Source organism: Stenotrophomonas sp. RIT-551 (assembly GCF_026241915.1).
Taxonomy (GTDB): Bacteria; Pseudomonadota; Gammaproteobacteria; order Xanthomonadales; family Xanthomonadaceae; genus Stenotrophomonas; species Stenotrophomonas bentonitica_A.
In genome coordinates, this window is record NZ_JAPJIU010000002.1 from 281,439 (window position 1) to 339,109 (window position 57,671).

Consider the following 57,671-nt stretch of genomic DNA (forward strand, 5'->3'; position numbering starts at 1 on the left):
GACCTTGTCGGCGATGGCGCGGAAGCGTGCCCAGTCCACCACCTGCGAGTAGGCCGAGAAACCGGCCACGACCATCTTCGGCTTGTGCTCCAGGGCCAGGCGCTCGACCTCGTCATAGTCGATCAGGCCGGCTTCGTCGACGCCGTACTGGATGGCGTTGAACAGCTTGCCCGAGGCATTGACCTTGGCACCGTGGGTCAGGTGACCGCCGTGGGCCAGGCTCATGCCCAGGATGGTGTCACCGGGCTGCAGCAGCGCGAAGTACACCGCCTGGTTGGCCTGCGAACCGCTGTGCGGCTGCACGTTGGCGTAGTCGGCGTCGAACAGCTGCTTGAGGCGGTCGATCGCCAGCTGTTCGGCGATGTCCACGTATTCGCAGCCACCGTAGTAGCGCTTGCCCGGATAGCCTTCGGCGTACTTGTTGGTCAGCTGGCTGCCCTGGGCCTCCATCACGGCCGGGCTGGTGTAGTTCTCGCTGGCGATCAGCTCGACATGGTCTTCCTGGCGCTGGGTTTCGGCGGCGATGGCCTTGGCCAGTTCGGGATCGTAGGTTTCGATGCGGACGTCACGCGGGAACATCGGTTACTCCAGGCAGGCAGAGGGGGTACAGCGCGAGCCTTGGATTGTAGTCCCCGGGCGCGGGGCTGACCAATTGTGCCGCCGATCGCCGGCACCACCGCATGCTGCCCAGGGCGCCAGCCGCAGCGGCCCGCCGCGGAAACCAGAACGGCGCCCCGAAGGGCGCCGTCCGTGTGAGGTACCGCCGGGATTGGACCCGGTCTTACCGGTTGTTGATCACGTAGTCGGCAATGATCCCGGTGGCGATGGCGACCAGCAGCAGGTTGCCGCGGTCGTCGCGGATCCAGTGATGGTCGCGCGGCGGGCGGCGCACCGAGTAGCGGCTGTAATCGTTGACCACATAGACCGGGCCGCCGTAGTACTCACGGTAGCGGTGGCCGCGGGCCCAGCCGTAGGAGCCATAGCCCGGCGCCGGGCGATAGACCACCCGCGGCGGCGGCGGGCCCGGGCGGTAGTAGCCACGGTTGTCATAGCGGCGGTCGTAACGGCGGTCATGGCGGACCTCGCGACGGTCATGACGATCGTGCCGGTCATGGCGATCGTGGCGGTGGTCACGGCGGTCATCACGCCACTCGCGGCGGTCGTGACCGCGCCCACGGTGGTCATCGGCGAAGGCCGGGGCCACCGTGCCCAAGGCCAGCAGCGAGGCGACGGCCCCGACCACAAATCGATTCATGCGCATGACTGGCCTCGCTTGGTGGGTTGATGGCTCCATCATGCGCACCCCATCTGAACGGTCTCCGGCTGGAAACGGTTTCCAATTCAAGGGCTTTGACCCCGCATTCAGGCGGCGGCAAGCCCCGGCGCCCTTGGCTTCCGGCGGCATTGATCGCTTCCGGCTATAATCGGGGCATCCTTTTCTTCCTCTGTTCCTGTTCCGTCCGGAACGGGCGCAGGGTTGCGCCTTCGGAGAGCTCATGTCCTCGCAATACATCTACACCATGAACCGCGTCAGCAAGGTGGTCCCGCCCAAGCGGCAGATCATCAAGGACATCTCGCTGTCGTTCTTCCCGGGTGCCAAGATCGGCCTGCTGGGCCTGAACGGTGCCGGCAAGTCCACGGTGCTCAAGATCATGGCCGGCGTGGACACCGATTTCGAGGGCGAAGCCCGCCCGCAGCCCGGCATCAAGGTCGGCTACCTGGCCCAGGAACCGGAGCTGGACCCGACCAAGACCGTGCGTGAAGCGGTCGAGGAAGGCGTCGGCGAAGTGCTGCAGGCCCAGGCCCAGCTGGACGCGGTCTACCTGGCCTATGCCGAGGAAGGCGCCGACTTCGACAAGCTGGCCAAGGAACAGGAGCGCCTGGAGGCGATCCTCGCCGCCGGCGATGCGCACACCCTGGAAAACCAGCTGGACGTGGCCGCCGATGCGCTGCGCCTGCCGCCGTGGGATGCGGTGATCGGCAAGCTCTCCGGTGGTGAAAAGCGCCGCGTGGCACTGTGCCGCCTGCTGCTGCAGAAGCCGGACATGCTGCTGCTCGACGAACCGACCAACCATCTGGACGCCGAGTCCGTCGAGTGGCTGGAACAGTTCCTGGCGCGCTACACCGGCACCGTCGTGGCGGTCACCCATGATCGCTACTTCCTGGACAACGCCGCCGAGTGGATCCTGGAACTGGATCGCGGCCGCGGCATTCCGTGGAAGGGCAACTACACCGATTGGCTGATGCAGAAGGACGAGCGCCTGAAGCAGGAAGACAACCAGGAAAAATCCCGCCAGAAAGCGATCCAGAAGGAACTGGAGTGGTCGCGCCAGAACGCCAAGGGTGGCCGCACCAAGGGCAAGGCCCGTCTGGCCCGCCTGGAAGAGCTGCAGTCGGTGGATTACCAGAAGCGCAACGAGACCAATGAAATCTTCATCCCGCCGGGCGAGCGCCTGGGCAACTCGGTGATGGAGTTCAAGAATGTCTCCAAGAAGTTCGGCGACCGCCTGCTGTTCGACGAACTGAGCTTCCTGGTGCCGGCCGGCGCGATCGTGGGCATCATCGGCCCCAACGGTGCCGGTAAGTCGACCTTGTTCAAGATGATCACCGGCCAGGAAAAGCCGGATTCGGGCGAAATCACCGTCGGCCCGACCGTCAAGCTGTCCTACGTGGACCAGAGCCGCGACGCGCTGGAAGGCAACCACAACGTCTTCCAGGAAATCGCCGGCGGCCTGGACATCCTCAACATCAACGGCATCGAGATCCAGTCGCGCGCCTACATCGGCCGCTTCAACTTCAAGGGCCAGGATCAGCAGAAGCTGGTCGGTTCGCTGTCCGGTGGTGAGCGTGGCCGCCTGCACATGGCCAAGACCCTGCTGCAGGGTGGCAACGTGCTGCTGCTCGATGAACCGTCCAACGATCTGGACATCGAAACCCTGCGTGCGCTGGAAGATGCGCTGCTGGAGTTCCCGGGCAACACCTTCGTGATTTCGCATGACCGCTGGTTCCTGGATCGCATCGCGACCCACATCCTGGCGTTCGAAGGCGATTCGCACGTGGAGTTCTTCCAGGGCAACTACCGCGAGTACGAAGAAGACAAGCGCCGCCGCATGGGCGACGACGCTGCGCCGAAGCGCCTGCGCTTCAAGGCGCTGAAATAAGGCAACCGGAAAGGCCGCGCTCGCGCGGCCTTTCTCATTTCGGCAGGTCACCACCAACGGTTTGAGATTTCGCGATGTCCCTCCCCGAACGCCTGTTCCAGCTGCAGCAGCACGGCACCTCCGTGCGTACCGAACTGCTGGCCGGCCTGACCACGTTCCTGACGATGTCCTACATCGTCTTCGTCAACCCGGACATCCTGGCCACCACCGGCATGGACCCGGGCGCGGTGTTCGTCGCCACCTGCCTGGCCGCCGCGCTGGGCTCGCTGGTGATGGCGTTCGCGGCCAACTTCCCGGTCGGCATGGCCCCGGGCATGGGCTTGAATGCGTTCTTCGCCTTCACCGTGGTGGGCGCGGCCGGCCTGCCGTGGCAGCAGGCGCTGGCGGCGGTGTTCATCTCCGGCCTGGTCTTTCTGGTGCTGTCACTGACCGGCGTACGCGCCTGGCTGGTGGCGGGCATCCCCGCTTCGCTGCGCGCGGCGATCGTGGCCGGCATCGGCCTGTTCCTGGCGATCATCGCGCTGCAGAAATCCGGCGTGATCATCGCCAACACCGACACCCTGGTCGCACTCGGGCCGCTCAACACCGCCCCGCCGCTGCTGGCGCTGGCTGGCTTCCTGCTGATCGCGATCCTGGAGGCACGCAAGGTGCGCGGCGCAATCCTGATCGGCATCCTGGCGGTGACCGGGGCGGCCTGGCTGCTCGGAGACGTGCAGTTCCATGGCCTGATCTCGCTGCCGCCGAGCCTGGCGCCGACGTTCCTGCAGCTGGACCTGCCGGGCCTGCTGCATCATGACGGTGGCGCGCCGATCGCGGTGCTGCTGCAGGTGGTGCTGGTGTTCGTGCTGGTGGAAGTGTTCGATGCCACCGGCACGCTGTACGGCGTGGTCGGTCGTGCGGGCCTGTTGAAACTGCCCGGCGCGCAGAAGCGGTTCGGCCGTGCCTTGTTGGCCGACAGCACCGCGATCGTGGCCGGTTCGCTGCTCGGGACCAGCAGCACCACCGCCTTCGCCGAAAGCGCCTCGGGCGTGCAGGCCGGTGGCCGTACTGGTCTGACCGCGCTGGTGGTGGCGGCATTGTTCCTGGCGGCGCTGCTGTTCTCGCCCCTGGCGGCAATGGTGCCCGGCTATGCCACCGCCCCTGCCCTGCTGTTCGTGGCCGGGTTGATGCTGCGCGAGCTGGTCGATGTGGACTGGGGCGACCTGACCGAATCGGTGCCGGCCGCGCTGTGCGCGCTGGCGATGCCGTTCACCTACTCCATCGCCAATGGCCTGGCCTTCGGCTTCATCGCCTATGCGGTGCTCAAGGCCGGCACCGGGCGCTGGCGCGATGTGCATCCGGCGGTGTGGCTGGTGGCCGGGTTGTTCGTGCTGCGCTACGCGCTGGAATAAGGGCAACGCACCGGCCGTGTGCCGGTGCGCGGAATCAGGCCCAGGCCGGCCGCAGTTGGCCGTCGGCGGCAAAGCGATAGCGGCCTTCGTACCAGCCCAGGGCAAACAGACTGAGTACCTGCTCGTAATAGCGCGGCGGCGCGGCGCGCTGCTGCTCCGGTGTCGGCAGCGCAGCGACCATTGCCTTGGTGCGTTCGGCCTCGCCCTGCGCCTGCAGGTACGGCACCAGGGCCGCCTGGAAACCGTAGTTGCCGGTGCCTTCGCGTATGCCGGTGAGCGTGTTGACCTTCTCCGGCATCGGCTGGCCCTCGCGCAGGGTGCTCAGTGGGCCGTGCAGCGCATCCAGAACCGAGCGGAAACTGGGATCGTTCACGGCGGTCATCCCTGCCCACAGATAACAGCGGATGGCGTCGTAACTGCCGAGCGGACCCTTGTCCGGATCGGCGATGAAGCTGCCGTCGCGCCACGCGGTCCAGTCCGGCGCAAAGCCGTGGGGTGCGGTATCGCGCAGCAGGCGAACGCTGTTGCCGATCACGGTGGTCCACGGCCCGCTCGGATCAAGCGCGGCGAAGCGGCGCAGCAGCGGCAACGGCAGGTAGCTGGGGTTGAACCGCCACGTGTCTTCCGTCGCAAATCCTTTGGGCCCAGGCATCAACATCGTGCCCAGGCCCGGCACATCGACCAGCTCCTGCACCTGGATCGCCGCCAGCATCGCTTCGGCGGTCTGCCGCAGCGCCGGCCGTTTCCACAACCGCGCTGCCTCGTGCAGGGTATAGGCCAGCCAGACATCCGAGTCGCTGGCGGGATTGTCGTCGAGCACCTTCCATGCATTGGCCGTGGTGTCGCGCCCCCACAGCCAGGCGGGCAGGCGCTGGGCCATGCTGCCGCCGGCGAGGTTGTCCTCGGTCCAGCGCAGGAGGCGATCGAACAGCGGCTGATCGTTGTCCACCAGCGCGAAAAACAGCGCGTAGGACTGGCCTTCGGAGGTCGAACGCTGGTCGGCGTTGTTGTGGTCGACCATGCGCCCGTCCGGGGTCACGCTGGAGGCACGCATCACCTGCCAGGCCGTCCACGGGCCGGGCCCGCGCGCCGGGCCGTTGGCCGAGCAGGCCAGCAGCGGAGTAACGGCCAGCGCCTGCAGCAGGCGGCGGCGCATCCGATGGAACGATGGGGATTCAGTCACGGACATCAGCCTCTTCGCAGCGGGACCTGGCAAGCCTGCGGGACGCCCGCGGCCAGGTAAAGCCTGGCAGCGGGCCGGTCATCAACGCATGACGGTAATCATTCACCCGACGCGTACGGCGAGCGCAGCGGCTGCGGCTGCTTGCCCAGCCCGGCGCCGAGGCGGTCGAGCAGGAAGCGCAGGTACAGGCTGGTGCCGAACTGCCGGTAGTCACGCGCGTTGTTGAACTCCATGCGCCCGCCCAGGAACAGCTGCGAAGACAGCTGCCATTCAGCCGCGGCGCTGAGGTTGTAGGACACGCCGGTCTTGGTCTGGCCGGTATAGACCGGGTCCACGTACTCGGTGGTCAGTCCCAGCAACGCGGCCATCGAGGCGGCCTCGTAGGCAGCCTGCTGCATCGCCGGATCGGTCGGGAAGTACGGCGCGGCGTCTTCCTTGAAGTGCTGTACGCCGACGCTGGTATCCAGCTGCCACGCCACGCGGCCGCTGGAAGTACGCCCGTTCCAGTGCACCGGGAAGCCGACATCCAGATAGCGCTGCGGACTGAAGTAACCGCCATGTCCGTAGGTGAAGCCGCTGAGGTTGCGGTCGTACTGCATCGCGGTCAGGTTGAGGCCGGCGGTCAGCGACTGGTTGTCGGTCTCCAGGGCGTGCACGTAGACGCCCACGCCGACTTCCTGGCGATCGTTGTCGGCCACGTTCTCGCCTTCCAGGCGATGCCAGGACGCGCTGGCGTAGCCGCCCAACTGACCGTTGTCGACGGTCGCGGCGAGCTTGGCGCCGCTGGCGGTCACCCCGCCCCAGCGCAGCCCGTTGCGCCCGTCTTCCACGCCGGCGAAGGACAGCAGGCTGTCGGTCACCGCGCGGCGCGAGGCTTCGCCGGACCAGGTCAGCGCATCGCCGATCTGACCGCGGTAGCCGATGCCGCCGACGATCTGCGTGTCATCAAAGCCGAGCGGCGTGCTGCCGACATCGGCGCGGAAGCCACCCCGCTCATAGCCCACCGAGACACCGGCGCCGCTGGCATCCTGGGAGCTCATGCGGCGCGCGCCGGCGGCATTGGCCACCATCGCGTACAGAGTGTCCTGGAACGCCTGCGGTGTCTGTGAGCCACCGCCGCCCTGGGCCAGCGTCTTGAGCTGGGCCTGCTCGGCCGCGCTCAGCCCGCGCACCAGGCCGGCATTGCCCAGCACCTGGGTGGCGATGTCGCTGATCGGGGTATTGGCCAGATCACGGCTGAGGATGTAACTCGGCAGCGGATCGGCGAACAGCAGCGCACGTGCGGCAGCGGCCCGTTCGGCCTGGGTGAGCGAACCGTCGGTCTGGTTGAACAGTTCCTGGTAACGACCGTTGTCCAGCGCGCGGTCGTAGATCAGGTTGCGGGTCGCGTTGCTCTCGCCACGGGTCAGCAGCGTCTGGTACAGCGACGAGCCGACCAGGTCATCGACCGGTGTGCGGTCAGCGGCCAGTGCACCGGCCAAAGCGGCCTGCGGGCCACCCCCGAAGCGGCTGGCACTGGTGTATTCCGGATCGGGGCGCCCGGCATCGAGCACGGTCGGGGTGATTGCCACCTTGAGCTTGCCGTCGCCTACCGCGAACTGCCCTTCCAGCGGCACCTGCAGGTCATCGAGCTGGCCCATGCCGGCTTCGCCAGCGCGGGTGCGATACGCCGCGCCGACCGCCAGGCTGCTGCTGTTCTCGGCCTTGAGCGCGCGCAGTTCATCGAGCACACCGTTGCCGGTGGTGGCTGGCGGCAGCGGACCAAGCGCGGTATTGCGCGAGGCGCGCGTCGCACTCGCCTGGCTGGGCACCTGGCGCGAGCCGGGCACCGGCAACGGCAGGGCGACACCGCCGCTGGCCGCAGCCGTGGCCATGACCGGTTCCGGCAGGCCATCGGCATCGATTACCGGGGTGACGCTTGCCGGGCCCAGGCTCATGCCCATCGCCGGGCCGGCGTCCATCGGCAGGGGTTCGGCCGCCAGGCGGGCAGTCGCGGCCGGCAGTGGCAGACCACCATCGCGCAGCGCTGCGGTACGGGTGCCACCGCCACGGTTGAGACCGGCGAACGGATTGAAGCTGCCACCGCTGGCCAGCATCGCGGTGCTGGCCTGCGGGTAGCCATTGTCGAGTTGGCCGCTGCCCTTCGCGGCGGCGGCCAGCGACGCGCGGAAGTAGCTTTCGGCGCGGCGGTTCTTGCCGGCCGCGCGATACACGCGCCCTGCCGCCGCCAACACATCCGGCGATTCCGGGGCCTGCTTCAGCGCGCGCTCCAGATACTGTTCGGCCAGATCCATGTCACGCATCGCCGCGGCACTGCCCGCGGCGGCAACCATCGCATCCAGATCGCCCGGTGCCAACTGCAGCTGCTGCTGATACAGCGCCAGGGCCTGGCCGTTGTCGCCCGCGGCGGCATACAGCCGTGCCAGCGCGGCGATATTGCGCGGGTCCTGCGGGCGCTCGGCCAATGCCGGGGCCAACACCGCGTATGCGCCTTCAAGATTTCCAAGCTCCCGCAGGGCATCGACCTGGCGCAGCACGTAACCGCTGCGCAGATCGTTCAAGCGGGTCTGCTGGCTGGCCGAGAGCGGCACGTCGGCGAGCTGGCGCAGGATCGCGGCGACCTCGCCATCGCGACCGGCGCGCAGCAGCACCGAGGCATATTCCAGGCGGTTGTCGACGCTGGGCGAACCGCCTTCGATCAGGCGCTGCGCGAGCACGAGGGCGCGCTGCTGGCTGCCGATGTCGGCGTAGGCACCGGCCAACGCGGCCACGATGGCCGGGTTCTTGACCCGGTCACCGAGTGCGGCTTCGGCGCGGGCCAGCAACAGCTGCGCTTCGCCGCTGCGCTGGCGCTGCATGAGCGAGCGCGCCTGGGCGGCCTGCACCTGCACCCACGCGGTGTCGTGCAACGCGGTCATTTCCGAATCACGCGACGCGGTGGGAATGCGTTCCAGCAACGCATACGCGCGCGGCCAGTCGCTGTTCTCCTGAGCGAACAGGGCCTGCGCATACAGCGAGGTCGCCGAGCTGTCGTCCAGCGCGCGCAACCCTTCGATGACACCGTTGGCCTGGTCCGGACGACCCGCGCGCGCGTACAGGCGCGCCAGTTCCAACCGCAGCCATGGGTCACGCGGCTGCACCAGCAATGCATCTTCCAGCTCGATCTGCGCCATCTCGATGCTGCCCTCGGCCAGCGCCTGCTGCGCGCGGGCACGTGCCAGGTTGGCACGCAGCACCGACTGGCCGCCGGCACTTTCCTGCTGGGCCGGGGTCAGCCGGTCGAACAGGGCGGCCGCTTCATCGGCGCGGCCAAGACGACCAAGCAGGCCGACCAGGCCCTGCAGCGCACCGGCATTGCCGGCATCCAGTTCCAGTGCCTTGCGGTAGCTGCGTTCGGCCGCGGCCGGATCGCTCCCGCTCTGCAGGTCGGCCAGCGCGACGTAACCCGCAGGCTCCTTCGGCTGCAGCGCAATGACCTGCTGCACCCGGGCGATGGCATCGCCGCTGGGCTGGCGACGCACCTCCTGCAGGGTCAGCCAGTACCGCGCGGCATCGGCCGCGCTGCGCCATTTGCCGTTGATCGCAGCCGCCGGGCGCAGCAGTTCATTGGCTTCGCCGAAGCGCTCCTGGCGCAGACGCACAGAGCCCAGGCCACCGAGTGCCTCGGCATCGCGCGGACGCGCGCGCAGCACCTGGGCGAAACGGGCTTCGGCCTGGGCCAGGTTGTTGCTGTCCAGGGCACGGAAGCCCTCGCCCAGCAGCCGCTGGTTCGGGTCCTGCGGCACCGGGCGGCTGGCGATGGCCTGTTCACGCAGCTGCGCCTGCTTGGCCGCCACCTCGCGATCATTCGGCACCACGTCCAGGAAGGCCTGGTACAGCGGTGCATCGGCGGTGGTGGCGTTGAGCCACAGCAGCGCCTGGCGCCAGGCCGCACGCGCGGGGCCGGCGGTATCGGTGGCCTGGCTGAGCGTACGCAGCTGGGCGATGCCCTCGCGGCGGGTGGGCTCGCGGTAGGTCAGCACCTGGGCCAGCGCCAACTTGGCCGGGTTGTTGTTGCCGGTGGCGATGCGGCGCAGGCCATCGCGCGCGCGCGTCCAGCCTTCCGGCGTACCGGCCAGCACCTGGTAGTACTCCAGCGCCAGATCATTGGGCGGACCGCCTGCGCCGAAGGCCTCGTCATAGGCACGTACCGCTTCGACATAGCGACCGGCCGCCGCCGCGCGACGCGCGGTCTGCAGCTGGTTCCCGCCACCGCCACCGCCGAGCGCCATGCGCAGGCGCGTGGTCTGCGCCGAGGACGGATGACGCGCCTGCAGCTGCTGCAGCCGCTTCTGCGCCTCGGCACGGCGGCCCTGGTTGAGGTCGATCAGGCCCAGGCCGAGCAGTGCATCGGCCTGGTTGGGGTCGGTGGCCAGCAGCTTGCGCCAGGCATCGGCGGCCAGATCCTCGCGGCCCTGGTCCTGCCAGTAGTTGCCTTGGCTGACCAGCTGCTGCGTCGACGACGCGTTCTGCGCGAAGGCCGGCACGGTCAGCACGCACAGGCCAACCAGGCAAAGAGGTGTCAGGGTCTTGCGGAACATGGCGAACTCCACGCGGGCAGCAGTCGCCCATCGGCAGAAAAACGGTAGCGGCGATCCATCCAGCCCTTGCCGAACAGCACCAGGGCACGATCGTAATAGTTGAGGGTACCGGCGGCGGGAATCCGCGCCAGCTGCGCCTTGGCCAATGCGGGCTGGCCAAGTGCACTGAGATACGGCAGCAGGGCGGCGGCAAAGCCCGGTGACGGCGTACCGGTGCCCACGCCAAGCCGTGTGTCGATCTTTTCGGCAAAGCCGCTCTGCGCGCGCAACATCGATGCCGGCCCAGACAGGCCATCAAGCAAGGTGCGCCGCAACGGATCGGCCGGATCGGTCATGCCTGCCCACAGATAGCAGCGGATCGCGTCGTAGCTGCCGATCGCGCCCTTGCCCGGGTCGGCTACGAAGGCCTTGCCGTTCCAGGCGATCCAGTCCGGCGCGAACCCGACCGGCGCACTGGCACGCGTCATCGCCACGCTGCGTTCGGCCAGCCGCGTCCACGGGCCACGTGCATCGACGGCGGCAAAACGACGCAGCACGAACAACGGCAGGTAACTCGGGTTGAGCGTCCAGCGGTCGGCCTGCACGAACCCGCGGTTGCCGGGCAGCAGCATCGGGCCGAAGCCGGGCAGCTCGACGAATTCAGCCGTGCGCATCAGCGCCAGCGTCTGCCGGCCGGCTTCGACCAGCCCCGGCCGTTTCCACAGGCGGCCCGCTTCAAGCAGCGCGTAGGCGATCCACAGCTCGCCATCAGCGGCGGTGTTGGGGTCGAGCACGCGGAACTGGCCATCGGCGGCACGCCCCCACAACCACGCAGGCAGATTGAGGTCGGCACGGCCGCGGCACAGGTGGCGGCGGGTCCAGGCCAGGATACGGTCGAACAGCACTGGATCGTTGTCCACCAGTGCGAAGAACAATCCGTAGGACTGCGATTCGGAGGTGCTGCGCAGGTCGGTGTTGAGATGATCGACTACGCGGCCATCCGGCTCGATATGCCGATCGACAAACGCACGCCACTCACGCCACGGCGTGCCGCAGGCCTGTGCCAGAACGTCGAGCGGCAGCACGGCGGCAGCACCAGCGGCCGCCATCGCCTGCAGGAAGCGACGGCGCGCAGGCGCCGGCGCGGGGACGGACGGGTCGCGCATGCTCAGCCGGACATCCCGATGCGTGCCCTGGCGTTGCGCCTGAGCAGCCAGCGCGCGATCAGCGCCAACAACAGGCAGGCCAGGCCGACGAGGGCGCCGAGCAGCAGCGGGCTCTGCGAGAAGTACCAGCGCAGCCAGGTCAGCGGCGGCAGGTGGCCGACGTAGTAACTCTGGTTGCCGGCCAGGCTGCGCACCTTGTCCTTCTGCAGCAGCACCACGCTACCCTGGAAATCGCGCAGGCGGTCCGGATCAAACCATGCTTCGAACAGGCGGTTGACCTGGGCCGGGTCGTCGGCCATCACCGCGATCACACTGCGGCCCTTGCGCAGGGGCGACTCGAAGCCCATCAACACGACGTCGCCGGCATCCGGACGCACGGAGACTTCGGCCGTGGTGGGCAGATCGGTGCGGCGCGCATCCGGCGACAGGAACGAGGGCATGCGTTCGAACACCCAGTCCGAGAGCTGCACGCGGCGCGACTGCCCCGCCTCGCCGATCGGCAGGTGCGCCGCCCATTCGCCGAACAGCGGCTGGCTGCGGCGCGAGCCCAGCACCACCAGGTCCTGGTCGGCGTGCTCGCCGACCTGGCGCGCGGCGATGATGCGGTTGCGCAGCGCCGGGTACCCGGTCGAGGCACCCATGCGGCCGAGCAGGGTCAGCACGTTGCCGACGTCATCGGCGTTGGGGTTGTCCGGCAGTACCAGCACGGTCTCGGACAGATCGGCCAGGCGCGTGAACGGGTAACCGGCGTTGCCGAAGGCGGCCAGGTTGGGCATCGCCATGTAATGGTCGAAACCGCTCAGGTCGATGCTGGTGTCGCCATCGATCGCCGCGGAGACATCCGGGAAGGTGTTCTTGCACTCGGCTGCCTGGGGGCGGTCGAAGAAGAAGTGGAAGCGCAGCTGGCTGTTGGACGAGAACGGTCCGGTCGGCAGCATCACCTTCTGCTGGATCGGCATCGCGCCGGGTGCCTTGAGCTTGTTCCACACCATGTCCGAGACCGAGCGCGGTGCCGGCCGACCGTTCAACGGAAGGGTGGTAACGAAGGCGTCGTTGATGCTGATGTTCAGCGCCGACTTGTCCGCCCCTTCGGGCAGTGTATAGCGGTAACGCAGGTCCAGTGGAATGCCGTCGCGGCGCCACACGAACAGATCCGGCGGCAGCTGCAGGCCGATGCGGATCAGGTCCGGGTGGTAGCCGACGACGTTCAACTCGCTGGTCTGCCGCACCAGTTCGGACACGCGCACGGGTCGGTCGCTGGGAATCCAGTTCGGCGCGTCGTACGGCTTGCGCGGCGCGATCTCCTTGAAGTCCCCGATGCTTGCGGTCGGGCCGGACAGCGGCGCGCCCAAGGTCAACGCGGTGGCGGCGATGCGCAGTTCGGCATCATCGCGACCCAGCACCAGCAGCAGCTTGCCGTTGGCATCGTTGGGGTTGGCGATCACGGCCAGGGTCGGCCCGCTGATGTCGGGCAGCACCAGGCCGGCCGGCGGATTGCGCGGGGTGGCCACGACCACCGCATTGCCTTCCATGGGCACCGTATCGATCGAGGCCGGGAACAGCGCGCCACGGTAACCGGCCAGTGCGCCGAACCACGACGACACGATGCCGGCCGACTGCAGCAGGCCCTGCCCCGGCTGGCCGGTGAACACGAACGGAAGTTCCAGCCGGTTGGTGTCGCGTGCGTCGAAGAACGGCACCGGCAGCAGCGACAGATCATTGGTCAGCTGCAGCGGCGCCCAGCCCAGCTCCAGGTAGCTGGCGCTGTCGATGTTGGCCCACAGGCTGGTGTGATCGGGATCTTCGCACTCGCGTGTGTAGTGGCCGATCAACTGAAGATTGATGCGGTTGTAGTCGATGATCATGCGCGGGTCGATATCGATATCGCGCTCGATCATCCGGCCGGCCTGGTCCACCGGCGTCGGCAGGGTCGCCACGGTGACGTCATTGACGGTCACCTTCAGGTGCGACAGGTCTGGCAGCAGCGCTGGCGAATAGCTGTATTTCAGATGCAGCGATGCGCGGTCCACCACCTGGTCGTTGCGGATCGAGAACGGCACGCCGGCCGTGCCCTGGATGCCGCGCAGGGTGATCTCATAGTCGATGCCGAGCTGCTTGAGCGTGGAGCGGCTCTGCCGGGTCCCTGCAGCCGGCGTGGCGGGCATCATCGCCGCCGGCGCGGCGTCTGCCGGGGTGGTCGCTGGCACGGCAGCGGGCGCTGTCGCGGGCACGGGCGGGCTCTGCGCATAGACCGCCCCGCACAGCAGGGTCAGGGTAAACGCCACCGCTGCGGCGGACGGGCGCGGCAGGCGCACCGGGCGGAACAGGGAACGGTGACGACGGGTCATGCGGAATCTCCGGTGCGCGGCGGCGTGGGGGCATCCTTGCGGCCGCCCGCGAAAACGAACTGGCCCAGGCGGTGGAAGCCGCGCATGCTGGCCTTGAGGACGTCAGTGGTGGAACGCAGGAAGGTGTCGCGGTCGTGGCGGCCCCACAGCTTCACCCAGATGTCGGCACGGGCGAAGGTGGACGTGACCAGCCAGCGCTCCTGCTCCAGGCTCAGCTCACCGAACTGGATGCTGATGCCCTGGTCGTCGCGGTCATGCCGCACTTCGGCCGGCAGCCGCTGGCTGCGCTGGCGATGAGCCAGCTCGACCTCCACGCGCGTGCCCGGCTGCACCGGCTGTGCCTGGTCCAGGCGGATCGCCATGCCACCGGTGGAGAAGTTCAGCGTGCGGCACGGCAGCGCCTGGCCATCAGGCAGGTGCAGCACGGCGCGCATGTTGAGCGGCACCCGGTGCGCGCGGCGGATCTGGCGCTGCTCGCTGGAGGTGGCGATCACCGCCCCGAGCATGATCATGTTGTAGACGGTCCACCCCAGGTTCAACCAGATCGTATTGACCTCGCCACTGGTCTGGGCCATCACCATCCGCACGATGCCGGCGATCACGCCGGCCAGGTTCAACAGCAGCAGCAACAGGTACGGGCGGGCGATCTGCGCATCGAAGTAGCTGCGCTGCACCAGGCCGCCCTTGGCGGTGACGTTGAACTTGCCCAACTTTGGGTTGATCACGGCCATCAGGGTGGGGCGCAGGATGTACCAGGCCAGCGTGGTCTCGTATACCTCGTTCCACAGCAGATGGCGGTGCTTGCCCTGCACGCGCAGGTTGGTCAGGTTGGCCATCACGATGTGCGGCAGCGCGTAGGCGAGGATCATCAGCGCCGAGGCGTGGATGACGTGCGCACCGAAGAACAGGAAGGCCAGTGGCGCGGTCAGGAAGATGATCCGCGGCAGGCCGTAGAAGAAGTGCAGCATCGCGTTGGTGTAGCAGAGCCGCTGCACGAAGCTCAGGCCCTTGCCGAACATCGGGTTGTCCACCCGCAGGATCTGCGCCATGCCGCGTGCCCAGCGGATGCGCTGGCCGACGTGCGCCGACAGGCTTTCGGTGGCCAGGCCGGCCGCCTGCGGCACCGGGATGTAGGCGCTGCGGTAGCCGGCACGGTGCAGGCGGATGGCGGTATGCGCATCCTCGGTCACCGTCTCGATCGCCACACCGCCCACTTCCTCCAGCGGAGCACGCTTGATCACGGCGCAGGAACCGCAGAAGAAGGTCGCATTCCACTGGTCGTTGCCGTCCTGCAGCAGGCCGTAGAACAGCTCGCCCTCGTTGGGCACGCGGCCGAAGTTGCCCAGGTTGCGTTCGAACGGATCGGCCGAGAAGAAGTAGTGCGGGGTCTGCACCACCGCCATCTTCTCGTCGTGCAGGAACCAGCCCATCGACATCTGCAGGAACGAGCGGGTCGGCATGTGGTCGCAGTCGAAGATCGCCACGTACTCGCCACTGGTCTTCTTCAACGCCGCATTGATGTTGCCGGCCTTGGCGTGGTTGTTGTTGGTACGGGTGATGTACTGCACCCCGACTTCTTCGCAGAACGCGCGGAACTCGTCGCGGCGGCCGTCATCGAGCAGGTAGATGTTGAGCTTGTCGGCCGGCCAGTCCAGCACGGTCGCGGCGAGCACGGTGGTACGCACCACCGAAAGCGGCTCGTTGTAGGTGGGGATCAACACGTCCACGCTCGGCCACAGCGACTGGTCTTCGGGCAGCGGCATCGGCTTGCGGTGTAGTGGCCATGCCACCTGGAAGTAGCCCAGCACCAGCACGACGAAGGAGTACACCTCGGCGGCCACCAGGCCCAGGCCCAGGGTGAGGTCGACGAAGCTGCTCATGCCCATGGTGTCGGTCAGGCGCCAGTACATGTAGCGCGTGGACATCACCAGCGACAGCCCCATCAGCACCAGCGGGATCAACCGGTTCTCGCGGTTGCGCAGGCACAGGGCGATCAGGAACACCACGGCCGAGAACAGGAACTGCTGGCCGATCTCCATCGGGACGGTAACCACAAAGGCCAGCAGCACGGCGCCGCCGACCGCCAGCGCGAGCAGCGCCAGGCGGGCCAGAATGGCATCCCCTCTCGGGGTGGATGACTTGCTCATGATGTTCCCCCAACACGGCCGCAGATCGCGGCATCCCCTTGCATCAGCCGGTCCCGTTGCCGCACCCGGCTGGGCGCGACGGACGATCACCGACTACGTTTCAACCCTGGCGCAGCCGGCTCAGCGGGCTGTGCCCCGGCGTGGCGCTACGTGCCTCCGCCAGGCGCTGGAACAACTGCTCCAGCGGTGTCTTGCGCCCCGGTGCGGCCGTGGCCGGCGTCTCCACGGTGGTCGCCTGGGCCGGCGTGGTCACCGGCGTGGTCACCGGCGCGAGAGTGACCGCGGGCGGCAGGTTCGTCGCGGCCGGAATCGGCGGCGGCACCTCATCGCGCGGCTTGGCCACCGTGCTCACGCGGGACTGGCTGTGGGAGAAATCCCGGTAAGCGCGCGTGTCATCGCGATCCCCCAGGCGGTTGAAGAGACCAGCCACGTCGTCGTGGCTCTCGGCATCGGCAGGTTGCTGAAACTTGCTCATGGCACCATCGAAAGGGGGAGAGGGTCAGAACACACGCGACAGCGTGTAGGTAGCTACATCGGGATGATCACTCTGCAGATAGCGCACATCCAGCACCGACATCATCCCGGCGGCCCGGAACCACTGGCGGTACACACCTTCCAGAAACCCAGTGTCCCACCCGGCCCGGGCGCCGAGGACGGCTGACAGCGGCGAGGCGGCGTGGTGGATGCGGACCTGTTCGGGGGCTTCCTCGAACACGACCTGCCCCCATTCCGTCGAGGACCACACCGCATTGGCCGCCTGCTGCAGTTCATCCAGTGTGGCGACCGCCGGCAGCGCATGGTCACGGCCGAAGCGCTCACCGATACGCGCCATCAACCGCGACAGTTCGGCATCGGGCAACGCACTGTCGAACTCTTCGCAGAGCGCCAGCAGGAAGCCGCGCCACTGGCGTGAGCACGCGTGGGTCCGGTAGTAATCGAGCAATGCTGATGACTTCATGTGGAAAGCCTAGACGAACCACGATGCAGAGGCGGTATACGGGCAATTACCGGCATCGATGTCGGTCAAAAGTGTGAACTACGCCTCACAATATTGTGGCACATCTGGCTTTCCTGCATAGCGAGCGCCCTGCGTCGCTTCCTGACCCGCCGCGTCACCCGCCACCGCTTCGCTGAACGGATGTGCGTACCGGGCCGCCCCGGCGCCGGAGCCGGACGGCGGCCAAGGGTGCCACCCGGTGCCGGGGTCAGGCCTCGGCCGGCAGCTCGAACACCTGCCGCAGGTAGGCCAGGTACCCCGGGTCATCGCACATGCTCTTGCCCGGCGAATCGCTCAGCTTGGCGACCGGCTGGCCGTTGCAGCGGACCATCTTGATCACGATGTTGAGCGGGGTCGGGCCCAGGTCGTTGGTCAGGTGGGTGCCCACCCCGAAGGCCACCTGGCAGCGGCCGCGGAAGTAATCGAACAGCTGCATGACCTTTTCGATGTTCAGCCCGTCGCTGAAGACCAGCACCTTGCTGCGCGGGTCCACGCGGCGGCTGTGGAAGTGCGCCAGCATGCGGTCGCCCCAGGTGAAGGGGTCGCCGGAATCATGCCGGACGCCATCGAACAGCTTGCAGAAATACATGTCGAAGTCGCGCAGGAAGGCCTCCAGGCCGACCACATCGGACAGCGCGATGCCCAGGTCGCCGCGGTACTCGCGTGCCCACGATTCCAGCGCCGCCACCTGCGAATCGCGCAGCCGCGGGCCGAGCGCCTGGAAGGCCTGCAGGTACTCGTGGGCCATGGTGCCGTGCGGGGTCATGCCGTACAGGCGGGCGAAGTGCACGTTGCTGGTGCCCACGAACTGCGCGCCCAGCGCATCGCGCAGCATCGGCAGCATGCGCCCGTGCCACTCGCGCGAGTAGCGCCGGCGGCTGCCGTAATCGGCGATACGGCACAGCTCGAAACCGGGCGTATCGCGCAGCAGCGCGGTCTTGGCCTGCAGGCGGCGCTCGCCCTCGCTGAAGTCCGAATCGGTGGTATTGCGGAACCAGACCTCGTTGATGATCGCCAGCAGCGGCACCTCGAACAGGATGGTGTGCAGCCAGGGGCCGGTGATGTCCAGCTCGATCTCACCCGGGACGGTGGCCGAGGGGCGCAGCGCGATGTACTTGCGGTCCAGGTGGAACAGGCCGAGGAAATCGGCGAAGTCCGGTTTGACGAAACGCAGGCCGCGCACGTAGTCCAGCTCTTCGGGGCTGAAGCGCAGGCTGCACAGGTGGTCGATCTCGGCGTTGATCTGGTCGATGAACTGCGCCAGGTCGATGCCCGGGGTCCGGCACTTGAACCGGTATTGCACCTGCGCGCCGGGGTACTGATGCAGCACCGCCTGCATCATGGTGAATTTGTACAGGTCGGTGTCGAGCAGGGACTGGATGATCATGCAGGGGATTATGCGCCTGCCAGGGGGTCCGACCAACGCCCGGCCCCTCCGGGTGGAATGCGTTCCCGGCACGCATCGCGCCTGGGCGCATGCGATGCGCGGGCGCTACCGGCGCCGCAGCAGGCGCGGGACCTGCACCAGCGCGTGCGCCCAGATCGCGCCCCACACCGCGCAACGCACCGGCCAGGCACGCCGTGGCGCCTCGAATTTCTGGAAGTACCGCCACAACCCGCGATGCTTGTGCCACTCCACGAAGAATGGCCGCGCGCGGCTGGAGACGCCGCGGACATGGGTGACCTGCAGGTCGTTGGCGATCGCGATCACCGCGCCGGCCTCACGCGCGCGGCGGCACAGGTCCAGGTCCTCGGCGTGCAGGCGATAGCCGGCATCCCAGCCGCCGATCCGGTCGAACAGCGCACGCGGCATCAGCAGCAGCGCGCCGGACAGGGCCGGCACGACCTGCAGCGGCTGGCGGCGATCGACCGGGATCGCCAGCTTGCCGCCCTGCCCCGGGCGGCGCAGCATCGCGGCGAAATCCGGGTCACGGCGGCGCACCGCATCGTCGGGGCGGCCATCTTCGTCGACCTGTTCCACGCCCAGCAGGCAGTCGCCCAGCGGCAGCGCGCGTTCGCGCAACAGGGCCAGGGTATCGGGACCGACCATCAGGTCCGGATTGATGAAGGCCAGCCACGGTGCCTGGCTGTCGGCCACGCCCTGGTTGTTGGCGGCGGCGAATCCGGGGTTGTCCGGGTTGGCGATGAAGCGCACCCGCGGATCGGCGCTGGCGTGGCGCTGCACGATCTCCAGGGTGCCATCGGTGGAATCGTTGTCGACCACGCGGATCTCGGCGATGTCGCGCGCCTCGCGCAGGCGCAGCAGGCAGGCATCCAGCGTGCTGGCGCTCTGGTAGCTGACGATGATGGCGGCGATGGCAGGACTCAAACGGGCGGCTCCGGGGCGGCAGTGACAGGCGGCGCGAACAGATCGCCCTGCGCCTTGGGCATTATCGCCTGCCGGTGATGCTGCTGCAGATCGTGGCGTGCCTGCTGCAGTGGGTCGGCCATCAGGAAGCCCGCCAACCGCGGCGGCCAACCGGGCCAGCGCGTGGCGAGCGCGTCCATGTCGCCCCCGCCGGTCACGCCTTCGGCCACGCGGGCGACGAAGGCGGTCTCGCACAGCGCGTTGCGCCAGCCGAGCCCGGCCATGCGCAGGCTCAGGTCGATCAGCGCGGCATTCCACGAGGCATAGCTGTGCATGTCCAGCCCGCCGGCCCTGCGCCGCGCATTGCCGCGCAACAGCACTGCATGGGTCACGGCACACGGCAACTCCGGATGCAGCGGCGGCATCGCCGCGCAGGCCTGCGCCAACGGGGCCAGATCCAGGTCATCCGGTAATGGGTTGATTTCCCCCAGGCGCGGCCAGGCCGCCGTCTCGCCGGCGTTGCACCACGGCGTGGCCGAGCCGATCGAGGCATCGCGGGCCAGGCAGGCCTGCAGCTGCTGCAGCCAGCCCGGTGCCGGAATCGCGTCCGGCGCCAGCACCACCACATCGGCCCCGGCGCAGGCAGCCAGCATTTCATCCAGATGGGCCACTTCGCCGATGGCGCGGGCACGGCGGGTGTACTCGGCCTGCAGCGGGGTGTGCGTGAGCCAGTGCTCGATCACGGCCTGGGCCCGCGGCCCGGCCTGGCCATCATCGGCCAGCCAGATGGCGGTCCCCGGCGCGGTACCGGCGTCCAGGGCAGCCAGGCAACGGTCCAGCGCGGCATCGTCGACCCCGATCGGCAGCAGGACGACCGTGCTCATGCGGACCTCTGCGTACTGCCGTCTTCGCCGTGTCGCTGTGTCATCGCGGGCTCCCCTGGGCGGGGCCAGCGTAGCAAGATCGGCCCCTGCGGTGACAGCCGGGGCCGGGAAGCACTCAGCGCTTGCCCTTGTGCTCGGGGAACGGCTCCATCGCGCGGAAGCGGCTGCTGTACTCGTCGGTCAGGTTGCGCGACTCCTGCGCGTTGCGCACGATGGTCGGGGTCAGCAGCACGATCACTTCGGAACGCCCGGACTTCTTCGTCTTGCTGCCGAACAGCGCCCCGATGACCGGGATCCTGCTCAGGCCAGGCACACCATTGGCGCCATCATCGTCGGAGTTGGTGATCAGCCCGGCAAGCATGATGGTGTCGCCACTCTGCACGGCTGCTTCGGTGGAGATCTTGCGGGTATTGATCGGCGGGTTGCAGGTGGTACGGGTCGGGTCGCACCCGCTCGGGATCGCGCCGGCCGAACTCACCTCCTGCACGATATCCAGAAACACCACGCCATCGCGGGTGATGCGCGGGCGCACCTTGAGGATCACGCCGGTGTCCAGGTACTGGACCTGGCTGTAGGTGTTGTCGCCGCCGATGCCGGTATTGACCGAGACCGAGTTGATCGGGATCTGGGTGCCGACGTTGAGGGTGGCTTCGGCGTTGTTGCGCACGAACAGCGACGGCGTCTGCAGCAGCCGCAGGTTGCTGACCTTGTCCAGTGCGCTGACCACGGCGGCGGCATTCTTGCCGAGGAAGGTCCAGCCCACCCCGCCATCGCCGACGGTGCCGGAGATGCTGCCCCAGATCGAGCGACCCAGAGCACTGGGCAGGTCGATGCCACTCTCGGTCTTGCCGGTGGTCACGGCCTGTTCGAAGAACCAGTTCACGCCGTAGCTGAGGTCACCGGTCAGCGCGACCTCTGCGACCTGCGCTTCGATGTGCACCTGCATCGGCATCACGTCGAGCTTCTCGATCACTTCGCGGATCGAGCGCCAGGCCTGCGGGGTGGAGCGCACCAGCAGGGTATTGGTTTCCTCCACCGCCGAGACGCCGACCGTATCGCCCTGCACTTCCAGGCTGAAGCTGGCGTTGCCGGACTGGCGCTGCGGCAGGTTCATCGTGCCATCGCCCAGCCCGCCGCGGCTGCTCCCCGTGCTGCTGCCGGTGTTGGAAAAATTGCCGTTGGTGTTGTTGTTGCCATCGCGGCTGCCGATATCCATCGGCGAGGCGCCCGGCGCCAGCGAACTGCTGCCACGGCCACTGCGGCCATTCTCGTTGGCGAAGGCTTCGGCCAGGCGTTCGGCCAGGTCCTTGGCCTTGACGTAGCGCAGTTCATAGGAGAACAGCCGCGCATTGCCGCCGGCGGTATCGATGCGGTCCAGCCACTGCTGGATCTGGTCCAGGTAGCGCGCCTGCGGGGTGATCACCAGCACCGCATTGGCATTCTCCAGCGGCAGGAAGCGGAACATGCCGGCGCTGGGCGTCTTGCTCTCCTCGCCGAACACTTTCTCCAGATCGGCGGCAACCTGTTCGGCCTTGCCGGACTGGATCGGGAACACGCCCACGGACATGCCCGAGAGCCAGTCCACGTCGAAGATCTCCACCGTGCGCAGGTAGTTCTCCAGCTCGCTGCGGGTGCCGCCGAGGGTAATCACGTTGCGGCCGTTGTCGACGTTGACGATGGCATTCGGGCGCGCGTACGGCTCCAGCACCTTCTTCATTTCGGTGGCCGAGATGTACTGCAGCGGCACCACCCGCACTTCGAAGCCGCGCGCATTGGCCGGCGACGCCGTGCTCGGCGAGACCGTACCGGCCAGTGCCTGGTCGGCGGGCACGATGTTGTAACGGCCGGCGCTGTAGACCATGCGCGCGTTGTTCCAGCCCAGCACCATTTCCAGCAGGTTCAATGCCTGCGCCGAGGAGACCGGCTTGGGCGTGGCCAGGGTCACGGTGCCCTGCACGCCCGGCGCGATCACATAGTTCTGGCCCAGGAAGTCACCGAGGATCGCCTTGACCACCGCGTGCACCGATTCGCCTTCGAAGTTGAAGGTGGCGTTGCCGGTGGAGGCATTGCCCAGCGACGGTTGCGGGGCGGCCGCGGCACTGCGGTTGATCATGGTGCCGGTGCCACGGCGGATCACCGCCTGCGGGGTGCCGGCGCTGCCCAGCGGCTCGGCCTCGACGCCTTCACGGGATCCGTCACCGGCGACCACCTGGTGGCTGTCGAGCACCGCATCGCGGCGTACCTCCGGCGCGGGCACGGTGGTGCAGCCCACCAGCAGGGCGACAAGGAAAGACACGGGAAAAAGGCGCAGGGTCATGCTGTCACTCTAAGGGTTGTGGCCGGAGCCGCCCGCGGGCGGTTGCTGCGACTGCTGTTGCTGTTGCTGCTGCAATTGCTGGCGACGCGCCTGGATGCGCTCGCGGATCGCCTTCATGTCGGCTTCGCTGGGACCCTGCGCGTTCTGCGCGGGGGCCCCCGCATTCGATGGCGTCGCTGCCTGCGGCGCAGGTGATGCGGCCGGCGCCGGTGCGGGCATCGCTGCGGCGCCATTGATCGGGCGCGCGCCGGCACCGGCCGGAGGCACCGCGGTGAGCGGCGTAGCGCCCAGCACCGTCGGTGGTTCACCGCCCTGCCCATTGAACACCGGCAATTCCAGGACCTGCGTGCCACCGGGGCCACTGACGGTGGCGCGGCGCGGTTCCAGCGCGAGCAGCTGCCAGCCGTTCACCGCTTCACCATTCAGGCGCAGTCGCAGCGACTGGCGCTGGTCGGTGGTCAGGATCGCCATCCCGAAACCCGGTGTAAGCAGCACGCCGGTCAGTGAGACGCTGCTGGCGGTGCCCTGTTCGGTGCCACCGAGCAGGTACGGGCGCGGTTGGCGATCTTCGGCGAACAGCGGGCGGGCGCCGATCTGGGCATAGGTGCTGGCCGAGCTCATGCGCTCGGGCGCGGCGGGAGCCAGGTGGGGCAGCGGCGCAGGACCCATATCGCCGTCGGTGGCCGGCGCGATGCGCTGGCCCAGGCCGAACAGCGTGGCGATCCAGATCGCCAGCGCCCACAGGGCGATGCCGCCCAGCCACCAGGTCCGCAGGCCAGCTGCTTCAAGCTTCATGCTGGGCCTCCCCGGCAGCGTCCGGTGCGGGCGCGGGCTCGGCTGCATCGCTGGGCGGGGCCGCATCCGGGCCGCCGTCCTGCCCGGCATCCTGCCCGGACGGCGGTGGCAGTGGGGCCGGCGCGGGCGCGTCAGGTTCCAGCGCTGCGCCCGGGCGCAGATGACCGACCAGTTCGAAGGACACATCCAGGCCGGTGCCGGTTTCGCTGGGCGACTGCTGGAAGCGCTGGGCGAGCAGGTTGAGGTTCTCCACGAACAGGCGCGGGCTGCCGGTCTCCAGCGTGTGCAGCACGGCCGCCATTTCCGGCACGCCGCAGCGCAGGCGCACCTGCAGGGCCACACGCGGGAAAGCAGCCTCGCGGTTGGCATCGGGCAGCGGGGTGCGATTGCTGATCGTGCAGCTGCGGTTGCCCGGGCTGGCCGACGCCACCGCATCCTGCAGGCGGCTGGAGAGCGCCGCGGCGGCCGATTCGGCAGTGGCCTCGCGCAGGAAGCCAGGGCGGCCCTCCAGGGCGGCCTGCACCTCGCGCAGTTGGGTGGCGATCTGCCCGCGCTGCGCCAGCTGCGCATCCACGCGCTGTTGGCGCTCCTGCACGGCGGCGATGTCGGCATTGATCGCCAGCAGGGGGCGGGTCAACCACGGGTGCACGAGCACCAGGTACGCCACGGCGATCACCGCCAGCAGCAGGCCCAGCGCGAGCCAGCGATCACGGCGCGTCGGTTGTGCTGCCATCGGCAACCTCCTTCGCGGGCGGGGCCGCACCGGGCAGCGGCTGCAGCTCGGCCGTCAGCGTGAAACGGTCGCGGCCGCTGGTTGCCCCATCGGCCTGCAGCACGCCGGTCAGGTTGACCTTGCGCCACAGCGGCGAGTCCTGCAGCAGCGGCACCAGCTGCGAGGCTTCGCGGCTGAGCCCGATCAACTGCAGTGTGTTGCCTTCGATCGAGAGTTTTTCCAGATAGGTGCCATCGGGCAGCAGGCGGGTCAGCTCGTTCCACAGTTCCACGGTACTGGCATGCTCGCCGCGCCGGCCTTCCAGGAACGCGGCGCCTTCGACCAGGCTCTGCAACTGCTGGCGCTCGGCCGCGACCCGGCGCGCATCACGCGCGGCGTCATCCACCTGCGCGCGCAGCTGGTCCGCTGCGGCCTGGCGGTTGTCCAGCAGCTGGTGGCCGGCCAACGCGAGCAGCACGATCGTGCTCGCGGCCAGGAGCCAGTTCCAGCGTGCCATCGGGTCGCGATAGGGCTGCCGCTGCGCCAGCGGCAGCAGGTTGACGTCGAGCGGCCGGCCAGCGGCATCCACTGCATCGACGCCGGCCACCGCCTGTGCCCATGGCCCGGCCTGCTGCGCCCACTGGTCCAGCTGCGCGCGCGGGATCACCACCAGCTCGACCTGCAGCTGGCCATCCGGCAAGGCCCCGAGCTCGCGCACGTCATAGCTCACCTGGCTGGCATCGAACGGGGTCTGCCGATCGATTTCGAATCCGACCACATCGCGCAGCCGCTCGGCGGCGGCCGCCGGCAAGCGCAGCGGACGGCGCAGCACGCTCCCGACCGGCAGCAACCAGTGCCGGGGCAGGCTGCGCAGGCGCGCATCGAGCACGCCATCGAGCGCGGCGGGCGGGACCGGCCACGGCAGCTCCACGATGGCCTCGATCTGCTCGCCGGTCTGTCGCTGCAGGCGCAGTAACTCGCCCTCGCGCAGCAGCAGCAGGCGCGAACGCGACCAGCCCATCGCCCATTGCCACCGCACCGGCAGCCAGGCCAGCAACGACTGCCGCCACCAGCGCAGGCTGCTGCCCACGCCGGGCGACACGCGCCCGCGGGCCCGCACCAGACTGTCACGCCATGCCGTCATCTTGCTGCCATTCCCTGTTCCCAGCGAAGTACTGTGTATGCCGTTCCCGGCGTGCCTGCCGACCCCATCCTCACCACGGCGCGCAGTACCGATACCCGGCCGCGTTCGTCCGTGGCGCGACTCTCGATACTATAGGTGCCACTGCCACCTGCAAGCGGCGCGACCGGCAATCCAGCTTCATCAGCGGCCGCTGCGCGTTCGCGTTCGGCCAGCAGGCGCTCTGCATCCAGCCCCAGTGCGGTCAGCACCGGGCCTGCGGCAACGCGCGGGTCAGGCCGTGCCTGGCGGCTGTACAGGGTCAGCATCGGCTCCATCCGCGCATACAGGTCCGCCTCCATGCCGAGCACGCGCTGCAGCTCGCCGACCGTCTCATAGCGCGCGTTGCGTGCGCCGTAGGGCAGCCCGGCGGCAAGGTAATCGGGCGTCTCCGCGCCGCCACCGGGCTGTTTGAGGCTGTCCGCGTCACGCCAGTCGACGATGGCGCCGGCCAGCTGCTGGGCGCGCCCGGGCTCCTCCCCCATCGCACGCAGGAACGCGTTGAGCAGGCTCACGTCGGCCAGGTTCAGATTGATCTTGCCGTTCTCATCGAGGATCGTCAGATCGATCCGGCGCGTATCGAACGTCCACCGGTAGCGGCGGCCATCGGCAACCCAGGCCGGCTGGGCGGCGCGCGGCTGCAGGCGGTGCAGCGCGTACTCCAGCCCTGCGCGCGCATACTCCTGCCCGATGGCATCGTCACCGATCACGCGCTGCTGCATGTGCTCCACGCGCGCGGTCAGGGCGAACGCGCCGACCACCGCGGTCAGCAGGGCGATCAGCCACAACACCAGGACGAGCGCGGCGCCACGTACCGGCCTCATCGGCGATCCCCACGTGACGGTGGCAGTGCGGCGATCATCGGCGGCCAGGCCGGCCCCTGCAGCGGCACGATCTCGATCGAGACCAGCAACGGCAGGCGGCGGGTGTCATCCCAGCGGTCCAGCCACGGCGTCAACTGACCGGTGCGCGGGTCGGTGCCGCGATAACGGAAGCGCACCTCGCGCAGCTGATCGGCCAGCATTTCCGGCGGGCGTGGCGGATCTTCCTCGATCGCCTCGCCGTTCTGCAGCAGGGTCAGCGCGACCTCCAGCTGCTCGGCGCCCGCGGCGTGGCGGACCTGCAGCTCGTGTGCATACGGCCCGCCGCGACCCAGATAGCCCGGCAGATCCGAGACGAACAGCATGCGCTGCGGCTCGCCCATGAAATACACCGGATCGCGGGTCGGGTCCGGCGGGGTGGTCGCGATCACCAGTGCGGTGGACAGGCGCCGCCGCAGGAAACCTTCCACCGCGCGCATGCGCTCGTTCTGCGCGGCCATGCGCTCGCCGCGTTGGCTGATGGCCATGGCCGAGCGCACCGTGGCGAAGGCCAACGCCAGGCCGCCGACGAGCAAGGCGGTCGCCAGCAGGATTTCGATCAGGGTGAAGCCGGCGGCCCGGCGTGCGCGTGCTGTCATCGTGGTGCGCCCGGCACCGGCGGCAACAGGCGCAGGCTGCGCCATTGCAGCTGCTCGCCATTGCCCTCGCCCCAGCGTACCTGCAGGGTGATCTGTGCCAGGGTCGGGCCGCCAACGTCCACCGTGACCGGACCGGTAGCGCTGCGGGGCTCCTGGTAGGGCGCCACCTGCAGTTGCCAGCGGTACCGGCCCTGCTCCCACTCTCCCTGCGTGCTGCCTTCCTGCAAGGGGCTTTCCACCCCCGTGCTGGCCAGCAATGATTGCGCATACAGTGTCGCGCGGCTGCGCACGTCGGCCTGCCCGACCTGGCGCGCCGCGCCGGACAGGCTGCCCAGCAGCAGGGTCAGCGCAAGCGCCAGCAGCGCGAAGGCGATGATCACCTCCAGCAGCGAATACCCACGCTGGCGCCTCATCGGCCCTCCCGGCGCGGGCCGGCACGCACTTCGCCGGTGATCCAGCCCACGTGGATGTCCCAGGCTGCGCCCCGCGTGCTCACTTCGATGGTGCCGCCACTGGCGGCGCCGTCGGCGAAGAAGGCGATCGCGCCCTGCCCGGGTGCGGCACCGAGCTGGCCGGCGCCACGGAACCGTACATCCAACGCGGCCGGAATCTGCCCGTGGCGGCCGTTGGCCGCCTGCCACGTCCGCGCACGCGGGTCGATCACGAAGCGCTGGGTCTGCCCGGTAGCGATCGCCTGGGTACGCGTGTAACGCAGCTGGGTGGCGATTTCCTTGCCGGCATTGCGCAGGCGCATGCCGTCGATGCCGCCGTTCATCGCGGTGGCGGTGACCACGCCGATGATGGCGATCAGCGCGACCACCAGCAGCATCTCCAGCAACGACAGGCCACGCGCATGCACGCCCGTGGGCACGCGGCGCGGCGGTCTGCTCGGCATGGACCACAGTGCTCCCAATGCCGATTACTCGTACCGGATGTCCGCGTCGTAACTGCTGCCGCCCACCTTGCCATCCTTGCCCAGGCTGATCAGGTCGTACGGCTGGCCTTCGCCCGGGACGCGGTACTCCAGCGCGTGGCCCCACGGGTCGTTGAGATCGGCCGGCTTGGCGTACGGACCGAGCCAGCCGGCACTGCCGCTGGGCTGGGTGACCAGATCCTCCAGCTTGGCCGGCAGCTTGCCGGTGTCCAGCTGGTAGTTGTCGATCTTGCCGGCCATGGTCTGCACCTGCGCCTTGGCGATGTTGGCCTTGCCACGGTCGGCGCCGCCGAGCACTCGGCTGCCGACCAGGGTCAGCACCGCGCCGATCAGCACGATGACGATGATGATTTCCAGCAGGCTCATGCCGGACTGGTGGCGCGCGGAAGAGAAGCGGGTCAGGCGGCGGCGTTGCATGTGGCAGGCTCCTTGCATCGAATCGTAGGGGTGTTGACCAGCGGCCGGTCAGCCGATGGCATTGGTCAGGTCGTACAGCGGCACCAGCACGGCCACGATCACCAGGCCGACCACCGAGGCCAGCACCAGGGTGATCACCGGCACCAGTGCCGACAGCAGACGGTCGATCGCGCGCGCGCTTTCCTGCTCGAACGTATCGGCGGTCTTGAGCAGCATCGTATCCAGCGCACCGGATTCCTCGCCGACCTGGATCATCTGCAGTGCCAGCCGCGGAAACCGCTTGCCCCGCGACAGCGAGGCCGACAGCCCGTTGCCATTCTTGACCTCGTCGCTGGCGGCATCCACGTCGGCAGCCAGCGCGCGGTTGCTCAACACATTGCGCGCGATGCCCAGGCCGGACAGCAGCGGCACACCGTTGCGCAGCAGCGTGCCCAGCGTGCGGGCCAGGCGTGCGGTCTCCAGCTTGCCCAGCAGCGGGCCGATGCATTTGCGCTGCAGCAGCCAGCCATCCACGGCCAGGCGCGCGGCCGGTTGCCGCAGCCGCCGTTCCACCGCCAGCGCGATCACGGCCGGCACCACGATCATGATGAGCCAGCCTTCGCGCACCACCAGCCCGGCGGTGAGCACCCACTGGGTGAACCAGGGCAGCGCGACATCCAGGCTCTCGTACATCAGCGCGAACTGCGGCACGACGTAACCCAGCAGGAACAGCAGCGCACCGCCAACCACCGCCAACAGGATCGCCGGGTAGATCAGCGCGTTGATCACGCGCCCTTTCAGCTCGGCGCTGCGCTCGAGGTAATCCGACAGTCGCTGCAGGGTGTCATGCAGGCTGCCGCCGGCCTCACCGGCGCGCACCATGTTGATGTACAGCCGGGAGAACAATCCGTGCTGGCGTTCCAGCGCGATCGAGAGTGGTGCGCCACCGCGCACGATGTCGCGGATGTCGGTGATGACGCGGCGGGTACGCTCGTCTTCGGGCAGCTCCAGCAGGATGCTCAGCGCGCGGTCCAGCGGCTGGCCGGCACCGAGCAGCGTGGCCAGCTGCTGGGTGAACTGCACCAGCGCGCCGCCATCGAACGGCTTGCGGCGCAGCAACGCCAGCCACGACGACGCCCCAGCGGCACCCTCGCTGGCCAGACGTGCCTCCATCGGCATGTGGCCCTGGTCCTGCAGCCGCGCGGCGACCTCCGCTTCGCTGGCTGCCTCCATCTGGCCATCGAACAGTTCGCCGTGGGTATTGAGCGCCTTGTAGCGGTACTGGGGCATGCTCAGCCGCCCACCCGGTGTTGGCCGCAGGCACGCATCAGGCATCCTCCGTCACGCGCAGCACTTCTTCCAGCGTGGTGTGGCCCTGCAGGGCTTTGGACAGCCCGTCTTCGTACATGGTGCGCATGCCCGCGGCACGCGCGATCTGCTCGATCTCGCCCATCCCGGCCCGACGCATCACCGCACTGCGCAGCGCATCGTTCATCACCAGGAATTCCACGATGGTGGTCCGGCCCAGGTATCCGGTCGGTGCGATCGCCGAGGGCTGCGCGCGATACAGGAAAATCTCGCCCTCGGGCTGCAGCCGGCGCAGGCCGAATTTTTCGATCTCTTCGGGCGATGCGCGATAGCGCTGGGCGTGCTGGGGCTCCAGCCTGCGCACCAGGCGCTGGGCCAGGATGCCGTTGATGGTGGAGGTGAGCAGATAATCTTCCACGCCCATGTCGAGCAGGCGGGTGATGCCGCCAGCGGCGTTGTTGGTGTGCAGCGTGGACAGCACCAGGTGGCCGGTGAGCGCGGACTGGATCGCGATGCGCGCGGTTTCCAGATCGCGCATTTCACCGATCATGATGATGTCCGGGTCCTGGCGCACGATGCTGCGCAGCGCATTGGCGAAATCCAGCCCGATCTGCGGCTTGGCCTGGATCTGGTTGATGCCTTCGATCTGGTACTCCACCGGATCTTCGACGGTGATGATCTTGACGTCGGCGGTATTGAGCTGGCTCAGCGCGGTGTACAGCGTGGTGGTCTTGCCCGAACCGGTCGGCCCGGTGACCAGCAGGATGCCGTGTGGCTGTTCCAGCACCTTGCGGAACTGCGGCAGGAACGCCTCGGTGAACCCCAACCGATGGAAATCGAACACCACGGTGTCGCGGTCGAGCAGGCGCATGACCACGCTTTCGCCGTGCGCGGTCGGTACGCTGCTCACGCGCAGGTCCAGTTCCTTGCCCTGCACGCGCAGCATGATGCGGCCGTCCTGCGGCAGGCGACGTTCGGCGATGTTGAGCCGCGCCATGATCTTGATGCGGCTGATCACCGCAGCGGTGAGATTCACCGGCGGGCTCTCCCCTTCGATCAGCACGCCGTCTACGCGGTAGCGCACCTTCAGGCGATTCTCGAACGGTTCGATATGAATATCGGAGGCGCGCAGTTCCACGGCCCGCTGGATCACGAGGTTGACCAGCCGGATCACCGGCGCTTCGGACGCCAGGTCGCGCAGGTGTTCGATGTCGTCGACCGCCGCACCTTCACCGTCCGCGGTTTCGATGATCGCGCCCATCGCGCTGCGGCCCTGGCCGAACCAGCGCTCGATCAGATCATCGATTTCCGAGCGCAGGCCGACATGCAGGCGGACCGGCAGCGCCATCGCCAGCTGCACGGCATCGGCCGCATACGGGTCCTGTGGATCGGACAGCCACAGATCCAGCGCGTCGTCCTGCAATGCGAGGGGGCAGACATGGAACTGCTTGAGGAATCGCACCGTCAGCGGCAGCCCGTCCAGCAGCGCTTCGGGCGGCGATTCCGGCACGGCCTTGGCGTCGAGCAGCGGCAGGCCGAGAACCTCGGCGCAGGTCTGTGCATGGTCGCGCTCTGATACCAGCCCCAGGCGGACCAGCAGGCCGAGCAGGCTGCCACCGGATTCACGGTGCAGCGGACGCGCGCGGGCCAGATCGCTGTCCTTGAGCCGGCCTTTCTCCAGCAATACCCCGACGATGCGGGATTCAGCGGTGGATTCTGCAGTGGGGTCCTGGGCAACCGCGTTCAAGAAGCTTCTCCTGGCAACCGCTGCGACTTTAGCAGTTCACCGCGATCGTACGCGGGATTCCACACCGTCCAGATGCAAAAACGGGAGCCCGTCACATGACGGACTCCCGTGGCGTTTACCCGTATTACTGGTTGGCGAGAATGCTCACGCCGCTGAACGCGGACTCGCCCACCACCTTGATGTAATACGTTCCGGCCACCGGTGCGGTGAAGCGCACGGTTTCACTGTTGCCCGGCCGCGTGGACTTGGCATCGAACGCGGTCGCGGTCGGCTCCTTGCCCTGGCTCACATATACCGAGACGTTGCCGCTGCCGCCATAGGTGAGCAGGCTCAGCACCTTGCCGGCCTGCGCCTCGAAGCTGTAAAGCACTTCGCTGCCACCGGCGCCGCTCAGACCACCCACGGCGACCTTGTTGGTCAGCGGGGTCGCCACCGGGCCGCAGTTCTCGGTGCACTCTTCTTCCAGCGCCTTGTCCAGGGCCGCCTTGGCATCGACGATGCCGGTGCCGATCGGGGTGGCGGTCGGGATGGTCACCGGGAACGCCCGCGCGGTCTGCTTGAGCAGTGCTTCCAGCGCGGCCGGGGTGAGCGGATCCTTGCCGGCCGCGGCGACCGCGCCCTGCACCAGCGCCGCCACCGCCGCAACGTGCGGAGAGGCCATCGAGGTACCGGCCATGCCCATGTAGCTGTAGGCACCGGAGGTCGGCGTGGTCAGGCCGTTGTAGCCGGACTGCCACACGTAACCGCCCGGGTTGCCGTCCACGCTGCCGCCGCCGCCCGGGCCGGACAGATCCACGACCGGGCCGAAGTTGGAGTAGTAGGCGATGCCGCCGGTGATGCGGGTGGCGCCGACCGCCACCACGTTGGCGCAGCTGGCCGGCCGGAAGTTGGCCGCGTTGGAGGCCGAGTTGCCGGCGGCGACCACCACGGTGGTGCCCCGCGATACCGCACCGTTGATGGCATCCTGGTAGAGCGCATCGCATGCGCCACCACCGCCCAGGCTCATGTTGATGACCTCGGCCGGGTTGGCATTGGCCGGGACGCCGGCTACGGTGCCGCCGGAGGCCCAGGTGATCGCATCGGCGATGTCGGAGAGGTAGCCGCCGCACTTGCCGAGCACGCGCACCGGCAGCACGCGGGCCTTGTACGCGACGCCTGCCATGCCGACGCCATTGTTGGTGGATTCGGCGATGGTGCCGGCCACGTGGGTGCCGTGCCAGGAACTGTCATCGGCCAGCGAGCCGGCATAGCATTCGTTGTCGTTCTCCACCCAGTCACCGTAATCCAGCGCGCCGGGCACGCGGTCATCGGTGGCGCGGCGGGAGGTTTCCGCGTCGCTGATGAAGTCGTAGCCTTCCAGCAGATTGCCGGAGAAGTCCGGATGCTGCGGCAGGATGCCGGTATCGAGCACCGCCACCACCACGCCTTCGCCCTGGGCGATGTCCCACGCGGCCGGCGCATTGATGCCGCCGGTAGCGCTGTTCAGATGCCACTGGTACTGCGCGTAGTACGGATCGTTCGGCACCAGCTGCGGGGTCGCGTCGCGCGGGCGCACATCGGTGCGCTGCAGCTTCACGTCCACTTCGGCGTACTGCACGGAAGGATCGGCCTTGATCTCGGCCAGCACCTTCTGCAGTTCGGCAGGGCTCAAGCGGCCTTGCAGGCGGATCAGATCGGCACCGACACCGAGCTTGCGCACGATCTGCGGGTTCACCGCGCTGGCACGCCCGGCGGCGGAGCCACCGACACTGGCGCGGGCGACCGCCGACTGCACGGCCGTCAGCTTGGCCGAACGATCCGTGGCCGCGGCACTGCCGGGGCGGTACTTGACGATGATGCGCTCTGCGCCCTGGGCGGCAGCCGGCTGGCGCACCGGTTCCTTGGCCGGCAGGCCCGCGGCATAGGCGCTGGCGCCTGCGGACAACGACAGCACGGCGGCTGCCAGCACATTGATGCGAAGGTTCTGCTTACTGGTCACGTTGACGTCCTCTTCAAGGTCATGGATCAAACGACTGTTCAGGCCAACACTCCATGCGAGCTCCCTGGCCGGCCCTGGCCAGGGTTCCCGTGACCCGCCCCCTCAGGCCTTGCATTGCGTTGCGGCGGGGCCGCGCACGGCCCTGCGTTGAAACGGCTTACCAGCCAAAGCCGGCACCCACGCCGACCGAGCTGTCATCACTGCTGAAGGCACCGCCCAGGGTCACCGTGGCGCGCTCGCTGAGCGCACGCTGGTAGCCCAGCGACAGGGCCGATTCGCCGCCCTGGAAACCGACGCCGACACCGACGCGGTTCTGGGTGCGCACGCCGGCGGCGCTGGTGGCCATGTTGAGCATGGCCGCGCTCATCGCGCCCTGGCGATCGATGCGGCGGTCCTGGTGACGCAGGCGCTGGTCGATCTCGCCCTTGTAGATGTCGAAGCTGTCGGCCATCGAGGTGAAGCGCTGGTCGGTGTAGCTGTTGGCGGTCGCGATGCCGCCATCCAGCTGGCCTTTGTTGACCGCATCGGTGGCCTGCGTACCGGCTGCGACGTTGGCGACCTGTCGCTCGTTGCCGACGCTGCCGACCGAGACGGTGTCGGCACGATCGGCGACCGAGCCCTGGCCCAGCGCCACCGAGTTGGCCGCCGAGGCGGTGGCCCCCTGGCCGATGGCCGTGGCCGAGGCCCCGCTTGCCACGGCACCGTCACCCATCGCCACCGCGTTGACGGCGGCAGGTGCGGCGGCCGGCGCGTTGATCGGCTGACTGCTGCCGACACTTGCAGCGGTCGGCGCACCTTGCACGTTGGCGACGGCGGTTTCGCTGGCAGCGCTGATGACGCTGGCCTCCTGCACACCGCTGGTGTCCGCTGCGACGCTGGCAGTCGCCAGCGAGGCAGTCCGTGCACGTGCACTGCCACTGCTGCCACCGGCGACACGCTGATCGAGGTCGCTGACCTTGCGGTCCAGCGCACCCAGTGCATCGCCCACGTTGCTGTACGTCGCGCCCTGGATCACATAGTTCGGCGCAACGAACACGCCCTGCATGCCGACACTGGCCCCGCCGCCGAGGAAGGTGGCGACATCGGTGAGCGATTGGAACAGCTGCCCGCCGTTGATCGCCTGGCGGCTGCCGGATGCGATCGAACCGCTGCCGACGTTGTCGAGCGTGGTGCCCTGCAGACCCGAGAGGGTGAGCGTGTCGCGGCTGCTGTCGTCGTAGGTCAGCGCATTGGCGGTGACGTTCTCGACCGAGCCGATCCGGGTGTCGATATCACCGACCTGGGTTTCCACCGCACCCACGCGCTGGTTGGTGGTGTTGAGCTGGCCGCCGGTCACCGCATCGGTGCTGCCGGCGGCGATGCGACCGGCACCCACGTTGACGATGCGGCGCGTGGCCGGACCGTCCGTCCCGTTGCCGCCGCCGACCGAGACCACATTGGCTTCCACCGCGCGCGAGCCGGCGCCCAAGGCCACCGCGTTGGCACCGGAGACACCTGCCGCCGACCCGATCGCGATGCTGTTGGCCCCGTTGCTGGCGAACGCACCGTTGCCGATCGCCACGCCGTTGGTGGCATTGGTGGAGGCCTGGCGACCAATCACGGTGCTGTTGGCACCGCGTGCCGAGGCATCGGCACCGACCGCGGTGGCGCCAGTGGCCGAGGCGACCGCCGCCGTACCCAGCGCGCTGCTGCGGGTTGCGCTGGCGGTGGCGCCGGAACCGGCGGCGAGTGCATCACTGCCGCTGGCCGTGGCCACGCCGCTGCCGCTGGCCTGGAAGTGCTTGCCGACCGCATCGGCCGTGGCAGCGACCGAGTCCAGCTGCGACTTGGTCACCGCGTCACTGGCATTGACCGCATCCCCGACATTGGTGATGCGCCGCGTCGCCGGGCCGGTGGTGCCGTTACCGCCACCGACCGAGACCACGTTGGCTTCACTGGTGCGGGCACCGGCGCCGAGCGCGACGCTGCCGGCACCACTGGCCGACGAACTGGTGCCCAGCGCGGTGGCATTGATGCCGCTGTAGGCATAGCTGTCCTGGCCGATGGCGGTGGACCCCTGCGAGGTCGCCCAGGCCAGCTGCCCGACCGCCGTGGTGCGTGCCGCGGTTGCCCAGGCGTTGGAACCGGCAGCCACACTGTTGTCGCCGCTGGCCTGTGATGCGTAGCCGATCGCATTGGCGTAGCTGCCCGAGGCGGCGCTGCCCCAGCCCAGTGCGGAGGCGTAATCGCCACTGGCTTCGGCCCCGTAGCCCAACGCCGTGGTGCGCACGCCGCTGGCTGCGCTGAACGTGCCGACGGCGGTGCTGTAGTCACTGCCGGCTTCGGCGCTGTAGCCGAAGGCCGAGGACTGCAGCCCGGCCGCCGTGGCACCGGCACCGGTCGCAGTGCTGAAGCTTCCGTCGGCCTGCGCCCCCGCACCGAGCGCGGTGGCACCGACGGCGCTGGCGCTGGTGGCCTTGTCGAGCAACACGTTGCCGTTCTCATCTTCGTAATACAGCGCACCACCGATGGCGGTCGCCGAGTCAGCCGTGGCCGAGGCGTTGAAGCCCGACGCAGAGGCGTTGCGCCCCGACGCCAGCGCGCCGCTGCCGTAGGCCGAGGCCCCGGTACCGAACGCATTGGCCGCCTCACCCGCCGCAGTGGCATACGCCCCGTCGACGAAGCTGCCGACGTCATCGCCGTTGCCGCTGCCCGAGGCCTGGAAGAACCGGCTGGTGGTTTCGGCCACATCGGCGACCGCACTGAGCTGATCGACGTTCACCGCGTCGGTGCCTTCCGTACCAGCGGCGACGTTGGTGATCTGCCGCTGCGCGGTGGCGGTGCCGACCGAGACCGAGTTGTCGCGATCCGCGGTGGAACCGGCGCCGAGCGCAACACTGTTCACGCCTTCCGCGCTGGCACTGGCACCCAGTGCCGTGGCATTGCCCGCATCGGCCCACGAGTTCCAGCCGATTGCCGTGGCGTAATCATCGGTTGCCCACGCGCCCGCACCGAAGGCCGAGGCACCGGTACCCGATGCGCGCGATGGCAGCAGGCCGAAGAAGGTCGTGCCACCGATCGCCACGCTCTCATCGCCGGTGGCTTCGGAGTACTCACCCACCGCCACCGCACCAGCGCCGGAGGCCGTCGAGGCCGCACCCACCGCCACGGCATAGGCGTTGGAGGCGACCGCGCCGTAGCCCAGCGCGGACGAGAGCTGGCCGGTCGCTTCGCTGTAACTGCCGAAGGCCGATGCACCGGCTTCGGAGGCATTGGCGCGGAAGCCATTGGCGGTGGCCTGCTGGCCGGCCGCCGTGGACTGGCTGCCGGTCGCCGTGGCGTATGCACCACCGGCCTGTGCACCGGCGCCGGTGGCGCTCGCACCGATCTCGCTGGCACTGGCGCCGTTGCCGATCGCCACGCTGTCTTCGCCGGTCGCCTGCGCGTCACTGCCCAGGGCCGCGGCGCCGTCAGCGCTGGCCAGGGCATTGAAACCGACGGCCGTGGCGTTGTCCGCGATGGCGGTGGCGCCGCTGCCGAGTGCGCTGGCGCCGTTGCCGATGGCATTGGCGGCCTCCCCTGCCGCCAGCGCGTTGTCGCCTTCCACGTAGGCACCGGCGTCGCTGTCGTCGCTGCCGCTGGCCTGGAAGTACTTGCTGGTGGTGGCGGCCGCATCGGCCACCGCATTCAACTGGTTTACGTTCACCGCATCGGTGCCGTCGGTACCGGCGGCGACGTGGGTGATCTGGCGCTGCGCATCGGCGCTGCCGACCGAGACGCTGTCATCGCGGTCGGCGATCGAGTCCGCGCCCAGCGCAACGCTGTTGGCCCCGGTGGAGGTTGCTGCATTGCCGAGCGCGGTGCTGTTCACGCCGGGCGACCATGCCCCACCACCGACAGCCGTGGAGTAATTGCCCGACGCTTCGGTAGGCAGCAGGCCGAACAGCGCACCACCGACGGCCACGCTGTTGATGCCACTGGCCAGGCTGCCCTGGCCGGTGGCGGTGCTGTACGCACCGGAGGCTTCAGCATCACCACCGAGGGCCACGCTGTTGGAGCCGGTCGCCTGCGCGAAGCTGCCCAGCGCGGTGGCGTTGAAGGCCGAGGCCACGGCATACCCGCCGATCGCGGTGGTGTAGTTGGCGGTCGCTTCGGAGGCGAAGCCATAGCCGGCCGACAGCGTGCCACTGACCACGCTTTCGGCACCTACCGCGGTCGCGCCGTCGCCACTGGCGCTGCTGAAGTAGCCCAACGCCACGGACTCTTCACCGGCCGCGTCGGACAGCGCGCCACCGGCCAGGCTGCCGGCGCCGGAGGCGACGCTGGCCGCACCGGTCGCGGTGCTCTGCTCACCCGAGGCCAGGCTTTCGGCACCGCTGGCTGTTGCGTATTCGGCGGTCGCCTGTGCGTTGGCACCGGTTGCGCTTGCGTTGGCACCGCTGGCCACGGCGTTGAAGCCGACGGCACTGGCGTTGTCGGCCAAGGCAAAGGCACCACTGCCGACAGCCGATGCGCCGGTACCGGCCGCGAAGCTGCTCGAGCCCACGGCAGTGGCGTAATCGCCATCGGTCGCCGCGTTTGCGCCGGCGGCCACACTTTCCTCGCCACCTGCCACGGCAACACCGTCACCGCTGGCCTGGAACTGATCGGTGGCTGCGCTCAGCTGATCGAGATTGACCGCATCACTGCCTTCGGTACCGGCGGCGACCTGGGTGATCTGGCGCTGCCGGCCATCGTTGCCGACCGAGACGGTGTAGGCACGATCAGCGACCGCACCCGCGCCGAGCGCCACGCTGTTGGACGCACTGGCATTGCTGCCGGCGCCGATACCGATCGCGCTTTCACCGCCGGCCACCACATTGGTGCCGATGGCGATGGTGTTGATGCTGTTGCCCAGGGCCTGGAAGCCGACGGCGACGCTGTTGTCGCCGTAGCCGAAGGCACCACGGCCGAGCGCGGTGGAACTGCTGCCGCGCGCCCAGCTGTTGTAGCCGATCGAGGTCGATCCGGTGCCGCTGGCCCAGGCCGACTGGCCGACTGCGGTCGCGTTGGCTTCGGTCGCCCATGCACTGGAACCGAAGGCGGTGGCGCCATCGGCAGTGGCCCATGCATAGGCACCGGTGGCCGTGGTTTCTTCGCCACTGGCGAAGGCATTGTCGCCCTGCGCCACGCTGTAGTCGCCGGTCGCGCGGGCCTTGTAGCCGCTGGCCAGGCTGTTGCTGCCGGTGGCCTGCGCGCCGCTGCCGAAGGCGTTGCTGGTGGTGCCGGTAGCCTGTGCACCGGCACCGACCGCCACGCTGTCCGGCGCCGCGGTCGCACCGATCAGGATCGCATTGCCCTGCTCATCGACCAGCGGCTGGTTGTATTCGTCGTAGGCCTGGCCCAGCCCACCGATGGCGACGCTGCCATTGCCGGTGGCGCTGCTGTTACGGCCCAGCGCGACGGTGTCATCGCCGACGGCGGTCGCGCCGCCACCCACTGCCGTTGCACCGGCCCCCAATGCGTTGCTGGCCTCACCGGCCGCCAGCGCATCCTCACCCTGCGCGTAAGCACCGACCGCACCGCCCGCCGCACCGTTTGCCTTGAACTGCGCCGATGTCGCCGAGGCCGAACTGGCCACTGCATCGAGCTGGGCCTTGTTGACCGCATCGGTCGCTTCGCTGCCGGCAGCGACATGGGTGATCTGCCGCTCATTGCCAACGTCGCCGACAGAGACGGTGTTGTCACGGGTGGCAGTGGAGTTGGCGCCGAGCGCGACGCTGTTGGCGCCGCGCGCGGTGCTGTAGAAACCGACCGCCGTGCTCAGTTCCCCGCTGGCCCAGGTCTCCGCGCCGAGTGCAGTGGCGCCCTCACCCGGGGCATAGGCGAAGTAGCCTACGGCGGTGGCTTCAGTACCCGAGGCTTCGCTCAGGGTGCCGTTGGCCACGGCGTAATCGCCGCTGGCGATCGCACCTGCGCCGACGGCCGTGGCGGCTTCGCCGCTGGCCTGGGTCTGCACGAAGAAGCCCAGCCCCGGCAGCAGATCCGCCGGGCCACCGATGGCCGTGCTGCTGTTGCCGGTCGCCACGCTCTGCGTACCGACCGCAGTGGAATAGTCGCCGGTGGCGTTGGCCACCGCGCCGAAGGCCGACGCCTGTGCACCGGCCGCGTAAGCGCCGACGCCGTAGGACGACGCAGCGAACCCGGAGGCTTCCGCACTTGCACCGACCGCCGTGCCGCCCACGCCGGCGCTGGTCGCGCCGGTATCGACCGGTACGCCGCCATTGGTGATCAGCGGATTGCCATCGGCATCCACCGCAGCACCGCCGACCGCCACGCTGCCCGGGCCATTGGCCTGCGCATTGGTGCCGAAGGCCGAGCTGTTCTGGCCGGTGGCGCTGGCGTTGTAACCGACCGCCGTCGCGTTCTGCCCGGTCACCGTGGCGCCGCTGCCGAGCGCGGTCGCACCATCGGCCAGCGCGTTGGATGCTTCACCGATCGCCGTAGCGTTGTCGCCTGCCGCGAAGGCACCGGCATCGCTGGCGCTGCTGCCGGTGGCCTGGAAGTACTTGTCCGTGTTGGCGGCGACGCCGCCGACGGCATCGAGCTGCGCCTTGTTCACCGCATCGCTGTCATCGGTGCCGTCGGCGAGATTGGTGATCTGGCGGCGCAGGCCGTTCTGCGCATTGCCGACCGACACCGTGTCGACGCGCTCGGCGTACGAGCCGGCGCCGAGCGCCACGCTGCCTACCGCAACCGCAGCGGAATTCGCACCGAGCGTTGCACTGAAATCGGCGACCGCGACGCTGAACGCACCGACCGCCACCGACGCTTCGCCGGCACTGGCCGCACCGCGGCCCAGCGAGGTGCTGCCCGGGCCGATAGCCAGTGCGCCGCCACCAATCGCGGTCGCGCCATCGGCGCTGGCTTCGGCAAGACCGCCAATCGCGGTGGCCGCGCCGTTTTCACTGGCCGCCACTGCCGATGCACCGAGCGCGACATCGCCCAGACCGAACGCCGCAGCGCTCTGGCCGAGTGCGATGCTCGCATCACCGAAGGCCAGGCTGCCCTGGCCGAACGAACTTGCCCCGAGGCCGACCGCGAGTGCTTCGCTGCCCACTGCGGTGGTCGCATTGCCGATGGCCTGGCTGCTTTGGCCGAGCGCCGTTGCGCCGTCACCGTCCGCGTTGGCACTGGCACCTGCGGCCAGTGCACCTTCGCCATCGATCTTCGCCGCGTCGGCATCGTTGCCGTCACCGTCGGCCTTGAAATAGCGGGTCGCGCCTTCGGCTGCCACCGCAACCTTGTCCAGCTGCGCCTTGTTCACCGCATCCGTGGCGGCGGTGCCGGCGGCCACGTTGGTAACCTGCCGTTCCTTGCCCGCATCACCCACCGATACCGTGTTGGCGCGGTTGGTCTTCGAGCCGGCGCCGAGCGCCACGCTGTTCGCCCCGGAGGCCGTGCTGTTGCTGCCGATCGCCACCGCATTGCTGCCCGAGGCGGTGGCATTGCCATCAACGACACAGCTGTCGATGACGGTGCTGTTCAGAACCACGCAGTTCGCGTTCCCACCCACCTCCACCGACTGCGCACGCGCTGTCTGCGCGCCGCCTGCCATGCCCACTCCCAGCGTCAACGCGATGGCGGCGCAGAGCAGTGCGGTGTTGCGTCCGCCAGAGGTTCGGCGCTGATCGATGACGACACCCGAGGACTGGCTGCTGGCCAATTCCGAGGCGACGACCATCTGCCCCAGTGCTTTGTTCCAGACCTTGCGATAAATCCGATTCATCGATGCGGCTCCTGATTAGGCTGGTTTTAGGCAAAGCGACGCCAACGCCGGACCGCGTGGTCCAACGTCCCCTGGGGGCGTTTTTTCGCTTGATTTACTGCGTTATGCGCAATGGCTGGCAGATACCTACAGCGTGCACGCCATCCATGCGGTTACTGTGGAACTGAACGCTGTCGAAATGAGGATGCAGTGTTAACGTACAGTTTGAACAACGTCAAGACTTTGACATTGAAATTCATATGACCGCGAAGTGCGTCACAAAAACCACGCGTTATTGAAGGATTTTGTTAGATGCATGTGAGTAACGGCGATAACGTCATTTCACGTTGTAACGCGATGTAACTCATTGCTGCCGATCATGTTGTGGGGCGTACAAAAGAAAACCGCCGGGCAAGCCGGCGGTTTCTTCACGCGGTTTTCACTGCCTCGCATGGGAGGCGATGCGCAGTATCAGCCGCACCATACTCTTGCGTTGCGGAACATCCGCAGCCACGGCGAATCGCCGTTCCAGTCCTGCGGATGCCAGCTGTGGTTGATCGCACGCGGGGTGCGTTCCGGGTGCGGCATCATGATCGTAGTGCGGCCATCGGTGGTGGTCAGACCGGTGATGCCGTCGGGCGAGCCGTTCGGATTCAACGGGTACTGGGTGGCTACGTTGCCGTCGCCATCGATGTAACGCAGCGACACGCGGGCTGCCGCCTGATCGACCGCATTGGCGAACACCGCCTGGCCCTCACCATGCGCCACCGCGACCGGCAGGCGTGAACCGGCCATGCCACGCAGCAGGATCGACGGCGATTCCACCACTTCCAGCAACGCGGTGCGTGCTTCGAACTGCTCGCTGCGGTTGCGGCGGAACTGCGGCCAGTGCTCGGCACCGGGGATGATGTCCTTGAGCTGGCTCATCATCTGGCAGCCGTTGCACACGCCCAGCGCGAAGCTGTCCTCGCGGGCGAAGAACGCCGCGAAGGCATCGCGCAGCGCGCTGCGCTCCAGCACCGAGGTGGCCCAGCCGCGGCCGGCACCGAGCACGTCGCCGTAGCTGAAACCGCCACAGGCCACCAGGCCGGTGAAATCGGACAGCGCGACACGGCCTTCGATCAGGTCGCTCATATGCACATCGAACGAACTGAAGCCGGCACGTTCGAAGACGTTCGCCATTTCGATCTGGCCGTTGACACCCTGCTCGCGCAGCACCGCCACGCGCGGGCGCGCACCGGTGTTGATGAAGGGCATCGCCACGTCTTCGTTGAGATCGAAGGTCAGCTTCGGCTTCAGGCCCGGCGCGTTGAAGTTGCGCGCGATGGCACGCTCCTGGTCGGCGTTGTCCGGGTTGTCGCGCAGCTTCTGCATGGCATGGGTGACCGACCACCACGCATCGAACAGCGCTTCCCAGCGCCACTCGACCAGGCTTTCGCCCTGCAGCGAGACGCGTACCACCGGCGCGGTGGTCGGACGCGCGATGCGCTGGGCGCATTCGGTCAGTGCGTGACGCTCGACCAGATCAGCGAAGGCCGCGCGGTCTTCCTTGGCGATCTGCACCACCGCACCCAGTTCTTCATTGAACAGGCTGCGGAACGGATCATCGCCCCAGGCATCCAGGGTGATGTCCAGGCCCAGGCGCGAGGCAAAGGCCATTTCGCACAACGCGGCGAACGCGCCGCCATCGCTGCGGTCGTGGTAGGCCAGCAGCAGGCCGGCCTGGCGTGCATCACGGATCAGTTCGAAGAAGGCACGCAGGCGCTGCGCATCGTCCAGGTCCGGCACCGCACCGGCGAAGGCCGGCAGCGCGGAATGGTCGGCGTGCACCTGGGCCAGGATCGAGCCGCCCAGGCGCTGCTTGCCGGCGCCCAGGCCGATCAGCCACAGCTCGCTGTCGGCGTCACGGTCCAGCAGCGGGGTCAGCTGGCCGGTGGCATCGGCGACCGGCGCGAACGCCGAGATCACCAGCGAGACCGGCGAGACCGACTTGTGTGCCTGGCCATCGGCCTGCCACTGCGCCTGCATGGACAGCGAGTCCTTGCCGACCGGAATGCTCAGGTCCAGCTGCGGGCACAGCTCCATGCCGACCGCACGCACCGCGTCGTACAGCAGCGCGTCTTCGCCATTGTGCCCGGCGGCGGCCATCCAGTTGGCCGACAGCTTGACCGTTTCCAGCGCGTCGACCGGGGCCGCGCACAGGTTGGTGATCGCTTCACCCACCGCCATGCGCGCCGAGGCGGCCGCGTCCAGCAGGGCCAGCGGGGTGCGCTCGCCAATCGCCATCGCTTCACCGGCGACGGTATCGAAGCCTGCCAGGGTGATGGCGACGTTGGCCAGCGGCAGCTGCCACGGGCCGATCATCTGCTCGCGCGCGGTGAGGCCACCGACGCTGCGGTCACCGATGGTGACCAGGAAGTTCTTCGAGGCCACCGAAGGATGGGCCAGCACGCGCAGACCCGCTTCATGCAGGTCCAGCCCGGCCGTCTTAAGCGCCGGCCAGCGCGGCGCCGGCGGGTGCACGGTGTCGCGGTGCATCTTCGGCGCCTTGCCGAACAGCACGTCCATCGGCAGGTCGATCGGGGCATCGGCCGGAATGTTGCCCACGGTCGCGCCATAAGCCACGACCAGACGCTCTTCGGCCGTGGCGACACCGACCGCGGCGAACGGGCAGCGCTCGCGTGCGCACAGCGCGGCGAACTCGGCCAGACGCGCCTGCGGCACGCCAAGCACGTAGCGTTCCTGCGATTCGTTGCACCACAGCTGCATCGGCGACAGCGACGGGTCATCGGCGGGCACCTTGCCCAGATCGATCACACCGCCCACGCCGGAGTCGTGCAGCAGTTCGGGAATCGCATTGGACAGGCCACCGGCGCCGACGTCATGGAACCAGCGGATCGGATTGTCCAGGCCGAGCGCGACGCAGCGGTCGATCACTTCCTGGCAGCGACGTTCCATTTCCGGGTTGTCGCGCTGCACGCTGGCGAAATCGAGGTCTTCGGCGCTCTCACCGGAGGCCACCGAGCTGGCGGCACCACCGCCCAGGCCGATCAGCATCGCCGGGCCGCCGAGCACGATCACCGCATCGCCGGGCTGCAGGCGCAGCTTCTCGACCTGGTTCTGGTCGATCGCGCCCAGGCCACCAGCCAGCATGATCGGCTTATCGTAGGCGCGGGTCAGGCCCTGCCCTTCGGGCAGTTCGAAGCTGCGGAAATAACCGAGCAGGTTCGGGCGGCCGAACTCGTTGTTGAAGGCGGCGCCGCCGAGCGGGCCGTCCAGCATGATGTCCAGCGCCGGTGCCATGCGCGGGTTCAGCGCGCGCGGCGCTTCCCACGGCTGCGGCAGGGTCGGGATGCGCAGGTGCGAGACCGAGAAGCCGGTCAGGCCGGCCTTGGGCTTGCCGCCGCGGCCGGTCGCGCCTTCATCGCGGATTTCGCCGCCCGCACCGGTGGCCGCACCCGGGAACGGGGCGATCGCGGTCGGGTGGTTGTGCGTTTCCACCTTGATGCAGAACGCCGAATCGACCACGGCCTCGCTGCGGTACTGGCCGCTGGCCGGGTCCGGGCGATAGCGCGCGGCCGGGAAACCGGCGACCACCGCGGCGTTGTCGCTGTAGGCGCTCAACGTGTGCTGCGGGGTCTGCTGGTGGGTGTTCTTGATCATCCGGAACAACGAGTGCGACTGCTCGGCACCGTCGATGGTCCAGCTGGCATTGAAGATCTTGTGGCGGCAGTGCTCGGAGTTGGCCTGCGCGAACATCATCAGTTCCACGTCCGACGGCTTGCGGCCCAGTTCGCCGAAGCGCTGGCGCAGGTAGTCGATCTCGTCCTGGGCCATGGCCAGGCCGAGGCGGGTGTTGGCCGCTTCCAGGTCATCCAGCGCGATCCGTTCCAGCTCACCGCGGGCCGGGGCGCTGAACAGCGCCTGCGCCTGCGCGGTCTCGGCCAGCACGGACTGGGTCATCGGGTCGTGCAGCGCGCGGATCACCGCTTCCTGCGCGGCCGCGTCGGCCGGCCATCCGGCCAGATCGATACGCAGGCCACGTTCGACCCGGCGGATCGGCTGCCCGGCACCGCGGACCAGCTCGGTGGCCTTGCTCGACCACGGCGACAGCGTGCCCAACCGCGGCACCACGAAGCGCGATACCGCCCCGTCCTCACGCCCGGCCAGCGCGGGCTGGGCTTCCAGGATCCGGCTCAGGATCGCCGGGTCCGGGGCCGCATCGCCCTCGGTCTGGATGAAGTAGACATGCCAGGCACCGGTGATGCGCAGATCGGCGGCCAGGGACTGCAGGCGGGATTCAAGACGTTCGCGGCGGAACGGCGAAAGGGCGGATGCGCCCTCGAGGACCATCATGTCCGGGGAACCGTGGTTGGGAACGGGGCCCACTATTGTACCCAACTCGGCCGCCGCGGCCCGGCCCCGGGGATCGGCAGGCCCAGGCGGTGCCCAGCCCAGTTCACACCCGAACCATGCACTGGTTCACGGATTGGCCGCCGATTACATGACAACGTTATCACCACCTGGCCCACGGCCAGGTGCCGTCCGTCCCCCATGTCGTTGCCGGCCTCTCTCACCGGCGTCCGGAACTGCTGCACGCATGCCGCCATCCCGGCGGCATGCGCACACCACCTGATCGGAGACCGACCATGCCAGACCCGATTGCGCGTCGTGCAGTGACATCGTTTACCTCCCCAGCCCCCACCCTGCGCTCGCGGCGCTGGCTGCTGGCCCTGGCCCTGGCCGCCGCGGCCGGCACGCCCACCCTGGTGCAGGCCGCGAACTGTACCGGGGCGCCCGAATGGAACGGCGCGGCCATCTATCTGGCCGGCCAGACCCTGCAGAAGGGAGGCGTGCTGTACCGCGCCAACCAGGACATCTGGAACGCACCGCCGGACCACCCGGCCGGCGCGCCCTACTACACCAACCTGGGCGCCTGCGATGGCAGCGGCAGCAACCAACCGCCCACCGTCAGCCTGACCTCGCCCACCGCCGGGGCCAGCTTCACCGCCGGCAGCAGCATCACCGTGAGCGCCAACGCCAGCGATACCGACGGCAGCGTCAGCAAGGTGGAATTCTTCCGCGGCGGCACCTCGCTGGGCATCGACACCAGCGCGCCGTACAGCGTGGTCTGGAGCAATGCCTCGGCGGGCAGCCACACCTTCAAGGCGGTGGCCACCGACAACAACAATGCGGTGACCTCCTCGGCCACGGTCAGCGTGACCGTCACCGCAGCCAGCAACGACACCACGCCGCCCAGCGTGCCGGGTGGGCTGGCTTCACCTTCCAGGACTGCCACCACGGTGAACCTGACCTGGAATGCCGCCACCGACAACAGCGGCGGCAGCGGCGTGGCCGGCTACGACGTGTACCGCAACGGCAGCCTGGTCGGCTCGCCGAGTGCCACCCAGTACACCGACGGCGGCCTCACCGCGAGCACGGCCTACACCTACACGGTGCGCGCGCGTGACAACGCCGGGAATGCGTCGGCGCAGAGCAGTTCGATCAGCGTGACCACGGCTGCCGGTGGCGGGGGCGGCGGCAACAAGCGGGTGATCGGCTACTTCACCCAATGGGGCATCTACGGCCGCAACTACCAGGTCAAGAACATCGATACCAGCGGCTCGGCAGCGAAGCTGACCCACATCAACTACGCCTTCGGCAATGTGCGCAACAACCGCTGCGAAGTGGGCGTGACCCAGGCCTCCGACCCGAATACCGGCGTGGGCGGCGATGCATACGCTGATTACGGCAAATCCTTCGCTGCCGGGGCCAGCGTGAGCGGCGTCGGCGATACCTGGGACCAGCCGCTGCGTGGCAACTGGAACCAGCTCAAGCAGCTCAAGGCCAAACACCCGAACATCAAGGTGCTGATCTCGCTCGGCGGCTGGACCTGGTCGCGCGGGTTCTCCAGCGCAGCGCAGCCGGCCAACCGGCAGGCGTTCGTGGCCTCGTGCATCGATGCCTACATCAAGGGCAACCTGCCGGTCGCCGATGGTGCCGGCGGCGCGGGTGCGGCACTGGGCGTGTTCGATGGCATCGACATCGACTGGGAGTACCCGGTGGCCTGCGGGTTGAGCTGCGGCACACCGGCCGACAATGCCAACTTCACCGCCCTGCTGGCCGAATTCCGCCGCCAGCTCGACGCCGTGCGGCCCGGCCTGCTGCTGACGGTCGCCGTGGGCGCAGGCGTGGACAAGATCCGTGTGACCGATCCGGCCAGCTACCACCCGTACCTGGATTTCATCAACGTGATGACCTACGACTTCCACGGCGCGTGGGATCCGCAGACCAACCATCACTCGGCGCTGTTCGATTCACCGGCCGATCCTTCCACGGGCGACCAGAAGTTCTACAACAGCAATGATGCGATGGAGGCCTTCCTCAGCCGCGGTGTGCCGGCCAGCAAATTGAACCTGGGCATCGGTTACTACGGGCGCGGCTGGACCGGCGTGGCCAGTGGCAACAACGGGCTCTACAGGAGCGCCAGCGGCGCGGCACCGGGCACGTACGAGGCCGGGATCGAAGACTGGAAGGTGCTCAAGAACCTCAACTGGCCGGTCTACACCGACAGCGTCGCCAAGGCCACGTGGATCTCCAACGGCACCACATTCTGGAGCGTGGACACGCCGGCGATGGTCACCGAGAAGATGGGCTACGTGAAAACCCAGGGCCTGGGTGGTGCATTCTTCTGGGAGTTCAGCGGGGATGACGCGCAGGGCACCCTGACCAAGGCGATCAGTGACGGCTTGAAGTGATGCCGTCGCGCCGGACGCAGCCCCGTTGATCGAACAGGGCGCTCGCGCGGAGTAAAAAAAACGCCCCGGCCTGGCCGGGGCGTTCTGTTTCAGCGGCTGCCGCCTGCAGAGACACGTTCCAGCGCGGCCTTGAGCTGGGCCGGCGGCAGGTAGCCACCGAGCTGGGTGCCATCGGCGGCGAAGATCGCCGGGGTGCCGTTGACGCCCATCTGCTGGCCGAGCTTGTACTGCATGGCCACCGGGTTGGTGCAGTTCTTCGGGGTGACGGCCTTGCCGGTCTTGGCTGCGGTCAGGGCCTGCTTGCGGTCGGCCGCGCACCACACCGAGATCATGTCGGTGTAGTCCTGGCTGCCCAGGCCCATGCGCGGGAACGCCAGGTACTCCACCGTGATGCCGTTGCGGTTGAGCTCGGCGATGTCCTGGTGCAGCTTGCGGCAGTAGCCGCATTCGATATCGGTGAAGACGCTGACGGTGTACTTGGCATTCGGCGCGGCGAACACGATGCGCTCGTTATGCGGCACGCCATCGAGCAGCTTGCGGCGGTAGCTCAGCAGGCCCTGGCTGCTGACCGGGGCCTTGTTCTGGATGTCGTACGGCTGGGACTGCATCAGGTAGCGGCCGTCATCGGAAACGTACAGCACCTGGCCGCCGACCAGCACTTCGCGGAAGCCGGGGAACGGGGCGGCGCCGATGAAATCGGGCTTGAAGTTGGGGTCCAGCTGCTGCAGCGCGGTGCGCACGCGCTGGTCGGCATCACCGGCGGCGGCCGGGGCGGCGGCAGTGGATGTGGCCGCCGGAGCGGACGGTTGCTGCGCGCAGGCAGTCAGGCTGAGCGCGCCGAAGAGCGCCGCAATGGCAACACGGAGCATCGAGCATTCCGGTGTAAGAGGTCAGGCTGGATTCTCGCACAGCTGCCTGCCCACGCAGCTGGACCGCAGTGGAACGGTGACGCGCGGCCAGGTTCTGCCCGCCCCTCAGCCGCGCGGATGGTGCTTGGCGTGCAGCTTCTGCAGGTGCTCGCGGGCCACCAGCGTGTAGATCTGGGTGGTGGACAGCGAGCTGTGGCCCAGCAGCATCTGCAGCGCGCGCAGATCCGCGCCACGGTTGAGTAGGTGGGTGGCAAAGCTGTGGCGCAGGCCGTGGGGGCTGATCCGGGCCGGGTCGATCCCGGCCAGCACCGCATACTTCTTCACCAGCCCCCAGAACTGCTGGCGGCTCAAGGGATGCAGGGAGGGCTCCAGGAACATCGGCACGGCGCCGTCCTGCGGCGTCGGCACGTTGCGCTTGCCGGTGAGCTGCGGCCGCGATTCGGCCAGATAACGCTCAAGCCAGTGCTGGGACTCCTCGCCCAGCGGCACCAGGCGTTCCTTGCTGCCCTTGCCGGTCACGCGCAGCACGCCCTGGCGCAGGTTCACCGCATTGGCCGGCAGGTTGACCAGTTCGCTGACACGCAGGCCCGCGGCATACATCAACTCCAGCATGGCGCGGTCGCGCAGCCCCAGCGGCGTCTCGATATCGGGACTGGCCAACAGCGCATCGATCTGGCTTTCGGCCAGCGCCTTGGGCAGCAGCCGCGGCAGCTTGGGCGGGTCGAGCAGCGCGCTTGGGTCGTCCGTGCGCTCGCCGCGGCGCACGGCATCGGCGAAGAAGGCCCGCAGCGCGGAGAGCAGGCGGGCATTGCTGCGCGGCGACCAGCCATGGCGGGAGCGCCAGGCCAGGTAGTCGAACAGCCCAGCGCGATCGAGACCGGCCAGCCCTCCGGCCGCGCCATCACGCCAGCGCGCGAGTCCTTCCAGATCGCGCCGGTAACTGTCCAGACTGGCACGCGCGAGGCCGTGTTCAGCCCAGGCGGTGTCGAGGAAGCGCTGGATGCGCAGGGTGTCGTCATCGCGCAGCTCGGGCAGGTGCTGGATGAGCTGGCGGCGCAGGGCGGGGGTGGTGGCGTCGGACATGCGGACAGCATACGGAGCAGACCGTGCGTGGGCCATCGAACGGGGGCCGCGGGCCGGGTATGCTCCGGGTCATGACTGATACCGCGCTGTCGTCCCCCGCTGCTGATCGCCCTGCATCGTTGCTGCCGTGGCGGCTGTTGTCACTGTTGTACGACTTCTTCCCGGCGCTGGCGCTGTGGATGCTGCTCGGTGCGGTGTTCGTGGCGGTCTATACGTTGAGCGGTCATGCGGAGCGGGAAAACATCGCGCCGTTCAGTGCGTGGCAGTGGGCGTTGTGGGCGTGCTGCTGGGGCGTGACGGGGCTGTACGCGACGATGAGCTGGCGCCGCGGTGGGCAGACGCTGGGAATGCGGCCGTGGCGGTTGCAGGTGGTGTCGTTGGACGGCACGGTACCGTCGCGCGGGCAGTTGTGGCGGCGGTATGCAGTGGGGACGTTGTCGGTGCTGGCGGCCGGCCTGGGGTTCTGGTGGGCGCTGGTGGATCGGCAGCGGTTGACCTGGCATGACCGCGCCAGCGGGACGCGGGTTGTGCGGCTGCCGAAGCCGTGAAGCAAACAGAAAACAGCAAACAGCAACAAGCAGCGTCTCTTTTTCTCTGCGTTTGCGGAGAGGCGCAACCCATTTCTGGACCCGCCGCAAGTACGTCCATGTAGGCTCGTAGTGCGCCATCCATGGCGCACTACGGTCCTGAAATGGGCTGCGCCTCTCCGCATTGACAGATCACGTAATTCGGTTGGTAGAAGCGGAATTACTGCGTGCCTGAGGTATCGCGCTGAACACCGAGTGTCGCGATCAAGATGCCTCAAGGAGCGCAACCTTCATCGCGAAGTCGAACGTTGGCTCAATCGATAAATTCATTCGCCGCTCTGCCGCTCTGCCGCTCGACCAACAGGATTCGACACGAGCAAAGGCGCCTGCGCATTCCATCAGAACGGGTAGAGCCGGGCCATGCCCGGCTGCTCTCCCCTCCCCACCAGCACACGATCGGAGGCGCGGCGGGATTGCCAGGCCGGGACCGTGTGCTGCCATGGATGGCAGCACACGAGCCTACATGGGTGAGAGCGGATGGCTCGCGAGGCACTGCCTCGCATCCGATCGAACGCACAGCCGCCAGCGGCTGGGCCGGGCCGCGGAGCGGGACTTGCGGCGGGTCCCGGAATGGCGAGCCCGTCGCGCCTGGCTCGAGAGCACATGGAGGCCGCTTCGGCTTCGGCTTTTGACTTCCGCGTCTAGCGTCCAGCGTTCGAGCAGAGAAATCAGCCCGACTTACGTCGGAACAACAACCCGGACACCACCATCATCACGATCGGCGGCAACGCATACGCAATCCGGTAATCGAACTTCAACGCACCTGCCATACGGCCGAAGAACAACTGCAGCAACCAGAAGCCCAGCGCGAACAGAATGCCCAGGAACAACCGCTTGCCCATGCCACCGCTGCGCAGCGAACCGAACGCGAACGGCACCGCCGCCAGGCACAGCGCCAGCACGTTGATCGGATAGAACCAGCGGCTCCAGTACACATCCTCGTAATCGCGCGCATCCAGCCCATTGCGCTTGCGGTACTCGATGCTGGTGCGCAGATCCATCGCCGTCAGATTGCGCGGCTTGGAAATGCCGCTGGCCAGCGCCGCCGCATCCAGGCGTGAATCCCACGGCTCGGACTCGGCCGTCTCGCGGGTCGCCGAACGCTCACCGAACGTGTCGCGGCGGACCTTGTTCAACACCCAGCCGTCGGCGCCATGCTCGGCGGTGGTGGCATAGGTGAGCGAGGCCAGGCGGCCGTCGTCGGCGATCTTGTACAGGCGCACGTCGTGCAGGATCAGGCGCGTGCCACCGCCGGCCTGCAACTGCTCATCGCCGCTCTGGGCATTGAGGAAGGTATCGCCTTCGCGCGCCCATACGCCCGAATAGCGGGCCGCGCTGAGGCTGCTGCCCCACTTGGCGCTGATCTTGATGTCGTCGGCCTTGCTCTGGCCCCACGGGCCCAGCGTTTCGCCGCTGAACACCATCACCGCGGTCATCAGCGACAGCGCGATCGCCACCGAAACGCTCAGCCGCTTGCGCGACAGGCCCAGCGCACGCAGCGCGGTCAGTTCGGAGGTGGCGGCCAGCTGGCCCAGCCCCATCAGCGCGCCGATCACGGCGGCGGTCGGGAAGAAGGTGTAGGCACGCCTGGGCACGGTGTACAGCACCCAGGCGGCGGCGTGGCCAAGGGTATAGCTGCCCTTGCCGACGTCCTTGAACTCGCCGGAGAAGGCCATCACCACGTCCAGGCCGACCAGCACCGCCCAGGTCAGCAGGACGGTGCCGAACACGGCACGGCCCAGGTACAGATCAAACCGCATGGGGCGCAACACGTTCATGCGGTCCTCCGGGGGCGCGACAGCTTGCCGTCGCGGAAATACATCCACAGGGCCAGGCCCAGCAGCGGCAGGGTCAGCCACCACAGGCCCGCCACGGCGGGGATCTTGCCATCGGCGATCCAGCGGGTGCCGATGAACATCAGGTTCATGCCGACCATGTAGGCCAGGAAGGCCAGCATCATCCGGCCATAGCGCTGCTGGCGCGGCGAGCTGCGGGCCAGCGGCAGGGTCATCAGGGCGAAGGCCAGTGCGATCAGCGGCGGGGCGATGCGCGAGTGCAGCTGGGCCTGCGCCTCGGGGCGTTCATCGCCGAACAGCTGGGTGGTGCGCAGCAGCTCGGGGGCATCGTCCTTGCGGGTCTCGGCACCGTCGGGCATGGCCACGTCGTTGCGGGCGAAGGTCATCAGCTTGTAGTCCAGCGCACCATTGGCCGGGCCTTCCACCTGGTGGCCATCGTCCAGTTCCAGATAGCGCTGCTTGGCGCCTTCGAAGTACATCCGGCCGTGATCGGCGGAGATCACTTCGAGGCGGTCCTCCTTCTGGCGCTGCAGGAAGACCTTGCCCAGCTGGGTGCCATCCGGGGAGACCGAGGAGAGGTAGACCACGCCGCCGTTGGGCAGCGGGGTGAACTTGCCCGCCTCCAGGCCGGCCATGACCACGCTGCGGTTGGCCTCGTCGATCATCGTCTCGCCGGTGCGGTCGGCCCAGGGGCCCAGCCACAGCGAGCACAGGGCGATCAGCCCGACCACCGGCACCACCAGCATCAGCACCGGGCGCAGCAGGCGCTTGGGGCCGACCCCGATGGCGGTGATGACCGCCATTTCCGAGTCCCGGTACAGCCGGGCCGTGGCCAGCAGCAGGCCCAGCATCAGCGCCAGGGGCAGGATCAGCGGCATATAGACGATGAACTGCAGGCCCAGCTGGGAGAACAGCAGGCGGGCAGGCAGGCGGCCGTCGGCGATGTTGCCGAGGATGTCCACCAGGACACCACCGACGCTCACCACCAGCAGCACGATCAGGGTGGCCAGGAAACTCTGGACGAAATCACGCAGGAGATAGCGATCGAGCTTCGACATGGGGCGGTGGTTTAAACTCTCGGATTCGTTCGCGGTGCTGCCCAGTCTACTGACGGGACGTAAACAGCTCGCGATTGTACGGATTTGCCAACGGAATCTGATCAATGGCCCTGGAATTCACCCTGAACCACGCAGCCCCGGCCTCGGCCGAGTGCGATTGCGTCATCGTCGGCGCCTATGCCGACCAGACCCTGAGCCCGGCGGCACAGGCCCTGGACACCGCATCCGGCGGCCGCCTGTCGGCCCTGATCGCCCGCGGCGACGTTGGCGGCAAGACCGGCAACACCACCGTACTGCACGATCTGCCCGGCGTCGCCGCCGCACGCGTGCTGGTGGTCGGGCTCGGTGAGCCGGCCAAGTTCGGCGTGCCGCAGTACCTCAAGGCCGTGGGCGATGCCAGCCGCGCCCTGAAGAGCGGGGTCAACCACCACGCGCTGTTCACCCTGACCGAGATCGAGGTCAAGGGCCGCGATGCCGCCTGGAACATCCGCCAGGCCATCATCACCGCCGACCACGCCGCCTACCGCTACAGCGCCACGCTGGGCAAGAAGAAGGCCGACGAACCCGGCCTGACCACGCTGGCCATCGCCGGCACCGACACCCAGGCGCTGGCCCAGGGCCAGGCGATCGCCGCCGGCGTGCAGTACGCCCGCGAACTGGGCAACCTGCCGCCGAACGTCTGCACTCCGGCCTACCTGGCCGAGTCCTCGGTCGCCTTCGCCCAGGCCCATGACGGCGCCGAAGCGGAGATCCTGGACGAGCAGCAGATGGAAGCGCTGGGCATGGGCTCGCTGCTGGCCGTGGCCCGTGGCTCGGCCAACCGCCCGCGCCTGGTGGTGCTGAAGTGGAGCAACGGCGGCGACGCCAAGCCCTACGTGCTGGTCGGCAAGGGCATCACCTTCGATACCGGTGGCGTCAACCTGAAGACCCAGGGCGGCATCGAAGAGATGAAGTACGACATGTGCGGTGGCGCCAACGTCATCGGCACCTTCGTCGCGGCGGTGACGGCCAAGCTGCCGTTGAACCTGGTGGTGGTGGTGCCGGCGGTGGAAAACGCCATCGACGGCAACGCCTACCGCCCCTCGGACGTGATCACCTCGATGTCGGGCAAGACCATCGAAGTGGGCAACACCGACGCCGAAGGCCGCCTGATCCTGTGCGACGCGCTGACCTACGCGCAGCGCTTCGAGCCGGCCGCGCTGATCGACGTGGCCACCCTGACCGGTGCCTGCCTGGTTGCCCTGGGCCACCAGACCGCCGGCCTGATGACCAAGCACGACGACCTGGCCAACGAACTGCTGGCCGCCGGCGAGCACGTGTTCGACCGCGCCTGGCGCCTGCCGCTGTGGGACGAGTACCAGCCGATGCTGGATTCCAGCTTCGCCGACATCTACAACATCGGCGGCCGCTGGGCCGGTGCGATCACCGCCGGCTGCTTCCTGTCGCGCTTCACCGAAGGCCAGCGCTGGGCCCATCTGGACATCGCCGGCGTGGCCAGCGATGAAGGCAAGCGCGGCATGGCCACGGGTCGCCCGGTCGGCCTGCTGAGCCAGTGGCTGCTGGACCAGGTCGCCCGCGCCTGATGCCCTGCCCGATCGCGGCCGCCCATCGGTGGCCGCGATCCCGCCCGGCCTGGCGCCGGGTTCTCCCTTCGCTCCAGGCCCTGCCATGTCCCGTGCTGATTTCTACCTGATCGCCAAGCCCCGCTTCCTGACCGAGCCGTTGCGGCTGGTCTGTGAGCTGGCCCGCAAGGCCAACGACGCCGGGCTGTTCACCCTGGTGCTGGCACGCGACCAGGCCCAGGCCGAAGAACTGGACGAACTGCTGTGGGCGTTCGACAACGATGCCTACATCCCGCACCAGATCGCCGGCGAAGACATGGACGAGGAAGAGGCGCTGGTGCTGATCGCCGTTCCCGGTACCGAGGCCCCGGCCCGGCCGCTGGTCATCAACCTGCGTGACGACCCCTACCTGGCCGCCTGCGACCGCGTGCTGGAAGTGGTCCCGGCCGACCCGGAAGCGCGCGAACCGCTGCGCGAGCGCTGGCGCCAGTACAAAGCGCTGGGCTTTGAGCTGAACAAGTACGACATGTAACCCGCGTGGCGTCCGTCCGGTCGCCGCCGCCCCCGGAGACCCTTGATGCGCCTGTTGATCGCCCTGATCTTTTCCTGGTTCGCCTTCTTCACCATCGGCCGCCCGATCGCAGGCATCCTCAACGTCTCGAAGGGAGCGCCGACTGTCAGTCGGCTGTCCTTGTCTGGCTGGCGGCCCGCCGCGATCTGGGCCGCCTGCGCGGTCTCACCGTTCCATACCGGCCAGAAGATCCGTCGCGCCTTAGGGCGCTGAGCTTCCGGCACCCCCACCTTCCGTATTCGATCCTGGTTCCCGCATGACCCAACTCGCCTCCAGCTACGACCCCAAAACCTTTGAAACCGCGTTGTACGACGCGTGGGAGAAGGCCGGCCATTTCAAGCCGTCCGGCAAGGGCGAGCCGTACACCATCCTGCTGCCGCCGCCGAACGTGACCGGTACGCTGCACATGGGCCATGCCTTCCAGCAGACCCTGATGGATGCGCTGGTGCGCTACCACCGCATGCGCGGCTACGATACCTTGTGGCAGGTGGGTACCGACCACGCCGGCATCGCCACCGAAATGGTGGTGTCGCGCAACCTGGCGCTGGCCGGCCAGGGCGAAACCCGCGATTCGCTGGGCCGCGACGGCTTCATCGAAAAGGTGTGGGAGTGGAAGGCGCAGTCCGGTGACACCATCGAGCGCCAGATGCGCCGCCTGGGCACCTCCAGCGACTGGTCGCGCAGCACCTTCACCATGGACCCGCAGCCGTCCGAAGCGGTGATCGAGGCCTTCGTGCGCTGGCACGAGCAGGGCCTGATCTACCGTGGCCAGCGCCTGGTCAACTGGGATCCGGTGCTCAAGACCGCCATTTCCGATCTGGAAGTGGAGAGCGTGGAGGAAGACGGTTTCCTGTGGTCGATCAGCTACCCGCTGGCCGATGGCAGCGGCACCCTGACCGTGGCCACCACCCGCCCGGAAACCATGCTGGGCGACACCGCAGTGATGGTGCACCCGGACGATGAGCGCTACGCGCACCTGATCGGCAAGAAGGTGAAGCTGCCGCTGACCGATCGCGAGATTCCGGTGATCGCCGATGATTACGTCGACCGCGAGTTCGGTACCGGCGTGGTCAAGGTGACCCCCGCCCACGATTTCAACGATTACCAGGTTGGCCTGCGCCACAACCTGCCGATGATCAACCTGTTCACCCCGGACGCGGCGATCAACGACAACGCCCCGGAGAAGTACCGCGGGCTGGACCGTTACGACGCGCGCAAGGTGATCCTGGCCGAACTGGAAGACCTCGGCATCCTGGTCGAGACCAAGGCACACAAGCTGCAGGTGCCGCGTGGCGACCGCACCCAGCAGGTGATCGAGCCCTACCTGACCGACCAGTGGTTCGTGAAGATGGACGTGCTGGCCAAGCGCGGCCTGGAGCTGGTCGAGAACGGCAGCATCCAGTTCGTGCCGGCCAACTGGATCAACACCTACCGCCACTGGATGGAGAACATCCAGGATTGGTGCATCAGCCGCCAGCTGTGGTGGGGCCACCGCATTCCGGCGTGGTTCGACGACGCGGGCAACTGCTATGTCGGCCGCGACGAAGCCGAAGCGCGCGCGAAGAACAACCTCGCCGCCGACCTCGCCCTGCACCAGGACAGCGACGTGCTGGAGACCTGGTTCTCCTCGCAGCTGTGGCCGTTCTCCACGCTGGGCTGGCCGAACGAACAGGCGATGGCCGAGCGCGGTTTCGAGCGCTACCTGCCGTCTGCGGTGCTGGTCACCGGCTTTGACATCATCTTCTTCTGGGTGGCCCGCATGATCATGGCCACCGACAGCTTCACCGGGAAGATTCCGTTCAAGGACATCTACATGACCGGCCTGATCCGCGATGCGCAGGGTCAGAAGATGTCCAAGTCCAAGGGCAACGTGCTCGACCCGCTGGACATCATCGATGGTATTTCCATCGAAGACCTGGTCGCCAAGCGCACCACTGGCCTGATGAAGCCCAAGGATGCGCCGAAGATCGAGAAGGCGACCCGCCGCGAGTTCCCCGATGGCATCATCGCCCACGGTGCCGATGCGCTGCGCTTCACCATCGCGGCCCTGGCCACCCACGGCCGCGACATCAAGTTCGACATGAACCGCGCCGAGGGCTACAAGAATTTCTGCAACAAGCTGTGGAACGCCAGCCGCTTCACCCTGATGAACACCGAGGGCAGCACGTTCACCGGTGTGCCTCAGCCGCGGACCGACGCCGAGCGCTGGATTCTCGCGCGCCTGGCGGCGGTCTCGGCCGAAGCCCAGACGCATTTCGCCAACTACCGCTTCGACCTGCTGGCGCAGTGCCTGTACGAATTCGCCTGGAACGAGTTCTGCGACTGGTTCCTGGAGCTGACCAAGCCGGCCCTCAACGGCGCCGACGCCGAGGATGCCAACAGCACCCGCCACACCCTGCTGTACGTGCTCGAAGCGCTGCTGCGCCTGCTGCACCCGCTGATTCCGTTCGTCACCGAGCAGCTGTGGGGCCAGGTCGCCCCGCGCCTGGGCATCACCGATGACACCATCTCCCAGCGCCCGTATCCGACCGCGGAGGAATTCGCTGGTGACTTCGCCCGCGCCGAAGCCGACGTGGAGTGGCTGAAGTCGATGGTCAATGCGCTGCGCCGCGTGCGCAGCGAGTTGAACGTGCCGCCGTCCAAGCTGGTGCCGCTGCTGCTGCAGGGCGGCAATGACGACGACCGCGCGCG

Annotated in this window: 38 protein-coding genes and 2 pseudogenes (2 of these 40 cut by a window edge); 8 read left to right on the forward strand and 32 right to left on the reverse strand. The window is 68.3% G+C overall.

Translation table 11 applies throughout. The features are described 5' to 3' along the window. Window positions 1–579 carry the start of a serine hydroxymethyltransferase gene (gene glyA / locus ORK51_RS03980; RefSeq protein WP_102789012.1) on the reverse strand. It extends 675 nt beyond the left edge of the window, so 579 of the gene's 1,254 nt are visible here — the first part of the coding sequence; it begins with the start codon at window positions 577–579; its stop codon lies beyond the left edge, outside the window. Window positions 580–781: 202 nt separating this feature from the next. Beyond that, window positions 782–1,261: an RcnB family protein gene (locus tag ORK51_RS03985; RefSeq protein WP_266084173.1), complete on the reverse strand. Its 480-nt coding sequence runs from the start codon at window positions 1,259–1,261 to the stop codon at window positions 782–784. 235 nt (window positions 1,262–1,496) lie between these two features. On the opposite strand from ORK51_RS03985, the gene ettA reads away from it, so the two are divergent. Beyond that, the gene (gene ettA / locus ORK51_RS03990; RefSeq protein ID WP_019182522.1) at window positions 1,497–3,161 is read left to right on the forward strand and encodes an energy-dependent translational throttle protein EttA; all 1,665 of its coding nucleotides are present in this window, start codon (window positions 1,497–1,499) and stop codon (window positions 3,159–3,161) included. Between the two features lie 74 nt (window positions 3,162–3,235). Next, window positions 3,236–4,552 (forward strand): NCS2 family permease, encoded by a 1,317-nt coding sequence (locus ORK51_RS03995; RefSeq protein WP_019182523.1) that lies wholly within the window; start codon window positions 3,236–3,238, stop codon window positions 4,550–4,552. 34 nt (window positions 4,553–4,586) lie between these two features. Here ORK51_RS03995 and bcsZ (ORK51_RS04000) read toward each other — a convergent pair whose 3' ends face one another. From bcsZ (ORK51_RS04000) to purL, 26 genes and pseudogenes are all read right to left on the reverse strand, one after another. Beyond that, window positions 4,587–5,741: a cellulose synthase complex periplasmic endoglucanase BcsZ gene (gene bcsZ, locus ORK51_RS04000; RefSeq protein ID WP_266084174.1), complete on the reverse strand. Its 1,155-nt coding sequence runs from the start codon at window positions 5,739–5,741 to the stop codon at window positions 4,587–4,589. A gap of 92 nt (window positions 5,742–5,833) precedes the next feature. Beyond that, the gene (locus ORK51_RS04005) at window positions 5,834–10,315 is read right to left on the reverse strand and encodes a cellulose biosynthesis protein BcsC (protein ID WP_266084175.1); all 4,482 of its coding nucleotides are present in this window, start codon (window positions 10,313–10,315) and stop codon (window positions 5,834–5,836) included. Then, window positions 10,297–11,460, reverse strand: a complete 1,164-nt coding sequence (bcsZ, locus tag ORK51_RS04010; protein ID WP_266084176.1) for a cellulose synthase complex periplasmic endoglucanase BcsZ — start codon at window positions 11,458–11,460, stop codon at window positions 10,297–10,299. The genes ORK51_RS04005 and bcsZ (ORK51_RS04010) overlap by 19 nt, the downstream gene beginning before the upstream one ends. Window positions 11,461–11,462: 2 nt before the next feature. Then, complete coding sequence (bcsB, locus tag ORK51_RS04015; protein ID WP_172838049.1) at window positions 11,463–13,808, reverse strand: cellulose biosynthesis cyclic di-GMP-binding regulatory protein BcsB; 2,346 nt, start codon at window positions 13,806–13,808, stop codon at window positions 11,463–11,465. Next, on the reverse strand, window positions 13,805–15,955 hold the full coding sequence (gene bcsA / locus ORK51_RS04020) for a UDP-forming cellulose synthase catalytic subunit (RefSeq protein WP_070426600.1): 2,151 nt from the start codon (window positions 15,953–15,955) through the stop codon (window positions 13,805–13,807). The genes bcsB and bcsA overlap by 4 nt, the downstream gene beginning before the upstream one ends. Window positions 15,956–16,055: 100 nt before the next feature. Continuing rightward, a complete protein-coding gene (locus tag ORK51_RS04025; protein WP_266084177.1) occupies window positions 16,056–16,430 on the reverse strand; it encodes a hypothetical protein in 375 nt (124 codons plus the stop codon). A gap of 24 nt (window positions 16,431–16,454) precedes the next feature. Further along, window positions 16,455–16,913: a cellulose biosynthesis protein BcsD gene (gene bcsD / locus ORK51_RS04030; RefSeq protein WP_026069674.1), complete on the reverse strand. Its 459-nt coding sequence runs from the start codon at window positions 16,911–16,913 to the stop codon at window positions 16,455–16,457. Window positions 16,914–17,160: 247 nt separating this feature from the next. Continuing rightward, window positions 17,161–18,339 carry a nicotinate phosphoribosyltransferase gene (pncB, locus tag ORK51_RS04035; protein ID WP_019182531.1) on the reverse strand — a complete coding sequence of 393 codons (1,179 nt, stop codon included), beginning with the start codon at window positions 18,337–18,339 and terminating at the stop codon, window positions 17,161–17,163. 105 nt (window positions 18,340–18,444) lie between these two features. After that, window positions 18,445–19,281, reverse strand: coding sequence for a glycosyltransferase family 2 protein (locus ORK51_RS04040; RefSeq protein WP_266084178.1), 837 nt, complete (start codon window positions 19,279–19,281; stop codon window positions 18,445–18,447). Next, entirely contained in the window at window positions 19,278–20,144 is an 867-nt protein-coding gene (locus ORK51_RS04045; protein WP_266084179.1) for a glycosyltransferase family 2 protein, read from the reverse strand. The genes ORK51_RS04040 and ORK51_RS04045 overlap by 4 nt, the downstream gene beginning before the upstream one ends. A 115-nt stretch (window positions 20,145–20,259) precedes the next feature. After that, window positions 20,260–22,461, reverse strand: a complete 2,202-nt coding sequence (gene gspD / locus ORK51_RS04050; RefSeq protein ID WP_070471697.1) for a type II secretion system secretin GspD — start codon at window positions 22,459–22,461, stop codon at window positions 20,260–20,262. 9 nt (window positions 22,462–22,470) lie between these two features. Further along, window positions 22,471–23,256, reverse strand: a complete 786-nt coding sequence (locus ORK51_RS04055) for a type II secretion system protein, XpsN-like (protein ID WP_266084180.1) — start codon at window positions 23,254–23,256, stop codon at window positions 22,471–22,473. Further along, window positions 23,246–23,989, reverse strand: coding sequence for a type II secretion system protein GspM (gspM, locus tag ORK51_RS04060; RefSeq protein ID WP_266084181.1), 744 nt, complete (start codon window positions 23,987–23,989; stop codon window positions 23,246–23,248). Before gspM ends, ORK51_RS04055 begins: the two co-directional genes overlap by 11 nt. Beyond that, window positions 23,964–25,112, reverse strand: a complete 1,149-nt coding sequence (locus ORK51_RS04065; protein ID WP_266084182.1) for a PilN domain-containing protein — start codon at window positions 25,110–25,112, stop codon at window positions 23,964–23,966. The genes gspM and ORK51_RS04065 overlap by 26 nt, the downstream gene beginning before the upstream one ends. Continuing rightward, window positions 25,109–25,972, reverse strand: coding sequence for a type II secretion system minor pseudopilin (locus ORK51_RS04070; protein WP_266084183.1), 864 nt, complete (start codon window positions 25,970–25,972; stop codon window positions 25,109–25,111). Before ORK51_RS04070 ends, ORK51_RS04065 begins: the two co-directional genes overlap by 4 nt. Further along, window positions 25,969–26,607, reverse strand: a complete 639-nt coding sequence (locus ORK51_RS04075) for a type II secretion system protein J (RefSeq protein WP_070427527.1) — start codon at window positions 26,605–26,607, stop codon at window positions 25,969–25,971. Before ORK51_RS04075 ends, ORK51_RS04070 begins: the two co-directional genes overlap by 4 nt. Then, window positions 26,604–27,020, reverse strand: a complete 417-nt coding sequence (xpsI, locus tag ORK51_RS04080; RefSeq protein ID WP_070426591.1) for a type II secretion system protein XpsI — start codon at window positions 27,018–27,020, stop codon at window positions 26,604–26,606. The genes ORK51_RS04075 and xpsI overlap by 4 nt, the downstream gene beginning before the upstream one ends. Beyond that, window positions 27,017–27,502: a type II secretion system protein XpsH gene (gene xpsH / locus ORK51_RS04085; RefSeq protein WP_266084184.1), complete on the reverse strand. Its 486-nt coding sequence runs from the start codon at window positions 27,500–27,502 to the stop codon at window positions 27,017–27,019. Before xpsH ends, xpsI begins: the two co-directional genes overlap by 4 nt. Before the next feature lie 24 nt (window positions 27,503–27,526). After that, window positions 27,527–27,958 (reverse strand): type II secretion system major pseudopilin GspG, encoded by a 432-nt coding sequence (gene gspG, locus ORK51_RS04090; RefSeq protein ID WP_019182542.1) that lies wholly within the window; start codon window positions 27,956–27,958, stop codon window positions 27,527–27,529. Window positions 27,959–28,006: 48 nt separating this feature from the next. After that, entirely contained in the window at window positions 28,007–29,227 is a 1,221-nt protein-coding gene (gene xpsF / locus ORK51_RS04095) for a type II secretion system protein XpsF (RefSeq protein WP_266084185.1), read from the reverse strand. A 37-nt stretch (window positions 29,228–29,264) separates the two neighbouring features. Next, window positions 29,265–30,992 (reverse strand): type II secretion system ATPase GspE, encoded by a 1,728-nt coding sequence (gene gspE / locus ORK51_RS04100; RefSeq protein ID WP_019182544.1) that lies wholly within the window; start codon window positions 30,990–30,992, stop codon window positions 29,265–29,267. Window positions 30,993–31,116: 124 nt separating this feature from the next. Continuing rightward, complete coding sequence (locus tag ORK51_RS04105; RefSeq protein ID WP_026069677.1) at window positions 31,117–32,970, reverse strand: S8 family peptidase; 1,854 nt, start codon at window positions 32,968–32,970, stop codon at window positions 31,117–31,119. A gap of 157 nt (window positions 32,971–33,127) precedes the next feature. After that, window positions 33,128–34,015 carry a YadA family autotransporter adhesin gene (locus ORK51_RS17890; RefSeq protein WP_429000612.1) on the reverse strand — a complete coding sequence of 296 codons (888 nt, stop codon included), beginning with the start codon at window positions 34,013–34,015 and terminating at the stop codon, window positions 33,128–33,130. Between the two features lie 255 nt (window positions 34,016–34,270). Next, window positions 34,271–35,830, reverse strand: a pseudogene (locus ORK51_RS17895) (YadA family autotransporter adhesin); the annotation flags it as partial. Between the two features lie 27 nt (window positions 35,831–35,857). Beyond that, window positions 35,858–40,717 (reverse strand): annotated as a pseudogene (locus ORK51_RS17900) (ESPR-type extended signal peptide-containing protein); the annotation flags it as partial. Between the two features lie 450 nt (window positions 40,718–41,167). Next, window positions 41,168–45,052: a phosphoribosylformylglycinamidine synthase gene (gene purL, locus ORK51_RS04115; RefSeq protein ID WP_070426588.1), complete on the reverse strand. Its 3,885-nt coding sequence runs from the start codon at window positions 45,050–45,052 to the stop codon at window positions 41,168–41,170. A 293-nt stretch (window positions 45,053–45,345) separates the two neighbouring features. Here purL and ORK51_RS04120 point away from each other — a divergent pair, with 293 nt between their 5' ends. Then, entirely contained in the window at window positions 45,346–47,454 is a 2,109-nt protein-coding gene (locus ORK51_RS04120) for a glycosyl hydrolase family 18 protein (protein WP_266084187.1), read from the forward strand. Window positions 47,455–47,543: 89 nt separating this feature from the next. On the opposite strand, the gene ORK51_RS04125 is transcribed toward ORK51_RS04120, so the two are convergent. Together ORK51_RS04125 and xerD are read right to left on the reverse strand one after the other, a co-directional pair. Continuing rightward, a complete protein-coding gene (locus ORK51_RS04125) occupies window positions 47,544–48,323 on the reverse strand; it encodes a thioredoxin fold domain-containing protein (protein WP_046272725.1) in 780 nt (259 codons plus the stop codon). A gap of 105 nt (window positions 48,324–48,428) precedes the next feature. Then, a complete protein-coding gene (xerD, locus tag ORK51_RS04130; protein WP_266084190.1) occupies window positions 48,429–49,406 on the reverse strand; it encodes a site-specific tyrosine recombinase XerD in 978 nt (325 codons plus the stop codon). 59 nt (window positions 49,407–49,465) lie between these two features. Between xerD and ORK51_RS04135 the strand changes: the two genes are divergently transcribed. Next, window positions 49,466–49,954: an RDD family protein gene (locus tag ORK51_RS04135; RefSeq protein ID WP_070426585.1), complete on the forward strand. Its 489-nt coding sequence runs from the start codon at window positions 49,466–49,468 to the stop codon at window positions 49,952–49,954. Window positions 49,955–50,661: 707 nt separating this feature from the next. Here ORK51_RS04135 and lptG read toward each other — a convergent pair. Both lptG and lptF read right to left on the reverse strand, forming a co-directional pair. Then, window positions 50,662–51,771, reverse strand: a complete 1,110-nt coding sequence (lptG, locus tag ORK51_RS04140; protein WP_019182553.1) for an LPS export ABC transporter permease LptG — start codon at window positions 51,769–51,771, stop codon at window positions 50,662–50,664. Then, window positions 51,768–52,847 (reverse strand): LPS export ABC transporter permease LptF, encoded by a 1,080-nt coding sequence (lptF, locus tag ORK51_RS04145; protein ID WP_266084193.1) that lies wholly within the window; start codon window positions 52,845–52,847, stop codon window positions 51,768–51,770. Before lptF ends, lptG begins: the two co-directional genes overlap by 4 nt. A gap of 104 nt (window positions 52,848–52,951) precedes the next feature. Between lptF and ORK51_RS04150 the strand changes: the two genes are divergently transcribed. The 4 genes from ORK51_RS04150 to ORK51_RS04165 form a co-directional block, all read left to right on the forward strand. Continuing rightward, a complete protein-coding gene (locus tag ORK51_RS04150) occupies window positions 52,952–54,430 on the forward strand; it encodes a leucyl aminopeptidase (RefSeq protein ID WP_266084195.1) in 1,479 nt (492 codons plus the stop codon). A gap of 85 nt (window positions 54,431–54,515) precedes the next feature. Then, entirely contained in the window at window positions 54,516–54,941 is a 426-nt protein-coding gene (locus ORK51_RS04155; RefSeq protein WP_046273804.1) for a DNA polymerase III subunit chi, read from the forward strand. A gap of 45 nt (window positions 54,942–54,986) precedes the next feature. After that, window positions 54,987–55,193 (forward strand): YqaE/Pmp3 family membrane protein, encoded by a 207-nt coding sequence (locus ORK51_RS04160; protein WP_266084198.1) that lies wholly within the window; start codon window positions 54,987–54,989, stop codon window positions 55,191–55,193. Between the two features lie 43 nt (window positions 55,194–55,236). Beyond that, window positions 55,237–57,671 carry the 5' portion of a valine--tRNA ligase gene (locus ORK51_RS04165; RefSeq protein ID WP_266084200.1) on the forward strand. The gene runs 334 nt beyond the window's last position, so the window shows 2,435 of its 2,769 coding nt (coding positions 1–2,435); its start codon is at window positions 55,237–55,239; the stop codon falls past the right edge of the window.

Bases quoted from the DNA above. Each gene is read 5' to 3' on its own strand.
- ORK51_RS03985 (WP_266084173.1), bottom strand. From the start codon at position 1,261: ATGCGCATGAATCGATTTGTGGTCGGGGCCGTCGCCTCGCTGCTGGCC.
- ettA (WP_019182522.1), top strand. From the start codon at position 1,497: ATGTCCTCGCAATACATCTACACCATGAACCGCGTCAGCAAGGTGGTC.
- ORK51_RS03995 (WP_019182523.1), top strand. From the start codon at position 3,236: ATGTCCCTCCCCGAACGCCTGTTCCAGCTGCAGCAGCACGGCACCTCC.
- bcsZ (WP_266084174.1), bottom strand. From the start codon at position 5,741: ATGTCCGTGACTGAATCCCCATCGTTCCATCGGATGCGCCGCCGCCTG.
- ORK51_RS04005 (WP_266084175.1), bottom strand. From the start codon at position 10,315: ATGTTCCGCAAGACCCTGACACCTCTTTGCCTGGTTGGCCTGTGCGTG.
- bcsZ (WP_266084176.1), bottom strand. From the start codon at position 11,460: ATGCGCGACCCGTCCGTCCCCGCGCCGGCGCCTGCGCGCCGTCGCTTC.
- bcsB (WP_172838049.1), bottom strand. From the start codon at position 13,808: ATGACCCGTCGTCACCGTTCCCTGTTCCGCCCGGTGCGCCTGCCGCGC.
- bcsA (WP_070426600.1), bottom strand. From the start codon at position 15,955: ATGAGCAAGTCATCCACCCCGAGAGGGGATGCCATTCTGGCCCGCCTG.
- ORK51_RS04025 (WP_266084177.1), bottom strand. From the start codon at position 16,430: ATGAGCAAGTTTCAGCAACCTGCCGATGCCGAGAGCCACGACGACGTG.
- bcsD (WP_026069674.1), bottom strand. From the start codon at position 16,913: ATGAAGTCATCAGCATTGCTCGATTACTACCGGACCCACGCGTGCTCA.
- pncB (WP_019182531.1), bottom strand. From the start codon at position 18,339: ATGATCATCCAGTCCCTGCTCGACACCGACCTGTACAAATTCACCATG.
- ORK51_RS04045 (WP_266084179.1), bottom strand. From the start codon at position 20,144: ATGAGCACGGTCGTCCTGCTGCCGATCGGGGTCGACGATGCCGCGCTG.
- gspD (WP_070471697.1), bottom strand. From the start codon at position 22,461: ATGACCCTGCGCCTTTTTCCCGTGTCTTTCCTTGTCGCCCTGCTGGTG.
- ORK51_RS04055 (WP_266084180.1), bottom strand. From the start codon at position 23,256: ATGAAGCTTGAAGCAGCTGGCCTGCGGACCTGGTGGCTGGGCGGCATC.
- gspM (WP_266084181.1), bottom strand. From the start codon at position 23,989: ATGGCAGCACAACCGACGCGCCGTGATCGCTGGCTCGCGCTGGGCCTG.
- ORK51_RS04065 (WP_266084182.1), bottom strand. From the start codon at position 25,112: ATGACGGCATGGCGTGACAGTCTGGTGCGGGCCCGCGGGCGCGTGTCG.
- ORK51_RS04070 (WP_266084183.1), bottom strand. From the start codon at position 25,972: ATGAGGCCGGTACGTGGCGCCGCGCTCGTCCTGGTGTTGTGGCTGATC.
- ORK51_RS04075 (WP_070427527.1), bottom strand. From the start codon at position 26,607: ATGACAGCACGCGCACGCCGGGCCGCCGGCTTCACCCTGATCGAAATC.
- xpsI (WP_070426591.1), bottom strand. From the start codon at position 27,020: ATGAGGCGCCAGCGTGGGTATTCGCTGCTGGAGGTGATCATCGCCTTC.
- xpsH (WP_266084184.1), bottom strand. From the start codon at position 27,502: ATGCCGAGCAGACCGCCGCGCCGCGTGCCCACGGGCGTGCATGCGCGT.
- gspG (WP_019182542.1), bottom strand. From the start codon at position 27,958: ATGCAACGCCGCCGCCTGACCCGCTTCTCTTCCGCGCGCCACCAGTCC.
- xpsF (WP_266084185.1), bottom strand. From the start codon at position 29,227: ATGCCCCAGTACCGCTACAAGGCGCTCAATACCCACGGCGAACTGTTC.
- ORK51_RS17890 (WP_429000612.1), bottom strand. From the start codon at position 34,015: ATGCAGGGCGTGTTCGTTGCGCCGAACTATGTGATCCAGGGCGCGACG.
- purL (WP_070426588.1), bottom strand. From the start codon at position 45,052: ATGATGGTCCTCGAGGGCGCATCCGCCCTTTCGCCGTTCCGCCGCGAA.
- ORK51_RS04120 (WP_266084187.1), top strand. From the start codon at position 45,346: ATGCCAGACCCGATTGCGCGTCGTGCAGTGACATCGTTTACCTCCCCA.
- ORK51_RS04125 (WP_046272725.1), bottom strand. From the start codon at position 48,323: ATGCTCCGTGTTGCCATTGCGGCGCTCTTCGGCGCGCTCAGCCTGACT.
- xerD (WP_266084190.1), bottom strand. From the start codon at position 49,406: ATGTCCGACGCCACCACCCCCGCCCTGCGCCGCCAGCTCATCCAGCAC.
- ORK51_RS04135 (WP_070426585.1), top strand. From the start codon at position 49,466: ATGCTCCGGGTCATGACTGATACCGCGCTGTCGTCCCCCGCTGCTGAT.
- lptG (WP_019182553.1), bottom strand. From the start codon at position 51,771: ATGAACGTGTTGCGCCCCATGCGGTTTGATCTGTACCTGGGCCGTGCC.
- lptF (WP_266084193.1), bottom strand. From the start codon at position 52,847: ATGTCGAAGCTCGATCGCTATCTCCTGCGTGATTTCGTCCAGAGTTTC.
- ORK51_RS04150 (WP_266084195.1), top strand. From the start codon at position 52,952: ATGGCCCTGGAATTCACCCTGAACCACGCAGCCCCGGCCTCGGCCGAG.
- ORK51_RS04155 (WP_046273804.1), top strand. From the start codon at position 54,516: ATGTCCCGTGCTGATTTCTACCTGATCGCCAAGCCCCGCTTCCTGACC.
- ORK51_RS04160 (WP_266084198.1), top strand. From the start codon at position 54,987: ATGCGCCTGTTGATCGCCCTGATCTTTTCCTGGTTCGCCTTCTTCACC.